The sequence below is a fragment of the Niallia sp. Sow4_A1 genome (assembly GCF_052116745.1).
Classification (GTDB): Bacteria; Bacillota; Bacilli; order Bacillales; family Cytobacillaceae; genus Niallia; species Niallia hominis.
Window position 1 is genome coordinate 57672 of sequence record NZ_JBQKKM010000007.1, and the last position, 57671, is coordinate 115342.

Genomic DNA, 57671 nt, shown 5'->3' on the forward strand with positions numbered 1-57671 from the left:
GTACTTTTAATTGATTTAAATCATAAACCTTTGGAATTCTTTTACGGAAATATAAGTACAACACCAGGATACTTGCTATTAAAGAAAAAATATTTGGCACAATCATTCTGGATGCATATTCTACAAATCCGATATCAAAGAAATCAGCAGAAACAATGTTGACCAAATTACTAACAACTAAAGGTAATGATGTAGTGTCTGCTATAAAACCACTTGCAATGATAAACGGAAAAACCATTTTCTCGTCTAACTTTAAAGCTCTAACCATCGCTAAAACGATTGGTGTTAAAATTAGTGCTGCCCCATCGTTTGCAAAAAACGCTGCAACAATAGCACCTAAAATAGCAACGTAAACAAACATCTTGAGTCCATTACCACCAGCAACTCTTGCCATATGTAAAGCTGCCCATTCAAAAAATCCTATTTCATCTAAGATTAAAGAAATAATAATGATTGCGACAAATGCAAGTGTTGCATTCCAAACAATTCCAGTTACGTCAATGACATCATTGAAATCAACTACACCAACAAGAAGAGCTAATATTGCCCCGCCACATGCTGACCAACCAATCGAAAGATTTTTCGGTTGCCAGATAACTAATGTCAGTGTTACTAAAAAGATAATTATTGCTAATATAGTTTGTAACAAAGCTGTTAACCTCCATTAATTACATATAATTCTTAAACCCTTTTCCTCTAGCCATAGTAATTTTTCTCTCTGACTTGGAACATGTTTTAATAACTCTTTAACTAATACGTAGTATTCACTTGTTGTGTTTAAAGAATAAACCACCCACTGACCTTTTCTTTGTTCTTTAACAATTCCAAGATCTCGCATCTTCCGTAAATGCTGGCTAATAGAAGGTTGTGACATATTAAAAAGTTCAACAAATTCACAGACACAACACTCCTGTTCATCCAACATGCTTACCATAGATAATCTTGTTTTATCTCCTAAAAGCTTTAATACATTTGCAGTATCCTTTATATCCATTACAGTTGCCAGATTTATTTACCTCCCTTAGTATCTTCAAAAAAAAATGGTACTCATGTAACCAATCAAAGATATTAATGAAGAACTCATTTGCGTATATAATTATATGCTTATATGTTAATTATAAAAAAAGTTAATGTCAACCACATTAACCCTTATTATTTTATTTATTCACAAGAAATACGCATTCCGTTTTCCTCAAGCCAAATAAATTTTTCATTTTGATTTGGAATGTAATTTAAAATGTTTTTAATCATAGGGAAATATTGATTTCCTTGCTCTAGAGAATAGATAACCCATTTGCCTTTTCTTTGCTCTTTAACCAGACCAGCATCTTTTAATTTTCTCAAATGTTGACTTATAGCTGGCTGTGACATTTGAAACACATCCACAAATTCACATACACAGCAGTCATTTATCATTAGCATTCCCATTATGGATAACCTTGTCTTATCACCTAGTAGTTTCAAAATATTCGCAATAGTATCTATTTGTTCAATAGTCATGTATAATCATCCGTTCCATTTGAATTACCTTTATACTAAATGGAGTAGTCATAGTATGCAAGAAAATAAGAGTTAGTTAAACTCTTATTTTCTCTTTTCAATAGTATATTTAATTAATGAGCTATTTCCTTCTCTAATTCGCAATAAGCTCGAATGAAATTACTATAGGATATAGATCCAAGTGTATTTTCTTTATTGCTAAATAATCTTGCAAAAGCCTTCTCTCTTGCTAATTCAATGGAAACTTCCAAACTATTCATGATTAATTTCAAGTAAGCTTTAAAATAATCTTTACTTAGATTGCCACCTTTATTTATAACCATATATAACCCTCACTCTTAATTATTAGGAGCAACACGAATTCGTCTCACAACTATTATTAGGTGTAATATTAGAGAAACTCACGCTACAAACCCCTGTCTCAGGTAAATCTAGCTCTACTTTTTCAGAAGATTCTATATCTCCTGCCATAAATGCTGCTATTGAACGTACCTGTTCATATCCTGTAGCCATTAAGAAGGTTGGAGCTCGACCATAGCTTTTAGATCCAACAATATATAGATTCTTCTCAGGCTGCCTCAATTCTTTTTCACCATGTGGACGAACTGTTCCACAGCTATGCAAATTAGGATCAATTAAAGGAGAAATTGCCTCTACACTTTCAGTAGCAAAATCAACTTTTGTACGTAATTCATTTAAAAAAGAGTAACTAGGTCGATTTCCTGTATTGACAATAACTTCATCAATCGATTCAATTTCCAGCTTTACACCGTTCACTTCTCCTATAATATTTAGCGTTGAGGTATTATTCCTTTTTATCAACTGATCTACTCTAAAGGAAGTGTGTACTTGAACGATCCCTTTATCCACCAATCCATGAATCCTGCTGCCTAATAATCCTCTTGCTTCTAAGGCATCCTTTTCCTCTCCACCATATGCATCCTCTACCCGTTCTTTGCGGATAATCCATATAATTTCTGTTTTAGGGTTCTTTTCCTTTAAAATCCCTAATTCTAATAAAGCATTAATGGCAGAGTGACCGCTTCCTATAACTGCTACTTTCTTATTTTTGTAGCGGTTTATACTTTCTCCCAAGATATCAGGTAACCCATAAAAAATGTTGTCCTTCAGGGATTTTTCTGATTCTAACCAAACTCCATTGGAGTTAGCTGGATTAGGATTTCCCCATGTACCAGTAGCATCAATGACAGCTCTTGACTCAAGAACTTGAATAGTCCCTTTATACTCTGTATAAATAACAAATGGGACATTCTCTCTGTTAGCTGTCTTCATTTTATCGGTATTTTTTTTGGCTATAGAAATGACTTTTGTATTTAAAGCTATTACTTCTTGTAATTCTGGAATCTTTGATAAAGGGATTAAATAATTTTCCACGAGTTCTTTACCAGTAGGTATTTCCTCAAGATTCGGTTGTTCCCATCCATCTCTCTCTAATAAAGTAGATGCTGCTTTATCGATGTTGTATTTCCATTGTGAGAATAGTTTTATATGCTTCCAAGTAAGGATGTTTGCTCCCACTTCTGTTCCAGCTTCTAGAACAATCACTTTTTGCTTATATTGAATCAAATGAGCTGCAGCAGCTAAACCTACAGGACCTGCCCCAATAATAGCAATAGGTAGTTCTTTACTGATAGTTGTATTTTCTTGAGTTTCATCCGATGGCTGACAGCAAGATGATAAGATAAAATCAGACATATTAATTACTCTCCTTTGTATTTAACAAATAGTAATCTTGATCAAAAAGCAACTTTTCCATTATCATTACATCTACAAATTTGCCTCTTAATCTTCCTTGATTTTTAAATAATCCAACCTCCCTATAGTTTAGTTTTCGGTATAAACCTTGGCCTAAAGTATTTATAGGAAATGTAGAGAGCACTAGTTTGTAGAAATCCTGTGATTTTGCTTCTTCTTCTAAGACATGTAATAGTTGCTGTCCTAGTCCTTGGCCCCTAAATCCCCTATGTATATATATGGATATTTCTCCTACGCAATCATAAGCAGCCCTACTATTGTATGGGTTAATCGAAGCCCACCCCATAATTTCTCCTTGTTCATTGGTTGCTACGAAAGCACAATATCTTCCATTATGAAGATTAAAACAATTGTAAATATAGTTTTCGTCTTTAGATTCTTCTTCAAAGCTGGCTATTCCATCTTCAATTCCTTGATTATAAATCTCTAATATAGCCGATAAATCCCTTTTCTCTACTTTCCTAATCATTTTTCCATCCCCTTAATTGACTTTTTCATTAATTGACTTTATCAACTATATTGTTTAATGAAGGCCACCTTATTTGGTGGCACAACTACCTAACCCATTATTTTTGTTCATTGCAACCAATAGCAAACTTAGACTTTCTAAAACCTGTTGATGCTTATCTTCCTGTATGTGCTCGAAAATATTACCGAGATACTCCATCATTTGATTGGAAATTTCATCTGCTTTCGATTCCCCTTCATCTGTAAGTGACAAAAGGACATATCTTCTATCATTAGGGTCTGGAACTCTTGAGATGAAGTGAAGCTCAACCAATTTATTAACCTGACGACTTAAAAGTCCTGTATCCATGATTAACTTTTCTGCCAATGTCTGTAGAGATATATTCGGACTCTTACTTAACTCATAGACAATGTGACTTTGCGATACTGTAATTCCACAACAGTCAGAACCATCTTTCTGAAGAAGTCCAAAGTCCCTTACCAACTGTTGTAACAACTCACGTATTTGAATTTTATCCTGGGTTTTCATATATTATCGCCTCTACACTAAATGATAACGTCATTAATTGATATTGTCAAATGTTAAACTTCCTAATTCTTATGAGACATAAGAAACAGTTTCAAAAAGGTTCCTTTTTAGGTCTACAAATGATAGACTATGCTTAATAATGGTATGAAAGATGAAGATAAAATATTTATATCAAAAGTAATTCTTCGAAATTTAGAAAAATCATTAATAAAATCTAGATATATATCGATATTAATTTCTCTTATCGAATTTTAATTTAGAAGGAGTTAGAATATGAATAGTTTACAATATAGCAGCAAAACAAAAATATTTGCTTTAGGTGGTCTAGGAGAAATCGGAAAAAACATGTATGTAATCGAGTACAATGATGAAATTATAATTGTAGATGCTGGATTTAAATTTCCTGAATCCGAATTATTAGGTATAGACTATGTTATACCTGATTATACGTACTTGGAGAAAAACAAAGACAAAATTAAAGGTTTATTTATTACACATGGACACGAAGATCATATAGGTGGAGTTCCTTTTTTATTTAAGCGTATAAAAGTACCTATTTATGCAGGGGCTCTAGCAACAGCATTAATTCAGAGTAAGTTAGAGGAACATAAAACAGGTTATGTAGAAATGATACATATTTCAGATGATATTGATGTTCAATTTGACAATATAAAAGTAAGATTTTTCCGAACAACACATAGCATTCCAGATTCTTTCGGCGTAGTAATCACCACACCTGATGGAAATATTGTGCATACAGGTGATTTTAAATTTGATTTTACACCAATGGGGATAGAAGCCAACCTTCACAAAATAGCAGAAATTGGTCGAGAAGGAGTTTTATGTTTATTATCTGATAGTACAAATAGTGAAGTACCCGGTTTTTCAATGTCTGAAAAAAAAGTTGGAGAATCGATTAAAGAGATATTCGAAGCAACACAATCTCGTATTTTATTTGCGACATTTGCATCAAACATTCATAGAATACAACAAGTAGTTGAAGCTTCTATTCGTTATAAGCGGAAAATCGCTATCGTTGGAAGAAGTATGGAAAAAACAATTCAGATAGGAAAAAACCTAGGTTATATACAGGCTCCTGAAGATATATTTGTTGAAATCAGTCAAATTAATTATCTTCCAACTCATGAAGTAACTATTATATGTACAGGAAGTCAAGGAGAACCTATGGCTGCATTGTCGAGAATAGCAAATGGTAATCATCGACAAATTCATATTGTCAAAGGTGACACAGTTGTTTTTTCTTCCTCTCCTATTCCTGGGAATATTATAAGTGTTAATCGGACAATTAATCAATTATTCCGAGTAGGTGCAAATGTTATACACCATAAAATTAGTGATATTCATACATCTGGTCATGGTACCCAAGAAGAACAAAAATTAATGATATCACTAATAAAGCCCAAATACTTCATGCCCATTCATGGAGAATACCGAATGTTAAAAAAACACGTAGAATTAGCTGTTGATTGGGGTGTTTCACTAGAAAATTGCTTTGTTATGGATAATGGTCAAGTACTAGAAATCTCTGAAGATGAAGCACGAATTAACAGTAAAACAATACCTTCCCAAGGTGTCTATGTTGATGGAAGCGGTATAGGTGATATAGGAAATATTGTATTACGTGATCGCAAAATTTTATCCGAAGAAGGAATTATCATCATAAGTCTAAGTATGGATAGTAAAAAAAAGCAGTTAGTATCTCCACCTGCAATAGTTACAAGAGGATTCGTTTATATGCGTGGGTCTGAAGAACTTATGAGAACAATAGAAAAAGTGGTAAATGAATGTGTATCCACACTACTCAAACAAGATATATTAAATTGGGGGAAAATTAAACAAGAGATTGTGGAAGTTCTTAGTCCATTCTTATATGCTGAAACTGGACGTCGACCAATGTTACTACCCATTATTATAGAAGTGTAAGAATACAATATTTTCTTTTATAAAAATTGTCACAGAAACTAACAAAGGGTTTCTTTTTTCAACTACTTTAAGAAACCTTTTTATATAAAGTAATAATTAGAGATGCACTGTTAAGCTAAGCCAATTATCCTCCTGATAAATAAAAATATGAAAAAATTATTATCTATCATAGTTGATTGATTTACCTTGTGTCCAATTAAACTTAATAAAAACATTATCTCTAATAAGAGGAAAATCATAGGAAGTACAATAAAAAAATATGTTATTATAGTTTGGTCACAACACCATCAGGAGGATAAATATGTTATATGGCTACGCTAGACCAACACAAGAAGATCTTACTTGCAAAAAACAAATAACTCAATTAGAAGCAATAAATTGCACATCTATCATTTTAGAAGACCATTCCTCAGCCAAAAAAAGAATAAAATTAATAGAATTAATAAACTCTCTTTCAAGTGAGGACAAAATTGTTATTACTAAATTTTTCGCACTTGCTGATTCCACCCGTCATCTTCTGGAAATAATGGAGAAAGTTCAGAAAAAGAACGCATTTTTGCAGTCGTTACATGAAAATGTCGATACTAGCATAACAAAACACTATGAATTTACTGGGATACTAAATCATTTAGTTGAATTCCAAACAGACTTGATTAGTGAAAAAACCAAAGAAGGATTATTTGAAGCAAAAAAAAATGGAAAAGCACCTGGAAGACCAAAAAAGCCAGATAAAAATGTTAAACTTGCCATGTCAATGTACAAAAGTGGAAAATTCAGTCTTGCCCAAATAAAGGAACATACCGGAATCAGTAAAACTACTCTGTATCGATATCTAGAAAAATAATACTTCATCAGTGTTTTACAAATCTCCAATTAATTACTAGTGAAACTAAATCATTACTTAGTGTAGCTATTCTCCACTATAATTCATCACTTTAGAGGTTGGCTCCTTAATACAAGAATTATTTTAGATAGCCATCTTCTCATCTTTTTAATCAAAAGGAGTGTAGTTAATACTATGAATAAAAGGAAGAGGAATACTTCTATATTTTACGGTTGGTTTATTGTTTTTATAGCAGGTTTAGGTACATTTTTTTCAGGGCCTGGTCAAACCTATTCAAATTCGACATTCATTGAGGAATACATAAAAAGTTTTGGGTGGAATAGAACCGAAATATCCAGTCTATATTCCATCGCTACTTTATGCTCTGGATTTCTGATAATGTTTATGGGAAAGTTTATGGATCGCTTTGGTTATCGTAGAATGCTCGGAATAGTAAGTGTCTTGTTTTCATTAGCTTGTTTTTTCAATAGTTTTGTTACCAATATTTGGATGTTAGGAATTGGTTTTTTCTTGATTAGGTTCTTGGGTCAAGGAAGTATGACGTTAATTCCTAATACCATAGTGCCACAATGGTTTATAAAAAAACGAGGAAGAGCAATGAGTTTTATGGCTATAGGAAGCTTTTCAAGTGCTGCTTTTTTTCCTATTGCAAATACGTGGTTAATTGATAAGTGGGACTGGCAAACAACCTGGCAAATATGGGGAGTCGCATTACTAATTATTTTCACACCCCTTGCTATAATAGGAGTGAGAAATAGGCCTGAGGATATTGGAGCCTTGCCAGATGGTATTACAGAAAAATTCAAGAATAAATCTCATAATAAAATATCCCATTCTTATTTAGTGATGGATTGGACCTTAAAAGAAGCTATGCAAACTAAAGCTTTTTGGGCAATTTTAGTTTGCGTGGGAATCCCTGCACTTGTAAATACAGCTATTACATTCCATCTCTTATCCATATTTCAAGAACAGCACCTGTCCCCGCAGTTAGCAGCTAGTGTTTTAAGCCTGATGGCATTAGTTGGATTCCCAATTTCATTTTTGTCAGGTTTTATACTAGAAAAAATACAAACAAAAATCCTTTTGATGGGGATATTCTTAACAGAGATTACATTCCTCATTCTGTTAATAAATGTAAAAAGCATTTGGATTGGAATTATTTTTGGAATATTATGGGGAGCAAGCAATGGAATAGAAAGAATTACACTCAATATTATATGGTCTGATTATTTCGGAAGAAAATACCTAGGGAGTATAAACGGGATTGCTATGATGGTTATGGTTGTAGGTTCTGCAATTGGTCCATTGCCACTAGGAATAGGATATGATTATTTTCACAGTTATATAGAAAGCTTATTATTTTTACTGTTATTTCCGATTCTTGGAATATTTGGAGCAATCCTTGCAAAAAAACCTCAGAAAGTAACAATAGCAAAAAGAGCTAATTAGAGGAGGTTTTAACCTTCTTTCTAATTAGCAAGTTTATTTTACAATTAATACTGGACAGTTAGCTCTTTTAGTTACTTTATGACTTACACTACCTAAAACAAATTCCTGTAGGACGTTTAATCCTCTGCTTCCCATTATTGCAAGATCTGTACCCTTGTTATTAATGTAGTCTACTAAAACTTGACCTGGTTCTCCCTTTAATATAACAACTTCATAATTGAGCCCCGATTCTTTCACTAACTTTTCCACTTCTGAAATTTTCCCTCTATTTTTATCAACAAATTCAGAGCTATTCCAATTATGAAGGGTCTCAGTCTTTGCCTTTGAAGGATCACTTACCATAACGATTTCTACTTTAGATTCTGAGCAACAGTTAGCAATATAAATTGCGTTTAATGCAGCTCTTTTTGAGTGTACGGAACCATCGGTTGCTAATAAGATATTTCTATACATTTTCATTCCTCCCAACTAAGCAAGCGCTTACATATATAATATAACTTTTTATATAAAACGGGAACTTAATTTATGTTATTTTTATTTTATTTTCAATTAAACTCATTCATTTCCATTTTCCTCAAAAATAAAACCCACTTTTTTTAAAGTGGGTTTTATAATACAATTATTTTACTATCAATACTGGGCAATTGGCTCTTTTAACCACCTTATGGCTGACGCTGCCTAGTACCATTTCTTGTAGAGTGTTAAGTCCTCTGCTTCCGATTACAACCATATCAAACTTTTTTTTATTAGCATGTTCTACTATAGCTGGTCCAGGGTCTCCGTGTAATAATTCAAAACTAAAATCAATATTATTGGCATTTAATAACTCTTCAAAAGGCAATAATTTTTTCTTGCGAGATAACTCCAATTCCTCCTTATTATGAGCGTGTAAAACCTCATCTTTTGATTTGGAAAAATCCACAACATAAACTAATTTTATTGTACTTTCTTCACTTAAAGAAGCAATTTTCATTGCTTCCTCTGTTGCTCTTTTAGAATGTTCTGATCCATCAATGGCTAATAGTATTTTTTTATACATTATACACTTCACTCCCCTTTTTAGTGTGCAGATAATTTTGCATTTGGATCGTTAAATACTGCCAACTTATCCACGATTTTTTTACTTGCTGCATTTAAGTTTTTAATAGTCACGTTGTTATGATTTTCTCGATATTTAATCACTACTTTATCGATCGCACCAACAGCTGAATCATCCCATATGTGCGCATTGGTGAAATCAATAATAATATTCTTATTCTCCACAGAAAAATCAAATTGCTCCACGAACTCTTCCACGGAAGCGAAAAATAACTGCCCTTCTACCTCGAAAGTAATATTCTGGTTATTCACATTCCTAACCAACTTAATTTTAGATATTTTAGCCACAAAAAAGATGGCGCTTAATATAACTCCTGCTATAACACCGATAGATAAATCATGTGTTGCTACTACGATGATAACAGTGACTAACATAACTGCTGCATCTGTTTTTGGAGCGTTTTTTAGGTAAGTAAAAGATGACCAGTCAAATGTACCAATAGAAACCATGATCATTATACCTACCAGGACTGCCATTGGAATTTGGACTACTATATTCCCTAATACCAAAATTAGAAACATAAGAAATAGTCCAGCAACAAGTGTAGATAACCTACCTCTACCACCTGACTTTACGTTTATAACGGATTGTCCTATCATCGCACAACTTGCCATACCACCAAAAAAACCTGTAATAACATTGGCAATTCCTTGCCCTCTAGCTTCCCTATTTTTATTACTACCTGTTCCAGTCATGTCGTCCACAATGGAAGCAGTTAAAAGAGATTCTAATAAACCTACAATAGCTAATGCAATGGAATATGGAAAAATAATCTTTAATGTTTCAAAATTAAGTGGTACATCAGGAATAAAGAAAGATGGTAACGATTGAGTGATATTACCTAAATCTCCAACTGTTCTTAAATCAAAGTCAGAGAAAATTGCTAAACTTGTTAATAAAACAATTGCAATTAATGGTGCTGGAACCGTCTTTATAAATCTTGGTAAGATATAGACAATCAATAATGTAATGGCTACAAAGATATAAGTCATATTGGAGATACCTATAAAATGAGGGACTTGTGCCATAAATATTAAAATAGCTAAAGAATTAACAAAGCCAACCATAACTGCCCTCGGAATAAACTTCATTAGCTTTGCTATTTTTAAAACTCCAAAAACAACTTGGATAATACCTGTTAATATAGTGGCTGCTAATAAGTAGTTTATACCGTAGTCTTTTACTAATGGCACCATTAGTAATGCCATAGCTCCAGTCGCAGCCGAAATCATAGCTGGTCTTCCGCCAACAAAAGAAATGGTTACAGCCATACAAAAAGAGGCATACAGGCCAACCATTGGATCAACACCCGCAATAATGGAAAACGCTATTGCTTCTGGAATCAGTGCCAAGGCAACTACTATTCCAGATAGAATATCTGCGGGAATATTTGAAAACCAATCTCTCTTCATTTTTTCAATCACTAAAAAATACCTCCGTTATAATATTTTATATAATAAATATATAATCAGCTTTTTTAACTTACTTTGAACAGTCTAACACCAAAAGAACCAAAATGGAACCATTTTGGTTCTTTTTTTCAAATAATTTTTATGATATGGTTTATTTAAACGCTTAAAAACTAAGGAGGCTAATACATGTTAATTGGTTATATGAGGCCTGTTGAAGATGACCCTAATTGTATAGATCAGTTAGAAAGTCTTACTACCTATCATTGTAACGTAATCTATACTGAAGAACTTAGTTCTCACAAGAATAAAACTACACTTAAAAAGATGTTATTAAACTTAAATAAACACGATAAGATTGTGGTTGAAAAATTTTATACAATTGCTGATTCATTAAAAAAATTAAAGGAGATATTAAATATTATTAGGGAAAAAGATGCTTATATTTTGTTTATTAAAGAGAATATTGATACGAGTAATGTAATGGAAGAAAAGTTTAATGAATATGTACAACATCTAATAAACCTTCAGGGCGATATTATAAGTGAAAACACTAAAATAGGAATAAAAACAGCTAAAAACCAGGGGAAAAATACAGGTAGACCCAAAAAGTCTTTACGTAATATTCAAAAAGCAATTGATATGTATATTAGTAAGCAGTTTTCATTAATAGAAATTCAAAATACAACTGGAATTAGTAAGTCCAGCTTATACAGATATTTATCAAATTGGGAGGGAAAATCCTAAGCTTAAATTATATTGGGTGACTACCAATTTGTGATTTTTTCAAGTATTTTTAGGTAACATCAAGTGCTGGCTGATAATTGTTAATTTCCTTATATTGATTGGAAAAAATATAAAAACCTCTGTCAAATTTAAGAACAGAGGTTTTCCAATTTTTTGTCTATTTTAATTAATCTTAGATGAAATAATACTAAATATTTAGTTATTTTACATTTAACTTCAAATCAGTTGAGAACTTTTTGTAAAAAAGCAACTTTTTTCATCTAGAACTTTATTTTAATACAACAACTCAATTATATTACGAATATTTATGACAAATCATTCCGGAAAAATTACTAAATTAATCCGATTTTGAATTCTGACATATTATTTACTCTCCTTTGTTTTTAACAAATAATAATCTTGATCAAAAAGCAATTTTTCCATAATCATTACATCTACAAATTCCCCTCTTAATTTTCCTTGATTTTTAAATAATCCAACTTTCCTATAATTCTGCTTTCGATACAGACCTTGACCTAAAGCATTGATAGGGAATGTAAAGAGCACTAACTTGTAAAAACCATGTGATTTTGCTTCTTCTTCTAAGACCCGTAATAATTGCTGACCTATTCCTTTCCCCCTAAATCCCCTATGTATATATATGGATAGTTCTCCTACACCCTGGTAAACAGCTCTTGTATTATAAGCATTTATGGAAGCCCAACCAGTTATTTCTCCTTGTTCGTTTGTTGCTACGAAAGCACAATATCTTCCATTATGGAGATTAAACCATTTGTAAATATAGTTTTCGTCTTTAAGTTCTTCTTCAAAGGTGGCTATTCCATCTTCAATTCCTTGATTATAAATCTCTAATATAGCCAATAAATCCCTTTCCTCTACTTTCCTAATCATTTTTCCAACTCCTTAATTGACTTTCACATTAATTGACTTTATCAATTATAATATTTAATGAAAGCCACCTTATTTGGTGGCACAACTACCTAGCCCATTGTTTTTATTCATTGCATATAGAAGCAAACTTAGACTTTCCATTACCTGTTGATGTTTATCTTCCTGAATATGTTGAAAAATATTACCTAGATACTCTAACATTTGATTGGAAATTTCCTCTGCCTTCAATTCCCCTTCATCCGTAAGTGACAAAAGGACATACCTTCTATCATTAGGATCTGGAACTCTTAAAATAAAGTTAAGTTCAACCAGTTTATTTACCTGTCTACTTAAAAGCCCTGTATCCATCATTAACTTTTCTGCCAATGTCTGTAGAGATACATTTGGGCTCTTACTTAACTCATAAACAATGTGACTTTGTGATACTGTAATTCCACAACAATCAGATCCGTCTTTCTGAAGAAGACCAAAGTCCCTTACCAATTGCTGGAGCAATTCACGTATTTGAATTTTATCCTGTGTTTTCATATATTATCGCCTCTAATTAGATGTTATCATCATTAATTGATAATGTCAAATAATATTTTGAACTTATACCTTATTCAACTCCCCCTTTAGTTACACAAGAGACTCCTCCACTAAAATAAAATGAGTGTTAACTTTTAAATTAAGCGTTAATTACTATTAACCTTAAATCTCATAAAAAACGTCTAATCCCTTATGAAACAAGGTTCTAGACGTTTATCAATTATAAAAGCGTTAATATTAGTAAAAACGAGTTCATTTATTTTTCACCTTCTTATTACGCGTTATTATATGTATTTTTTCATCCTTTTCTCTTTCTCAAATGCATCAATCAAATTAAATTTCTCATCATTAAATGGATTGATAACAAAGGGTCTTGTTGATAATGAAATGGATTTAAATGAAATATACAAGTCATCCTCAGAAATTAAATCACTCCCACTTTTTAAAGCCTGTACGGTTGATTCTTCTATTAGTTTTTTTATATAATAAGGATTTCCTTTAGTTGCATAAAAAATCTTCTTTGCTAATACTGGATCAGCTAAGAAAGCTTGCTCAGGAAAGGGCAGTTGCTTATCTAATCCATTTAAAAACGCTCTAAATTCTATTTCCTCTTCTTTCGATTGGTAGGAAAAAGGCTGTAAACTTTGCTTTTCACAAAAGCGGCGGTCTAATTGTTCATTATAAACAAAGACTTTATTTGATTCAGGCATTCCGCATACTAATATTGGTATTCTAACTTCATTAGATAAATTTTTCACCCAATTAGATGCTTTGTTTAATACATTTTTACTTTCGCTATCAATTAAATGTTGAAACTCATCTACTATAATCATTTCAACTTCACACTTTTCAACAAAAGATAATATTCTGACAGTCATATTATTCTCTGTACCACGATCATAGTTTGGATCTCCCATATTCAACAATATTTTAGAAGCCACTGACTTTGGTGTTGCTCCTACAGGAACTGTTAAATATAAAATCGGAATTTTTGTAAAACCATCAATAATTTTTCTCGGATATTTACTTTCATACTCTTTGAGTAGAGTAGATTTCCCAAGACCAGTTTCACCATATATAAATAAACCATCAGGCTGAACAGAACCAAAGGATAACTGATGGTGTTCTTCTATTTTATCTAATATTTTTTTATAACGCGGATATTGAATAATGATACTTTTAACGTGCTCTTTCCTTTTTTTTATTTCTTTGACATCAGGAATTTTACCTTTTAGTGGCTTAAATAATTCATTCATCGTTATGACCTCATTTTTTGAAACTCACTCCATAATCTGGTAATGAGTCTAAATCAATATAATCACTATTACTTTTCCCAATCATTGTTTCTTCATCTTGTAATTGCTCTTTTTTACTTTTAGTTGCATATTTTTTCTGTTTATTTTCCCTTTCTTTCTGTTCATCAAAATGAACAACTATTGTATCAGCTTCAATAGGACTTTCTATTTGTAGTTCCGCTAATCCCATTGAAGAAATACCTTCATAATTATAACTCTTAGGCAAATCTCGTTTATTCAACTGTTCCAAGTTGCGTTTTTGTTGGTTATATTTCTTTTTATCACAATTTGTGAGCTCTTTTACTTTTCTTATGGTTTTTGCTAAATTAGTTACATCATCTTTGTTAGCGCCAAGTGTTCTTACCGAAGAGTCTAGTTCTAACTGAGACAAATAAACAGGTAAATTCGTGGGAATTTCCTTTCTTTCAAGAGATGTGTTATTTGCTTGAATATATATTTTTTTAAATTTATCATAAACATAAACAGATCTCATATCCGCTAAGTCATATCGAACTTTAACAGACCCAATTTTCTTTTCGTGTTTTACCTCGTTAATTAAGTTAGCTCTAAGTTCCATTAAATCTTTACTATTATAGTATTCGTTTTCTATAACAACGCCTTTATTTTGTATCTTTCTATAATCTATTCCACTCATAAAAATTAATTTAAGCTCTTTTTTGCTTTGTGGTATAGGTAATTGTAGCAAAGGATTATTCACTAATCCTTTAAGCCATAGATCCTTTGGCTTTCCTCCTCGTCTCTTATCATAAGAATTCGCAATTACATCTACCATCACCAGATGAGCCATATAAATAAACGTCTGCATTGTTATACAAGCTTCTCCTACAGAATCATATAATCCTTTCTCATAAACATTTGAAAAAGTCGTTCCTTTTAATGTATGAATCCATGTAGTGTTAAGTGTTCTAAATCCTCTCTCGATAGTTCCCTTTTGATAACCAGCACCAACTTTACAAAAGTGAACATTTATATTTAACTGTTGGCAAGTATCCTTAACATCATACGATTCATTTATTATTGAATTATCAAATACTACCTCAGAGGGTTTTCCATATGCTACCCAATCATTTTCTATTAAGGGATATAATTTTTTCAGGTACGTTTTTGGCATAATAGAATGTAATAGACATTGTTTCACCGCAGATGCATTTACATCCTTAAATGTTACATAAAATCCTAGTGGATGACCGGTAGCTTTATCTATTGCATAGACTAGCCAAGGACGTTCTGGCTTTAGTGTCGATGGATTAATTAATAAGACATCGACAGGTGTCCAATCAATCTCCACTCTTTCCAAGGGTTTAGTAATTACAACTTCTTTTCTAGAACCTTTCTTCCTCAATTCAGTTTCAACTTTACCAAGCCTAATCTCTTCTTTTCTAAATTTGTCTTCTATAGTTTTCTTCCTTCTATAAAATGTAGAACGAGATACTATTTTAATTTTATTTTTATCATCTCTAAATCTGTTAATTTCTTCGATTCTTAATGAAAATTCAGAAAAAAGATGTTCATCTGTAAACTTTTCACCACTATATTGGAATTCATTTACCAGTTCTTCTATTAGTTCGACTATCTCTCCCTTTGTATAATGATTTTTGTGACCAGGCTTCTTTTTTACAAGAGTTCGAATATCTTCATATTTTTCCCATCTACTCTTCCATTCATAAAAGGTTGTTTTACTAACTTTTGGTTCTATCGTATCTAAATAACTCTTAATTTCTGCAGGTAGTATCTCTCCGTCTATCACTGGTTTTATAATTTTATACCTTCTTTTAGCCTCGTTAACTGAATCTATATCTAGCAATGAAAAGTCCCTAATTTCAGATTCACTGCTGCGCCAATCGTTATTTCTGAATACTAATTCTTCTTTATTCCACTTTTCTAATAAGTGTTCTTTATCCCAAATCTCGATTTTATTGTAATTTAAATTCTCTAGTTCGATTGCTCCATTTATTTCTCTTCTAACTATATATCTATCTTCATCTATCATTAACTTTGTTCCTGCTAAAAATGCAAACATACTCATTAGTAACTATCCCCTCACAATATCTATAAAAGTTTCATCATTGAGTAATTCATTTATGAGATCAATATTTAATTGCTGATTATAAATCATATAGTATAAATTCGAATAAATTTCTGGACTAGGTATACTATCATCAAACTTTATGATATCTTCCATCTTACTTTTTCCATTTTTTTGTATAAAATTATAAATTTTTATTTTTGTACTTTCTTTAGTTAACCTTTCGTCGACTCCTCTAATCTTATCGAGGTTTTGTATTAGATATCCTTGTCTTATATCTTTTTCTGTAACTATTTTGAATTTCCATCCTTTTTTTTCACAATATATTTTCCCTACTTCAAATTTAACTTTATTATCTTCTTCTTTAATCTTATCCTCTGGCTTAACTTCAAAAATAATATACTGTTTATCCTTAGTTTCCACTAAAAAATCAGGAAAATATTTGTATATCTTCCCTTTATATCTGTATTCTATTTTTATTGGTTGAGATTGAATTTTTATGATTGAAGGATCAAAATCTAAAACCTTAATGAAGTCCTTCTCTAACAGACTCTCCCAAGCAACCATTTCATTAGACTTTTTGCTATTTATAAAGCCTCTAAAGCTGCCTTTTTTGGATGGTTTTATTTTTCTAACTTGTTCCATATTATCACCTAGTTTACCAGAGTATTTTTTTGGAGATTATTATATTTGAGGTGAAGAACATCATGTTACTTTTTTATTTAAAGCCTAAGAACAACGAAAGCCTTACTGGATTCTTTTATAGGACGGCAAAAGAAAACTTAATGGATAACATAAAATGGATTAATGATCACTTTTCCGTATTTACAGGTTATCAGCCTAATGTTAATTTAATGAATTGGGGCGAACAAAACCATATTAAAGATACTTCAAACTTTTTACGCATCGAATATCAGCTTGCAAACAGTATGACTTTTACTTATCTATTAGAATTTCACGGTTTAAGAGTAGATTATACCAAGAACACTATTAAGTGCCCTTGGTTTTCATACCAAACAACAAAGGTTTGTCCAGTATGTTTAATAGAGGAACCGATTCACCGTTTAGACTGGAGTTTTACATATAGTTTTATATGTAGAAAGCACAAATTATTTCTAATTGATAAATGTATGTATTGTTCTAGAGATATAAATATTAAGACCGTTATTTCCGATAAATGTGTTTGTGGGATGCCTTTATCTTCAGCTAAACCCAAAAATGTTACATTATCTCTTCTATTTAATTATCAACAAGAGGTTGATAAATTTTTCTCCCATGATAAAACTGTTAATATTAATGATTGGATTTCAAATTCTTCGACATTCTATTATGCATTAGAGTTTTTAGCAACTTGGATACCACAAACAATCAATATTGATGAGATTATAACATTAGATGGTTTTAAATATAGCGGAAACGCAGTTGTTAATAGCCGTTTAAAAAAATCAAAAACACTTATTCAATCTTGTCCTTTATACATACACGCTTACATATTATTGAGGGATTGGCCAAAGCAATTTTATACATTCATTAGATTGATGAAAAATAAAAACAACCTTAATAGTTTTCGTCTATTTTGTAATGCTGTTAATAAGTTAATTGGCACTAATTTGGAACCATTGCACACTGAGTTTATGAACTATATACTTAAGAATCAATTACCAAATAGTTATCCAAATCAATTTATTAGTATAAAAAAGGCATGTGAAATTACTAAATTAAAAGAAGATACAATTAAAAGAAGTGATTATTTTCAGCTGTTTATGTGTAACTTCAAGGAAATGGAATTTTTCTTTGTGAAAAAAATTGAAATCGAAAAATGGTTGTCCCTTTACAAAGAATCGATTTCAAAAGAACACTTACGGAATACTTGGCGGACAAGCCCAAAAGTTACTTTTAACATACTTTCCAATAATGTATTATGGCCAGCTATTAACATACAAACTGGTTCTGTAATGCAATGGCAAATCCCTATTGGCAAATTAGAAGAAATCACTTTAAGGTTACAACAGAGAACCACTCTAATAATTGGACCAAAAATTATTTTAAATAAAGCCTTTCAGTGGGTTGGTGTACATTACTCTTTTGTTGTAATTAAAGCAATGTTGGCAGGGTGCTTACCATTCGAATTAGATAAAAAAGTTTTGGGTAATTCTTTGGTTTCAAAAAGAGTACTTTTTAAAATAGTTCGAAATATTGTTGTTAAACTGGCTAAACAAAGTGGAGTTTTATCGCAAAAAGATGTTGCCTTCTTGTTTGGTGTTAAGAAAAAGGATATTGAATATTGGATTTGTACAAATAGACTTAAAACTAATAGCTCAGGGGCTATTACAAACGATTCCTTTACTAAATTTGAATCCAAGTACTTTACAACCTTTCAAATTTCTATGATTAAATCTATTAGTACAAAAAGAATATTAAAAAAATATAATAAGGGGAAATTGATTGCTGTTTCAGGACCTGAATTAAACGATGGTAAACGCTTATTATTCTTAAAAAGCGTAATTAACATAATCTAATAAAGATTAAAATAGCTTTCTAATGACTGAATCTACTGAATTTTATTAATTATTCAAAAAAGCTGAGATTTTATATTTATTCTTCTATAATTAGCTTTACATCACTTTTACTATATATTTTAAATTTATTCTGGAAATGATTTAATACAGGGCTAATGTCTTTACTAGTTAATGTGTTTAACAGTAAGTCAATGTCTTGGGAAACAAGATCACTAAGCTGAGATAAATTAATATAATTATTTTTGTATTTTTTTGCTTCATTTACTGAAAAATATGGCTTTTCCATTAGTTCGGTTGGTTTTAATAGCCCATATTTGATTAACAAACTAATTTGACTATTTTTTATCCCTAGGTATTTAACTAGTTCCAGTCGAGATAATACCCCTTTTCCTGTTTCTAACTTATTTTTTAATGACTCTTCCCATACTTCATTTTTTCTAATAAGATATCGTTTTAAGCCTGTATCTTTCACTCTTTTATCAACCACACGTATTTTCCCCTTGACTATAAGTGTAATCATATCGGATAAATTAGTGCCTACTGAATATTTAATACTCTTTGTAATATCTGTTAGCTCTTCTTCATTACAAGAAATTTGATTACTTTGTAAACAATATCTTTCATACCTTTTCTCTATAATTCGGAAGATTTGGTCAATCTTCCGCCGGTCATATAATACTTCATTAGTACCATTAATGATTGGAGAACTTTTTACTTCCAAAAGAGTCTTTTCTAAAGAAATCACACCGTTAAGTGATATGTTTAAAATACTACTTGTTACTTTTCTATTAACCAAGAATCTTTTATTTGAAAGATATCTATTAACACTTTCTCTTGATATTAATAAAAATTCTTCTCTCTCCTTGGTAATACTCGCTTTAAGAAATCCATTAGCTATAAGTTTTTTTACAGTAACATGTTTGCATTTTAACATGTTAGCGACTTGTGATAATGAAAGATAATAAGCACTATAAATATCCTTGTTAAAACTCCTACTATTTGAAATTAATGAACTATCCCAGTTTTTAAATATATAATTTTCAAATTCATTTCTTAAGAAGTCCATTTGAGGATGATTATACTTATTATATAAATCAATAAAAAAGTAGCCAAAGTTATTAATATAACTGCCTCTATCATATTTAGGCTTACACTTCTTAAAATTTCTGTACAATTCCAAAAAATCAGAATAATTAACAGGCCAATTTTCGAATCTTTTTGTAATGTTCATAATTAAGGTAGTAAATTCCCTATCTTCATATTCAAATGGAATTGAAATACTCCCTACTCTACTCTTATCTCTATAGTACAATCTTATAAAAAAGTGATAAATCAATAAGATATATTTTAGATCAAGTTTAGTTAACAAATTTAGATTACTTTCTTTAAAATTTCTGGTATCAGAGTTAAATTTATAATAGATGATTCTTGACACGAAGGAATTGCTTTCGTCAGCATTTTTAACTTTTAAGGTCCTTAAGTCCTTATTACATTTACAATAATAAAACTTCTTTCTATATTGTTTAATTGGTTTTCCACAGCTACTACATGAAGAAACAAGGAAACAATTATGTATTGGACATACTAAAAAAATTCTTATATCCCATAATTTATGATGAATACCAACAGTTTCAAGGCATCTAGGACATACCTTAGCATGAGCATTCATCAAACTGTCTTGATACAAAGTAAAATTAAAATGCTTAAATTTTCCTTTTTCATAATCAAACTCGTTATAAAATGTAGTTATTAATAATTCATTAAGTGACAAGCCAGTTAAATTCATTAAAGATGAAAAATCAAATTTCCATGGTAGCAGATTGCGAGGACCAATATAGTGATTAAAATCAGAATCGTTTAATATCCATGTATTTGTTTCATACATATTTTCAATTGATAATCTATTAATATAACTAAAGATATTTTCATCTTTTCTAGGTTTAACTACACAAAGTAATTTTTTGTTCAATAAATAATCACCCCCAAAAAAGTTATTTTACTTATAAGTTTAAAAGATATAATAATATATAATTGAGTAATCTTAAATCAATTTAAGATTACTCAATTTTTCATTCCGAATAATTATGAAAAACTATTCCGGTCAATTATGAAATTATTCCGGAGAATTATGAAAAATCACAAATAAATCCTTTTAATGTTAGGGATTTTATTTTTTAATAATAAATCATCAATCCCTTTTCCATCCGATTCTTTCCAAACAATTAAATTAGCATGAAATTTTTGTTTTTTTAATTCCTTTGCACACTCCAATAGATGTTTTTTTACATAAACATTCTCAATAGCATCTGCATCGAAACAAATATTAACAGTTTGAACGCCCATCTCTTTTAATACGGGGATTGCTAACCTCCAAGCTCCTACACCAGGAAGACTAATGAAAGTATCTCCAATTTGATCTATCTCTAATGGATCATATAGATTAGCCATTAAGTCAACTGCTATATCTCCTTTTAAAGCTCCTTCACCAAGCCACACGGTTTTAGCTTTATAAAGAGTACCAGGAACCCATTTATTTAACTTTGTACTAGGAATGGATACGTGAATAGGTGCTGGGCTACCAGAGCCTGTCCCATTAGGTTTATTGGCAGAACTTAACCAGTAATATCTATTCCCTTTTTTAACTCTAATCCATCCCAATAACTCATTATTGTCTGTAATAGTACACCAATCCTTTTGTAAAGGAACTTCACCTTGAAATATTATATTCTCTTTATATTTTACCTCTACGACATTTGGCTGCTTGATTACTTTAGCTTGAAATTCTTTCCCATTAAATTTAACTTCCACTATATTCGGTGGGTTATCAATTCTATATTGAAAACCTTCGATTTGGTTATATTGGTTTCTGTATGGAATAAGAATTCCTTTCATTCCAGCTATACTCCAATAACCATTTTGAAAATAGAACCCTGGTATTCCTTGAAAATCATTTATCCCTAAATCATTGCTAATGGCTTTAACAATATTCCAAGGCTTATCAGGGAATGATTTATAATTTCTGATAGTTATTTGTTCATCACTCAATTTCCGTTCATTTGAAGTTAAATGATTATAATGAAAATCATCTAAAACTAGATTATCTAAAAGCGCATGATAGATGGTATCTAATGTGATACTGTCCTTTTTAGGAAATCCATTTACTTCTTCAGCCATTTCCTTTACATTCACTTTATTTCTATTATCTTCTTTTAATACATGCAAGTAACTAATTAACGCGGAGTTTTTTGAAAACTGAATATCGCTTTCTACTCGAATGCATACTACTTTGCTATTATCTTCATTGGTCATGCATGCTCCTGTTTTACCACAAATGGGACAAGGAGTACGATAATATTCATAAAACCCTTTTACCTTTGTTTTTCTATATAAGGAATTCATAATTTTCCTCCTCTTTCGTCTTGTTAAATACAATATTTAAATCTACTACGATCAATTGGTGGCATAGTTGTAACAATCTTAAATTGATGATTTGATACTTTTGCAATTACTACAACCACTGGATTATCGTCAGTATCTCTTCCAAGTACTGCAACTTTTGAAATAGATTGCCTTTCCACTATTTCTCCATTTAATATGGCAGTAACTATATCTGCTTTGGTATAACCTCTTTGCTCTAATCGCTGCATAGTATGAATGCTGATTATGATTTTGCCTTTTCCACTAAATAGTACTTTTTTTACTTCTTGTAATTTCATCTCCTTCACCTCCAAAAAAAAAGACTTTGGTATGTAGTTAAAGGACAGAAATACTCCTCAAAACTACGAACCAAAGTCCGCTATTATTAATTATTAAACCGCTTATCAAAAAGAAAGCAACAAAATACTAAAATATATACAATTTATGTATTTATCATAGCACTTTATTTAAGTTCTATTCAACCTCTTGATTGGAAAAGTTTTTTGATAAGTGTTTTGAGAGGAATTTTTTTTGAATTTGATATGGAATCCAATTGAAATCCCGCCTTAATAAGATTTTCATAATTCTCTTTTACTTTTTCCCTTACTTCATCAAATGAGATAAGAGGCTTCTTTTTATATTGTAATCGAATATATTCTTCTGTTAGATCCGGAATGGTCCCTATCAGGGGGAGTTCAAGGCCATTCACTAAAGAGTTAATCTTACTAAATGGAAAACTACGATTATAGATTAATTTCATCGATATTCCATGTTTTTCTCTTAATTGGTGAATATAATTTTTCCACATTAAAATATCTACAATTGAATTGTCTACCATTACCCAAAGTTCATCAATATTTTGAAGCACTTTTTCTGTTTCTTCTGTCATCTTTCCACTTGGCAAATCTGTTAAAATTACATCATGATATCGAAAAAATTGAAAATACACTTCTAAAAAGTCCTCAGTCCAGTTATAAACATAATCTTTTTCTCCAATAGGTAACCATAGCACCCCCATATATTGCCAATTTGTTTTGTGATAATCTAATTCCATAAGTTCATATTCTTCTAAATGAAACACTTCTATAAAAGAACGAAAATTAACCGGCATTGGTTCATATCTAGACAAAACACTAGATAATTTTGGAGGTTGCATTGCCTCTATAACAGCTGTTTGTATTTTTTGTTCTTGTAGGTATATTGCAAAGTTTAGAATAAAACTCGATACTCCTATACGATGAAGTGGAGACCATACTGCAATCGTTTTGTTTTGTGGGTATTGTTTCCCTTTGTATACATATTGCTTTCTCATAGCTTCAATTTTATTTGTACTGAAATGACTAATGTTAATAGGATATTCCGTTGATGGGAAATCATCTTTAATACTCACCGGTGGTGCATTGTTACAATCAACAGTTTCAATTGAGTCTATTATTTTATTTTCTTTTGCTTCTCCTGTAATTGAAGTATGTAAAGATCCCTGGTCAACTTGAACCTCCATATTGAGTGTATTCTCAGAAGTACTAATATCTTTATCTTGACTATTTTTTACTTTTTTTGGCCAGATGAATAGAGCCTTTCTGAGCGAATCCTCATTCTCAAAGAAATACATGTTTCTCCCATTTGCTTTATTGTCATTTGAATTACCCAAAATGTAAATATCATGGACTTTAAGAGTCGTAAAGAACTGATTGTTTATTTCATCTGAAGTAATAATTAACAAATTAAAGATGTAATTTTCTTCTTCATGGTTAATGAAGTTAGAATGATAGAATACAATTTCTACATCATTTGATTGTATTGCCCCGATGATCTGTTCATCACTTATAGAGGTTAGAACCTTTTTCATAGATTAAATGCTCCTGTTTTAAGTATTCATCAATTTTTTTTCGGAATTTAAATGGAAAAGGAATTGTTCTGCTTTCCACTTTTCTTAAATAGCTGCTACTGATGCCTATCTCTTTCGCGAATTGAAATTGATTTAACTTCAATCGTTTCCTCAAAATAATAAGTCTTTCAACATCATCTTCAATACAAATTTGGTTTAAATTTCTCATCATTTTTTCCCCTTCTTTCCAAAAAATAAAAAAAACCGCTAATATCCCCTTAGATAAGAGGATACTAGCGGTTATCGCTTTCATGTTTACTATTAATCTAAATAGAGTATATCATAGACTTTAAAAAATATATAGAATGAATTATTTAATAGTTGTTACAGTTGGAGACAAAATGTATAATTTAATTATAACTTTTTTATATTTTTAATTTTGTGGCGATCCTTTTGGATTTGCGGTTTCTAAAATAAACATACAGCCTTTGGGTTGATAGATTTTAAGAATAGCATTTTGCTATTCTTTCCCTATCTCTCCAAAGGCTTTTTTATGTTTATCGATGTAAAAGAGTTATAAATTATTATAAGAAAGGGAGAGAAAAAAATGACGACGCAATCTACAGAAGAAATTCTTAACAAATTAAGACAACCATTCTCACAAAATGATATAGAATGGAAAGTTCAAACAAGTAACAAAGGTAACAACGGAGCTTATGCTTTTGTAGTAGCTTACGTGAATAACAGAGCTATTCAAAATAGACTAGATGAAGTATTTGGTATTGGCGGCTGGAAAAACTCATACGTAGAATTCTCCGGTGGTATAATTTGTGAACTTAGTTGTTATATTAATGGCCAATGGATTACCAAATCGGATGGTTCTGAACCTTCTAATTTTGAAGCCTTTAAGGGTGGTTTATCGAATGCGATGAAGCGAGCTGCTGTACAGTTTGGTATTGGGCGTTATTTATACAAATTAGAGCCGATATATGTTCAAGTTTCTGAAACTAAAAGTAATAATTCTATCTACTTGAATGATAAAAAAAACAAAGTAGTGGGTTATTATGAACCACCGTGTTTACCTGATTGGGCTTTACCACCTGATGAGCAAAAACAAGGAAAAAACATTGAAACAACTAGTACTAGCGATAATAACAATAAAAAAAGAGAAATTGATAAGAAGACTGGAAATAACACCTTCAATAGGAATTCTTATTTTATTTCTATCACCGAATTTATAAATAAAATCAAGCTTAAACCAAGAGCAGCAATGGAGTTATTTCATCATATAAATTCTGATACTAAATCTGATTGTGTTGAAATAAAAGATATTAAGGAAAAGGCTACTGACAAAGAGTTAATTAAATACTATGAAACCTTAAAACCCGTAAGTGACTTAGTTAAAATGAGTATTCATTATAAAATACCAGTTGAGAATGTATTAAATTATGTGAGGATTTTAAAACCACAAGAGAGGATCGATAATCTTCATTCTTGTTTACTACGTTTGAACAGAGAAGACATTAAAGAAATCAATGGATTTATTGAAGGTGATATAAAAAATAATATGTTTGAACATCAAACAGCGTAAACAAACACAAAAATATTTTTGTGTTATTTTTTTAACCTTTTTTAGGAGGAAATTACATGGAATTTATTATTAATAAAGAGAGTTTATTAGAGGTCCTATCAAAAGTAGAGAAATTAGTAAAAACTAAAACATCAAATCCAATACTACAAGGTTTTTATTTAGAAGTTAAGTCAGATAAGATAATCGTTATTGGATCTGATTTAAACACTACTATTCGTTATGAATTACCAGTTTTATTCGAAGATGAGTCAATACTTATTAATAAAGAAGGTAAGGTAGTTGTTCCCTATCAGTTTTATGAAATTGCTAAGAAAGTTAAAACCGAATTAAGCATTTCATTAGATGATACGCAATTAGTAATAAAACATGGGAAGAAAAAAAAGAGTGAATTTAAACTATCAGTTTTTAAGGCAGAAGAGTATCCTAAATTACCTAGATTTGATGGTATAGAGCCAACTATGTCTATTAAAGGAACCGAATTTAATTCATTTATCAAAAAAACAGGGTATGCAGCTTCAAGTTCTGATGCTAGACCAGTTCTACAAGGAATTTGTTTTGAAATTACAGAAGATAAGCTACGACTTGTCTGTACGGATTCTCACCGTTTAGGCGTTATTGACGTCACAGAATCTCATAAGGAGTCCAGGAAGATTATTATCCCAGCAAAATCAATATTGGAAAGTTTGAAGTCCTTTGATTTAAGTGAGAAAGTTACTGTGTTTTGTGAAAATGATCGAATGCTTATTTTACAAAATAATAATCTCACTTTTTATTGCCGTCTATTAGAAGGAACTTATCCAGATGTAAGCCGCTTAATTCCAAAAGAGCATCTTGCTGAAATGAAAATAAGCAGAAAAGAATTTTTGGAAGGCTTTGAAATGATTAATGGTTTGACTAATGCAGCAGATAATGAGACTAAAGGAATCGTTAAACTCCATGTAAATGGAGTTGCGACTTTATCAACATATCAAGCGCAAACTGGAAGCGGAAAAATTGAAATCGATTATGAAAGTTTAGAAGGTGAAGATAATTTTGATATTGCCTTTAATAATAATTATATGATCGATACATTAAAAGCAATGGAATCAGAGTATGTGTCCTTTAAATACCAAGGTTCTATGCGTCCATTTTTATTAACACCATGTGATTCTTCTCATGAGGAAATACAATTGATTCTTCCGGTGAGAAATAAATAACAAAATGTTAGAAGAAAGGCTCTCCTTTCTTCTTTTTCTATTGGAGGATTTATGAAAATAAATATGAGGAAACTCTCACAGGAAATTAAAAATAAAAATACTATTGTTAAACCAAATTCATCGGAAGCAGGAATGGCCTACTTTATGGATATAGTTATTAACCATTCTGAAACAGATAGTATTAATTTCAATTCATTTACCTATGATGAAGCAATTCTTGCCTTCGATGAATTCTATTATTTACCATCGGATGAATATACGGATGATTTTTCTGAAGAAGACTATGAAAATATAAAAAATAATATGTGGTCCTCTTATTTGCAAACCCAAGAATTTTTTGTCCGTTGGAGTCAAGAAAGCAAAAAAATATATTGGTATGAGGATGATTTTATTTAGAGAGGTGAAGAAAATGACATCAATTTTGATGGATGCAGAGTCTAAAGCAAGTTATGACTATTCAATTTCTAACTTATTAATGTTAAAGATTCTCCATGACGCTAATGTGGATGTAAGTGGATACGGTAACTATCGAGTAGAAGTAGGTTTTATGTCTAATCCTGGATACGATTTTTTAATGCGAGGTATGAATGATTTAGGTTTTGATACAAAACACGCAACAGTTTATACGGATGATCCAGAAGAAATCTCACTTGCTAAACAAATCGAGAGTGTAATCAACCCAAAAGCAGAATGGTATATAGTGTTGAATAGCTTTAAAGTGGAAAAAATACTACTTTCTAGTCAAAAAGATGAGTATATAGCCTTTATTAAGTCAACTTTGAATCACATTGATTTAGAATGTGAAGCATTTGTAGAGGAGTCTTTGGGGATTATTATTGGATTCATTTTTGATGGATTTTATCATGAATTATTATCAGCTTTAATAGAGGTGGCTGATGAGACTAATAATATTTACGAAAAACTGGAGGAACAACAAAATGGACATTATCTTTCGGCTTAGTGATGAACCACAGCACTTAAATGCACAAGTCGAAGTGTTACAAATCACTTCTGATTTCAATAATACTTTAGAGTCATTAGATCAAATGATTAAGTTAAATGGAAGAATGATAGAGGGATTATATAACATTACCCTCCCTAATCTTTTTAGTATTCTTCAAGAAAGTATAGAGGATTACATAATTGATTCTCAAACTCCAATTCTTCCAAAAAATTGCGTGAAACATGTTTGGATTAATGAATTAGCAAAGCATCAACTAGTATATATAGAGGTACCAAAACAACAACTTGATATGCGGTATGGAAAAACACTATTTAAACAGGTTGGACTACCAAGACTAATCTTCTTATATGAAGTAATGGAGAAAAAAGTAAAATTGAAAAACATTGTTGCTGTTAAAGGCTCCAAATTTTTGACAAAAGATACGGAAGTATTTCTTTTCCCCTTTTCACATGTATCTTTAGACGGTCATGTTTGCATGGGAGGAAATACTTTTCCTGAAATAGATGACATCTATCAATTAAACAGTTTGCATTTATTGTTTTTGCAGGCACCTTTTGGAGAAGATTATGGAGCAAAAACAACTACTAATTTAAGTGTGGCATCATTATTTGAAAAATATGAAAATAAACAATTTGATGATGAAATCTTATTACCACATTCGAAAATTCAAATTTTAGAGAATCTATAATAAAAATACAATATGGAGGAATTGAAAATGACAATAAAACAGGATGATATCTTTTCACTATTTGATATTGAAGTGGAGACTAAAAAAGTTGACCTTAATAAAATGAATGATATAAAGGAAAATAAACCAAAGCTAAAGACTGATACTAATTCTAGTTCTACAAAGAGTTCAACAAATAAGAAAGATAACTTTAAATTAACAAGTAAAACCATTATTCGGTTTGGGATGAATGAATATCCAGTTACTAATTATTTCTCCAAGGACGAAATTGAAAGAGGACTTCCATCTAAAAAAACGCCTGAGGATGGAGAAATTGAATATAAACCTATTAGTGAAGAACAACTTAGAAAGAAATTAGAAAAAGACTTTCCAATCTTAGTACCTAAATATACCACCTTGGTATATGTAGAAAAACAAGATGTGGTTATTCCTATTATGCAAGCAAAGAAAAATGGCAGCATGGATAATAAAGAGTTCTCTTTCGAGGACTCTTCTTTAAAACAACAAAAAAAGAAGATTCCATTTCAAATCTTATTAGATTTTATCCATATTGCTAAGTACTTTTCAGATAATCACGGTACTGAAGTATTTGCTAATATTTACTTTGATCATGACACTGAGGAATTTTTTATGGATATTCCTTCCCAAAGAGTTAGCAGATATTTAGTCACTATTACAGAAGAGGCACAAGAGACCGCTCTTAAACTCATAGAGAGAAGGTATTCAAAGGTAATGGAAATACATTCACATCATATTTTAAGTCCTACACCGTCCAAAATAGACGATGACAACCAGCGTGCTCCTATTTTATATGCCATTATTGGTAATATTAATGGATTATTCCCTGATGTGCTAGTTCGTACATTCAATAAAGAATTAAATGAACATATTATTATAGATAGTAGCAAAGTATTTGAATTTACATTGACAACTAAACAAAAGGTAAATGGCTATGATCTAACTGTAGTGGAGGTTGAATAGATGCAACCTATTTCTATAGATTTAAGCCGCTCTTATCAAAGTGAAGTATATTATCAGATTCTAGTTATAGGCGCAGGAGGTACTGGAGGAATTGTTATTCAGCAATTGTGCCAAATGTTAAGTATGTTTGAGATATCGGCAAAGTTAATAATTGCTGAACCAGATATTTATGAAGAAAAAAATAGAAATAACCAACTATGCTTAGCAAAAGATGTAGGTAAAAATAAAGCAGATGTCTTAGCTAAAAGGTATCGTGCTGCTTATCAACTAGACATATCCACTTACACTGGAGGTTATGTAGAAGACACTAAAACAATAGACACATTGTTCCAACTCAATTATGAAAGAATTCCATATAACTATAGAATAGTCCCTATTCTTATTTCTTGTGTTGATAATAACTATTCAAGAAAGATATTCCATGAGTATTTTAACACCGCTCAGACCCTACTATATTTTGATGTAGGCAATGAAAATGTTATCTTACCAAAGGATCACAGAAATAGACCAATTGAGTCCTGGACGAAAGAGGAATTGGAAGAATATAAAGATTCAGGTTTCACTGGACAAATGGTTTGTGGTTTCAAGTCTGATTGGAAAATACTTTCAGAACCAATAGGTACGTTATATCCAGATATTTTAGAGGACAATGATGAAATAGCTCCTTCTCAATTAAGTTGTCAGGAACTAGCTGCATCCAATCCTCAGAGATTAATAACTAATCGTTATAGTGCTATATCTGTAATTACTGTACTGAATGAAATATTTGAAACTAAAAGTCTATCAACTCACAGGATTCTATATCATGCAAAAAGAGGTTATATGAAGAGTGAACCGATTTTAGGATAAAAAAAGTAGCACAGACATAGAACTTGTTTGTGCTACTTTTTTATTTTACTCTTTGCTATTATCCAACTTTGCTTTTCCAGACCCTATCAATATATCAATTTTGTCTCCTTCTTTGTAGTTATTAAATTCATTTTCTGTCACCAATATATCATAAGGCTTTTCATTAACAAATATTTTAAAGTATAAGTTAATTTCTTCTTTTGATGTTGTGATTGGTACACCTGCAGCTGTCATTACAGGATCAAGTTCCATTACTGTTTTTTTATTAGCAAATTTACTGGCTAACTCGACCTTATATTTAACGCTAGTTGATTCGAACTTATATCCTTCATAAAAATAAAAGCACATAGTTATTAGCGAGAGTATCCCTACCACCCAAAAGAATGGAGTTAAGAAATTTCTAGTATCCATCATTCATTTCCTCTTTTCACTAATATACAGGCGCATTTAATAAAATTCTTTGGAAATTTTCGGAATAGATTATTCTTGATTGATTACCTCTTTTATTTTCCAACAGGCCTCAGCTACGCCTTATAAATAAAACATTTTATCAAACAAAAAATAAACTAAATAAAGTAATAATGCCCCACTCCCCCACAATATCCCAACAACTGCTCCAATTAAAGCAGAAATAACCAAACGATCGAAAATAGCCATTAATATCCCTCCAAGCTAAATAAAAATCCAAAAATTTTAAACAAGCTTTCTAAATATCTCACTACGTTTGTGAGTTGCATTCACAGCTCCAGTTTTCTTTCCCTCTTGCTTCTAGTTTAGTTTTTTAATTTTCATAAAGTAATTTCCATTCCTCTTTTATTTGGAATTTCGTGTAATATTTTCTATAGTAGTAAAAGTTTGGTTTGTCTTCTAATTGTTCGAATACATGCAAGAAGTTAAAGTACTCAGAAAGATAGTATATTAAAGATGGTTTGTCTCCTCTTAAATTATTCTCTGCATACATTGCTTCAGGTACATTGTGAAGAGAATCTGCTAAATGCCAATTTACAGCTAACTGAAAATCAATGAAATCTTTATTCATACTTTCACTATTAATTTCTGATGTTGACCTAAAAAACATCAAGCCATTTAGTAAAACTGATGAAGCCATTTCTCTTAGTTCTTCAATTGAAAATGTTTCTAAATTTTTACGAATTTTTGCTTTTATTTCCTTATTTCTATTTATTTCGCTAAAAATAAGATCCATCCAATTGATTGGTTCTTTTTGGTTATATTGAGTAGATCGAAGTTTACTTTCACTGGAGATTTCCTGCCTAAATCTCTTGAATTTTTTCATTTTCATTCCTCCAAAAGTTCATCAAAGTTTTCTTCACTTGTATCAAAGAACTCTTCTCCAACGGTCATAGTTTTAAACAATTTACCTGTTTTTGCTTTTTCTTTTATCATCCCTTCAATACGGTTAAATATCATGTTTCTTTGAACGAGAGGTAAAGTGTTTTTCATCGTTACATTTAAATAGAGGTCACCTATAGAATTTTTAATGACAAAAATATCCCCTATCTTGTCGAAACCATTCCAGAATGATTGGGTAATTGTCCATACTTCTACATTGTTATTTACAACTGAAATATTCATAAATACATCTGGAAAAAGGAAGTGTGTATCTTCTATATTCGCTAATATTCCTCCCTCTTTATTTTGATTCGGTAAACTTATGTCTCTTCTATCCCGTTCATCTTGAAAGGCAAGTTGTACACCCAAAACGGTTGTATAAAATGCATAGTTCAATAAAGTAGGAAGAATATTTTCATATTCTATTACTAGTTTTGCAGTTAATTTTCTATGTGGTTCTGTAATTAATGTATCCTCTACATTTTCACCTAAGACCTGACGGAGCATATCAAAAGTTTGTTGTTTAAGGTTGGCATTACTTTGTTCAAATATTTCATCATCTTTAAATATCTCTTCTAGATTGTTTAATATTTCCATCCCAATAAAATATCCATTAAATAAAAGAGATTTTGATACTTTAAATAGATGATTCTCATATTCCTTAATTTTCTCTGCGTCCATAAATTGTTCAAGGTGTATACGCACATATTGGTTCAAAAGAAAAAAATCTTTGTTAAACTCTCCATTTGTTTGATAGTGTAACATCAACATTTCCTCTGTTTTTTGCTGAATTTCTTCTAAAGTTTTCATTTTTCTTTTCCTCCTTGGGATTCTTCATAAAAAGGATCTGATGGCTCATCAGTAATATATTTCCAAGCACCATCTTCTTTATAAATAGAAGTAATAAAATAATTAATTCCTTCTGTACTTAATACTTTGCGATAAAAGTACCCCTGTCTTTTAAATCTATCTAAGTTTACTACTGTAATATCATAAGACTCCCCTTTGACATTAGCTTGTAAATAGGAATCTTGTATTGATTTGAAAATATTTATGGCATCGTGTTTTTGTGGTAATTCTTCAACGGTCTGAATACTACCATAGTCTAAAATAAATTTGTAGAAGTCCTCAGGAGAAATTTGCAGAGATTGGAATTTGTATAAGATATCGGCTGCATACCTTGCAAACTCCTCTGGATCTTCATAAGAAGATTTTACTTCCACTTCTTTCTTATCTAGTATTTTGACAGATTCACCGTCCAATTCAGCAACAACCTCATCTAAAGGCCGTACCTGATCCTTATAGAATGATTCTAAGTCCTGGGATTTACTATCAGTTTCAGTTTCTTCATGTGTATCCTTTGTTTCATTTATTTTTTTCGCTTCCTTAACAAATGGATCATTACTACAACCTGAGAGTATGATAAAACCTGAGATCAAAAGTGAAGAGTAAAATGGTTTAAATCTCATAAAAAACTCCCTTCCTTTATTTCTTTTTTCTCTTGTTCTGTAAGAAAATCAACAAGTTCCGCTGTATGAATAGTCGAAGAATTTCTAAAAACATTCATAAAGAACTGTTTAACATTAAAAATTCTAATTCGATCCCCATGGAAAGAAACTGGGACATTGATGTTTTTATTTATACATAAGCACAAAGTTTTAAGATGATCCTTGTGAATGCTGGAGTGTATGCTAATATTATCCTGTTTTCGTTCCCCAAACAAAATAGCAGCAATTATGATAGCTTCCTTATCAATTAATGATGGATCAACACGATAACTAAATATCTTATGGTCTTTAATGTACCAATTGCTTAGGAAGAATCCTAAAGCATTACTATGAATAGTGAATTCTCCTTTTTTGAATTGCACTGACACGCTATTTTCTAATTTGTATTCTGCTAATAAGTTAGATAAATAAAGAATTTTTTTCTTATTAAATGGAACTTTAAGTTTTCGCGAACTTGATTGTATTTCTTTTTCTCCTTCACTTAAGAGGGACGCAGTAATAACTTTGTTAATAAAGCTGTTTTCCCTTTCCATTAATCAACTTCTCTCCCTAAAAAAAGAACCCAGAATAAACAGCTCTATTATAGAACTGTTTATTCTGGGTTCTTCCCATTGAATGATTTATTTAAATGTATTATAGCCTATAAAGTTATTATATTTCAACCTATTAATAATATTAGATTCTAATTAAGTTTTAGATGCTTTTCATACTCTTCGTTAACTTACTTAAATAGATAGAAACAGTTTGTTCTTCTATACCCATAATCAAAGCTATACGTTGGACTGCGAGTTTTTTATTAATATATAAATAGTAGCACAGAGCTTTTCTAATAGTTGTTAACTGCAGGTCTTGATTAATATCATAATCCTTTTGTATATTTTTTAAGTGATAGTGTATTCCCATAAAAGTAATAGGTATTATTCTATTATTTACTGAATCCGTATAAGTGAATAGATACTCTGACTCGTTTAGTAAATTATTATAATAAAACTCAAGAAAAATACTTGCATCAATGTTATCCAATGTAATGACTCTATTGGAAAGATTAATCTTAATTCTATCATCGATTATAGAAACATCATCCTTTTTAAACTTAAATTCGGAGGCTTTTAATCCTTCCATAGCAAGTATAAACAATGCTTTTCGCTTTGCTGTATAATTGGTATTTGCTATTACAAGTTCCTTTACCTTAAGTAAATCTTCATAAAACAAACTAATATCCAGGTGTTTTTGTACCTTTAGTCTTTTTATTTTTGCTGCTGGATCAATAGGTACTTTGTTTCTTTCCCATAAATAATCAAAGTAGGATTTTAAAATGGCCAACTCTTTATTAATTGTGGAGATTGCCTTCTGATTATCTCCCTGAGTTGAAAGATAGTCTCTTATATCTTTAGATTTGATTTCATATAATTCTATTTTCTTTTTATAGAGTTGTCTTAGGAATGAGAAGAATTGATTTAAAACAAGTTCATAACTCGCTATAGTAGTTTCACTATAATTCTTTTCTTCTAAAAACGAAATAAAACCATCATACTTCATCTTCTATCCCCCTTTTAAAAACTATATAGTAATTTCAACTTATAATCTCTACTTCGAGAATTTTATTTACTTAGTCCTTAGTATATTTTAGTATAAATTATGGATAGTAATATGTCATTTTAATCTAACGTTTTTAAAAGGGAAATACCCATTAATGATGTGTATTGGTTATTTATTTTAAAAAGCTTAGAGTATATATGTACTCTAACGTAATTGTTAAAAGATAATATGTCATTAAGGGGTATCCGACAAAGTAAAAATGGACCACCTATAGTAAGTCAGTCCATACGGCATCGACTTTTTAATTTGACTTGAAAAAAACCAAGAAACCGTCTTTTGCTTTTAGCAAGACGACTTCTTGGTTTTTGATACAAAATAAGGGAAATTGGTATGAAATTGATTCAATTGAGTGTATTTTTATAGTGAATTTCTTATAGTTCCAGTTGTTTTTGACGCAGTACCTGAGATTATTTCGATCCTATACTCCTTACCTTTTTCCATCCAATAATCTTGCGTAGCTTCGCCACCCTCTTCGAACAATTGTAAACCAGCAGATCCACCCATAGTTACCCAATTATTTCCGATCTTTTCTTGCACCCATAAACCTGCAACCCCAGTAGAATAAAGCTTTATTTTACCATACTGACCTTTACCAACCACAGATCCTGACACCGCTTTCCATTCAGGCGGACTTATAGTAACACTTGATGAATCTGCAGCATATGCAGTTAAATTCACATATGGAGTAGATAGTTCGTTACTTGCTGAAGTTAGTTGGCTTTCAGTATTTCCTGATGCCGCAAAAGTTGGAATAGCAGAACCACCTACAATAGCTATTGCTACAGTAGCACTCAGAACTAGTTTCTTAATTTTCATTTTTGGGAACACTCCTTTTTAATATTTTTATAACTGTTAGTTACAATGTACTTATTCTATTTTTGGTATTAAATACCTTTTGAAAAATGTTAATTATTTGGAAAAAATGTAAAATGAGTAGATATTACTATGATTTTATGAAAATTAAAAAAGAAGGTTATCGGTTCTCGCGCCAAAATTTAGAAAGGCTAAGTCCTATCAGAAGATAATCCATACAGCCAATTCTTAATTACTATTACATAACGATTAACAAAGAAATTATTATAAACAAATCAATAAAAAAAGACTAAGTACAATTAACTTAGCCTTTTTTATTTAAAAGTACCCTTTATATGCTTACTAGTATTGATCCAACTAGAGTAAAAATAGATACTATTACAATTGTATTTAAAATAATGTTTTCAGATTTTTTTGTTTTAAGTAAAAACATTAAAACCACCTCAGTTCATTTATATACCATTATTATAAAACAATATGACAGAATATTCAATCTATTATATTGTTCTCTAAAGGATTATTTAGAAAGTTTTGAACCGAGTATTTCCCCTCTTCAAGAATTCTTTCCTGTTCCCTTAGAGCTAGTTCATATTTTTGCTCCATTTCAGCTATTTCTTCTTGTATACTATTCAATTCTTTATAATAGCCATCAATCTTTTCTTTTAATAACTCAGTCTTACTTTGAACAGCAGCTTCTTGCTTTTCTTTAAGTTGTTTATCTACTTCTATATTAATAAGTTCTTCTTTAGAATCATTTTTAAATCTACTAAAAAAACCTTTTGGTTTTTTCTTTAATGAGGCAACTAAAATTTGGTCTTGCCTTTCCAAGAGATAATTGCTCATAGAATCATTTTTAAGTTCAGTAACCTCGGATTTAGCATCAGCAATTTTTCTATCAATGTTTACTGACTCAATTCTTAAATTACTCAACTTTTTTTCATAAGATAATAACAAAACCGTTTGCTGCTGCATTTTTACTAACAACTGATTATTAAACTTATAAGAAGCTTCAACAAATTGAGATAACTTTTTAAGATCGTCATATAAAGGTGTATTTTTACTAGAAGGAACAGTTGTAGTTTTATGACCTAACTCAGTTAGTATTTCAGTTGTAGACAACCCCCCTATATCTATTAATATAGAGACTAAATGAATTTTAAAGATAGTATAATAACTTAATTTATAATATCTCCCTTGTTTTTCCGGCTTTATATAAATATCACTTAGCTCATGTCTTAAGTAATATCTTATAGTTGCATCAGCACGTCCAATAAATTTACTTGCTTCTACAGTATCGTAAGTTCGCTCATTACTCATACTTAAAATTTTTTCAGTCCAAATGTAATCTTCTAATTCACGAATAATAGCAACATTATAAAGAGGATCAAGTTTAAATTCATCTTCTAATAATTCTCTCATAGAAATTTCACTCATTCACCGCACCTCCTACCACTTTTATTGTCAAAAATGACACTTTACAATTGATTTTACACGGAAAGAACCAAAAAATCAAAGGAAGTAAAGGACATTTTTACATACCATCAATGCAAATTATCCTTACATTAATCATCACCTTACAACAACTCTACATAAACTTTATAAAAAACTTTTGTAAGCATTACGTAAAATAAATATTATGTTACATAAATTTTATATCATAAATACGTAAGACTTACATAAGTACATAAGATTAATATATAAATTACATCATTATTACGTAGTATTTTCATTGGTAAATCTCATAGAGTTCGTTAATTCCATGTTAATATACACTTTATCTATAAAATTCAACGTAAACATCACATAAAACAACCATTTACATAAACTTTCTCTTATAATGAATGCGCTTTCCGAAAGAATTTAAGCGAATAGGGGAAACAAATAGATTATAATAGCATTATTGACTATAAATTAAGGAAGTAATGAGATGAATAATTATTTAACGAAAGAAGAAATTGATATAAATAAAATCTATGATTATAATTTATATCCTGACAGGATTAGTGGTAGATGCGACAATTGTAATATGGCACATTTTAAAAGTTCTATATCGAAGGGGAAACTACTTAGGGAATGCCGGAATTGTTCCATGAAAAAAAGTATCTAAGTCAAAAAAAAGCAAAGAATAGGGCGATTCTTTGCTTTTTTTATCTTATTTTAATTCATTCTCATTTATTTGTTGTAAAATATCATCAATATCTATATCCTCATCATCCTTAGAAGATGCTACTTCTCCAACCGATTCTTCAAAAAGATCTTCCACTCCTAGTTCTGCAGCCAGTTCAGAAAGATCAAAATCATCCTCTTCGTTAGTTTCACTAATTTGCTCAATGCCTTGGGACATATAGGTTATTTGTTTTTGTCTTTCTTTAAATTCGTTATATTCTTCCACTAATCCCTTAGCCAATCGCTTAGGAAATGCCTCCGCTTTAAAAAATGTATAAACAGTTACAGAAAAATCATTTTGTTCTTCAATATACCCAGAAAAAACAGTACCGTTTAGGGGTAATTTATTAATAATTTCATCTCTAGCATCATCAATAAAAGAACTACCAACTTTTAATTTTGAATCAATAATAGCTAAAATCCCTATATGGTGAATTTTGGCCATTTGATTTGTCTCTGGATTAATCAATTCTATAGGATCGTGAAAGCTATTTTTATCGAGAGACTCAGAAAACATTTTATTAATATCATGACCATTTTTTATTTCAGAAGCAGGTTTAGTTACCTTACTTATGAATAAACAACCTTGATGCTCTAAAATTGTTCTTCTAAAATCAGCACTATCAAAAGTAACCGAGGTTCCACCACCAGTAGTAGCAGTATTTAGTTCATGAAACTCTTCAACTAGTTTAATATTTGCATAGTCTCGGTAATTTTCAATTCCTTTTCTCTCATTTTCTAGTAAACTATTGAACTCTTCATACATTAGTTGGTTATCAGGATAGACTACAAATGCTACACCTTTATTAGGGTTTTTGGCAATATCATCAATTTTTTTAGTGAAATTATTTACTTGTCTTAATACATCAGGACCATCCGCTCTAGTAGGGATAGTAGCCACTACACCAATCTTTGTAAATCGCTTACGAGCAATTTTAGTAGCCTCAATTAAGTATTTTTTTGGCTCTTTTTTTATCTCATCTATACCATATTTTTCTTTTAATTTATTAAACTCTTCTTGAATTTTAGGTTTATTGTTATATTCATAAAATTCTTCAATTGCCTTTACGATAGTAGAGGTACCCGTTCCGCCACCTAGACCAGCAAAAAACATTACTAAGTCGTCAGTCGGTCTAACTCTATCTTTTATGAAACTTTTTAGTTGCTCTTTAACTTTTTCATTTGTTTCTAAAATTTGCATTGCCTCTTCAGGATTCTTACCTAAACCACCCAGCTCTAGACTCTCTCTATTATTGGGAGTGATGTGCTTTAATCCCGCTAAATCACCATCATTACTGTTTAATGCTAGACAATTATATACAGAAGTACCATCAGCATTTTTTATAGCTGCAAATTGATCTGCCATTCTTGAACCGGCTTGTCCAAACCCAACCATAGTAATGTTAATAGCAGGTTTATTTTTTGTGAATGTTTTAGCCATTATTTTCATCTCCTTATTTACTAATAATCTTCTTCATCCATAAAGTCTTTGAATTACTTGTTTGCCGCGAATAGTTAAAAACAAATGCTTATATGGTGGAACAGCTTTATAATATATCAACGACATTGCTAACAAACGCTCAACTATTTTTTCCGCTTGTTTTCTATGTATGTAATCATCCTTGCAAACAAATGAATAACGTTTATTTTTTTCAACTCTATGTTTTCGTTCTACCTGTACTTTTTCAGATATTTCTCCAACTGTTACAATACTGTCCTTTTCGTTCTTTGCAATAAAGAGAAATACTTTTTTTAATACTGTGTCATTAGATATTAAATCGGTGAATAAATCTAATGTTTCTGGATCAAATTTTGTATTTTTATATTTTTGATGAAGCTCTAAGTCCAATATTATCCTCCTTTACTAAGATATTCTTATAATTTAAATATATAATAACCAATTAAAGTTACTAATTCAAGTGTCTACACTTTTAATAAATAAAATATCATATGAAATATATCTCACAAACCCAATAATATCAACGATTTACTCATAGTTACTAAAATAAGTTACTTTATGGATCGATTATAAGTTATCTCACTTAATTTTCAGTAATTATTGCTTAGAAAAATAAATTTAATTTATCTAAAAGTCACAAATTAGTATTTTTAGTTATTTCGCTATCATTTGAAGGTATTTTTTTATATTAAATAATTAATATAGTAACTATATTTAGTTACTATATTAAAAACCTTATATACCTTGATATTTTTTATATATTACAGTTCCATAAATAAGTAGCAAATGATATGGTTACCACTATTAGTTACTACTTATTTAATTTGTTTTTTCATAGTGGTTTTACATCTAAATTATATAAGCACTGCAAATAGCATTCATATAAACCAATGTTTTACGTAACTCTTACATCAACTCAATAAACACTTTCCTTACTCTAAACATACTTTTTACATTAATCAAACATAAACGAGAGATTAACATGGCTTCTTCTAAAAAGAAGACTTATAAGTCAGTTTATTCGCAATTAGATTACTAACTCGAATATAGATGACTCCCATTTTCATTGTCCTTCACCTATAAAATTTAGATGAAACAGTTCATATTTTATTCACTTTTTTATACACTCGTGATTTTATAAAAAATGCTGACTTTTTTAATTAATTCCAACTGCTTACGGATATCCTATTACGGATAAGGTTATTTGTCCGTGAGCGGACATCCTTAACAGAGGATGATGTTAACCCTTGATAAACTTATATTTTTTTATGTTTTCAAACCCCAACTTCATATGTTTTTAGAGTTAGAAAACACACATCATTTTATGTTTTTTGTACTCTAATCAAAATTTATTTTTTACAGTAGTTTTCTCGAGTGTTTTTACTAGTGATTAGTATGCCTAATGAATGAATAATACTAATATTTATGCATAAAACTCTAGTTGTTAGGATCATCCCAAAATGATATACTAGTCACAGTTTAATAATACAAAGGGAAAAACCCTCAAAATGATGAAGATTGATTCTTCACTATTTTGGGGGTTTTTCTGATTTAAGGAGGAGGAAATTTGGAATCAGCCAGAGTATGGTATGGATTTGATAATGAACATGAAAAAAGAAAAGGAGCCTGGATAAATTTAACTGATTTGGAGCTATTATCACTTATTTGGACTAACCGTTATTTAACTAATAAGCAATTAACCAAATATGGTAATCAATTATTTGGATATAAAGGGGATTCTATTCAAAAGAAATTAAAGAGGTGGTCAAATTACGCTATTGTAAAAATAGAATATCAGTCCGTTCTAAATAAACCACCTATATCATGTTATTACTTAGGAAAGAATGGTATAAACATTTTAAAACAAGAAGGAATTATTAAGGAAGAAGAAAAAGCTATAAATATCAATAATTACATTAGAAACTCTTCTCATTATTTAGGAATTCAAGATGTGGTTATAGATACTCTCATAGCTTTAAAAACAAATAGGAAAAACATAATTTCAATACATCCCAACAAAGATACCTACAAAAATGAAGTTGGTGAACCATTTATTGTCCCTGATTGGGTATTTAGAAAAGGTAGTCGCACTCTAAATATTGAATATGACACAGGTTTACAGACAATGACAAAAATCAAAGAAAAAATAAGAAATTACATCAAATTAAGTAAACACAAACCTGAGGAAGAACATTATGTATTAATATCAGTTGCAGATAACAGCAATATCTATACAGTAAAGTATTATGATGATAGAAGAACTAGGGTTTTAAATATAAAAGACACCATAATTCATAAAGGCGCTGATAAGATCTCTAACCTTCACTTTTATGTTACTACAGCTAGTCGCTCACCAATTATTGCAAACAATATATTAAAAGGAATTTATCCATTTGATAAATCTACTTTTAAGTCTGAACAAGAACTTTTTGAACTATCAATGGAAATAAGCAATTCTAATTATCAATTGGTGCCTCTTCCAAAAAAGGAAATATTTCATAATGATAGTTATAACATTGGAGAGATAGCACAATATGAATTGATTCATAAAGAAAGAACCAATTCAAAACAAGTTTTAGTTTTGAATATAGTGGAAGAGGCAAGTGTTGCTGCATTAAACAAAATAAATTTTTTAGAAGAAGAGAACAAAAATAATAAATTTAAACAAGAGGTTTCACACCTTCTTATTGTTTATCAGAGTAGATCAGAACTAGAAAATGACATTGTAATGAAAAATTATGAAACACTAAAATTTACAGATACTAAAAATTGGCCATTACTTCTCCAAGGAGAAAAGCAGCTAACATTGGAGAAGAAAAAGGGGGGCAGAGTACTTGAAAGAACTAAAGGTTCATCCTAAGCTCCCTGGGATCACTATTTTAGTTACTGGGTTAGTCTCTGTTTTTTTATCAGTTAGAAGTATTTGTAACTATCTTTTCTTAGTTATTGGGCAGTTTTACAATAGTGTTCCTAGCTTCGTTTTATTTGGTAACAGCTTAAGTCCAGGCTTAATTGGTTTTCTTACATGTACAGTCTTCTTGATTATCTCTTGGTTAGTAAGTACAAAATATGAAAAAACACAAAAAAAGTTGTGGAGAAGCCTATGGTTTTGGAATATGTTCATTGGAATAACAGCCTATTATATGTGGTTAATCACAGCACCTGTTTATAATACGCTCATTCCTTACCTAGGAAATCTTATCAATAGCATACATGTAGATAATATTTGGTTTAATGTAGCTGTTGGGGATATTAACACTTTGTTTTACACCTTAGTTTTTACTCCCTCAATAGTTACAAGTATTATTTTAATTTGGTTGGGTGGACAATATTCCCAATACTCTAAACAAATTAAAGAAGCATTTGAAAAATTTGAATTTAAAAATGTATATTTACAAAAATGGTTTAGAAATAGTAAAGAAGAGGTTTGGCCAGACGTTGTTCTAGGTCCCGATTCTCAAACTAAAGAACTTATTATTCAACCTGGTAAAGATAGATCATTACATAATGGCATATTCGGACCACCAGGAACAGGAAAAACATCAGCATTAATATTACCTATCATTAATCAGGATTTGCACTGGCTAACAAAGTTTATCAATGTATTTCCTAAAGTCTCTAAATTATCCAATTATAAAACGGAGGAAATAAGAGGAACATATTTAAGTAGTATTAGTATAATTGAACCATCTAACGATTTGTGTCAGAAAGCATTTCAATTAGTTAAAGCTCATGATATACCTGAAGAGGCTGTATTCTATATTGACCCTACGAACCCCAATACACCATCTATTAATCCCATGCAAGGACCAGTTGACCAGGTAGCCGAAGCATTTGCAATGGTAATGGATGGAATTCAAGAAGGGGGAACAGGAAACTTTTTCTTTCAACAAAGTCAAAGAAACCACTTAAAAAACTATATTTATCTATTAAAATTACACGACCCGTCTACAGAGGCACAATTTGATACTTTATTAAAAATGTACAATGATCCTCAAATTGTTAGGCATATGCATTTAAAGTTAAAGGAAACTATCCCTAAAGATTATCACCTTATTAAAGATAGGGATGAACGAAACCATTGGGATATCGTAAAACAAATTGATAATTGGTTTAACATGAACCATATTCCTAAAACTAGTCGAAATGGAGCTAATGAACAAGTTAAAGAAGGCGAATACTATGGGGAAACAGCTTATTTTGACGCACAAGGAGAATATGTTCAGGGGCTAAGAAACGTTCTAAATGATATAGGAGCAAATAAACTGATAAGACGCGTACTATTTGATAAATCAGAGTTTTCTTTTGACGAGCACTTAAATAGAGGCGGTATATTATTAGTCAATACGGCAAAAGATGATTTAGGAGGTCTTTCTAACGTTTTAGGGAAGTTTGTTTTGCTAAGCCTACAGAATGCTGTATATAGGAGAACACCTCTAACTAGTACTTTTGCACATATAATCATCGATGAATTTCCAGACTATATTTATTTACCATTTAAAGAATTTATATCGCAAGCTAGAAAATATAAAGCTATTATTACTGTTGCAGCACAAACAGTAGCTCAATTGGCAGACAAATACGGAGAAATGTACATGCATACTTTGTTAACTGGTTTTAGACACAAAATGGTTTATGGAGATATCTCTTATTTTGACGCACAATTATTCTCAAAATTATTAGGAGAAGAGGATAGTTATGAAGAAGGGAAAAACGAACAGACTGTTAGCCCTCTTCAAGAAGAACCTGTTATGCGATCCGGTAGTAGCTATCAACAAAAAACAGATGTCATTCTAACACCAAATAAGTTAATTTTTCAGGAGCCATTCCAAGCTGCTGTGAAAATAGTTGTTAATAATAAACCGATACCTGTAAGGCAGATTGATGCAAACTTTGTTCCAAAGGCTGAATTTAAAGAAGCGAAAGTAAAAGTAATCCAGGAAAGTGCTAGTATTTGGTTAGAGTCAAAATCCTTAAATACGGAATTGTTTCACGAAACAGATAAAGCGCTATCCGAAATAATTGATATACCACTTCAAGAGGAAGAACCATTAATAGGAATTCCTCTTCCAGAAAAAGATGCTGTAGAGGATATAGAATTAGAATTAGTTGAATTTGATAGATACCCCGATAAATATTTATCTAAAAAAGAGATAAAAGAAGAAGCATATAAAACGAAGCCTATATCACAAAAAAGAACTTCTTTAGGCGAAAAAGCAATTAACATAAATGATGAGGTGGTTGACCTTGATGTATCAAGACTATTTTCAAAAAATATACCACCTTCGAATGAATTAGCTAATCAATCAGTATCAGAATTAGATGAAAAAGAAGAATCATTCTATAATGATTTAATAAAAGAAATTGATGATACTACAAAAGAGGGGAAGGTTGAGAAAAAGGAAGAAGGAAAATCTAGTCCTTTTGACTTTATTACTCCATTTTCTGATAAAAGTTAAATATATATCCTAGGTAATTTTCAGTAAGTATTGAAAAAATTAAAAATATAGGTTAAAATTCCAATAAGTTAGTAAACATAAAAAACAAATAATAAAATTAAATATTTAATGGGAACGACCCAAGACGAAGTAGTTTGAATAACTGCTTTTGTTTTGGGTCGTTTTTTATGTTTACAGTAAATTCACTATTAGGAGGGAAAATGATGGCTGAAACACTAAAAACATCATGGGTTAATGACAACCAATTAAATGAACTAGCAAAGATTAAGCGAGATAGAACTATAATTAAAGGAGCTGTAACTGCAGTATCAACAAGGGAAACCAAAGTATTAGAAGATGGAAAATATGTAAAAAAACAGATGGAAGTAGCAACATTTCTCTTAGAAGGTACAAACATTACAGCATATTGCCCAAGCAACGAATTTTCTGATCATGATTTCCGTTCATTAAACGGTTTTACAGGATCAATTCAAGAAGTGATTGTAGACCAAATAGACATTGAAGACAATATTGTATTGGTATCAGTTAGGAAAGCGGATGATATCAGAAAAGCGGAATTCATGAAACAATTAGTAACACTAGAAGCTGAAGATTCCTTAAAGTCAACAATTTTTGACGGTGTAGTAAGAGGTTATAATCCAAACACGAGGAAGGTTTTTGTCCGTATTAATGGTGCAGATTGCTTTATGAACGCTAGACATTGGAGCTGGGAAAATGGAAATATTCAGCATGAAATTAATCGAGGAGAAACAATACAAGTAAAAGTTTTGAGATTTGATAAAGAAAATAATCTTATTCAAGTTAGCAGAAGGGATACTCAAGATGATCCATTTAAAAAATTAATCGAACTTTATAATCAAAACAGTACAGTCGCTGGTAAAGTAACGAATCTAGACCCCATACATGGAATATTTGTTAAATTAGATGCAGGATTAGAAGTTAAAGGGATCCGTCCCCGTCACTTGCCAGAGCCAGTAGTTGGAGATATTGTTTCTTGCACTATCCGCTCCATCGATAAAGATAAAAGACATGCCAAAGTAACTATTACGGGGTATCCAAGGGGTAAAAAGAAAATCAAAGATGTCGCTTCATTCCTCTTTGAATAATGAATATTTCTGAACAAAATAACTTAGTAATGGACGATTTCCCTGTTTTCACCACAAGAAATGGTGAAATCCCTTTCTGGGACCATCCACTACTTAAAAGTAGTTATGTAAAACCTTCGAAATATTACCCATATACAGGGATAGAAGGTGCTATGACACTATTAAACAGAAAAATTATTGATGAAGCGGATTTTACCCTTATTAAAGTTCTAGGTGACGCTGTTTGTGCAAATGAGGACCAAATTAGGAGATATATGTCTTCTCTAATGAGTAGGTCAGAAACCTCTAAGCGTTTAGATCGATTGAGAACCAATGGTGTTGTAGATAGATGGAAAGTTAGAATACGGGGTGATGAAGAAACACGACCTCCCGCTCCCTTTACATTAGGGGTAGCGGGTTATAGGCTACTAAAACATTATTATAGCGATCAGTTCTTTATGGCCCCTGATAGATGGGATAATTATGGTGTAGGTGGATTAAAACGATATGTATCAATGAATGAGCTTCGCTGCCAATTCATAGAAAAGAAAGTTGTTTCTAAATGGAAATGGAATGCTCGTCTAGCAAATAATGCTCGGTATAAGTTCCCAATGAGTGCAGCAGAAGTAAAAACCCCTAATGGGAATATTAACTTTCTTATTGACAGAGCACAAATGAACCAAAACTTTATTGGTTATTTCAGAGATAAGTTTGAGAATTGGAAATATGTCTATAATAAATATGGTAATTTACCAATTTCAGATTTTCCTGAAAATCCGCAAATCGTAATTATATATACATCTACCATATCTATTGCTGAAGCAATTCATAAAGAACTGTTATTAGATACATTACCATTTAATATTCTTTTCTTAGTTGAAGAATTAATAAATGAAAATTTAGAGAGTGCCTATTATCAACCACTGAAACATCAAAAATTACAAAGAATAAATGTTCATTTGCAGGGGAATTATTAATTAAATTTCCCTGTAATTATATATCATTATTAAAATGCTGTAAGTATCATAAAAGAACAAATTACCTTAAAAGAGATGAACTTTTAATTATGTATAGCGGCCCTTATCCAGAACCGCTATTTTTTTATTTTTACTTTCTTAACTGCTGCTGATTTTTTCCCTAGCTCTCCAAACTGTTTTAAAACTTCCTTAGATACAGGACTAATTACAGTGTTTTTTTTTGCCATATAAAAAGCTCCTTTTATATAAAATTATTCGTCTATTTAAAGTTTGTCCAAAATTCTAGTTTCTATACGTTCTAAACCTCTCCTCCTCCTCATACTCTATCAATATAACAATTTGGCATACTGACACTGAGATAAAGTAGGGCAAAACAAAAAAAGAAGAGGGGGAAGAGAGGGCTATGGATGGAAGGAAGCCATTAAATCCTATTTTTAACAACAATCATAAAAAGAAAGAAGATCCATTACTAATAAGGAATGTTCGGAAAATACCAATAACAAAAGATGAGGGACGCAAAACGAGGATAGATAAAAAAAAGGATGTTAAGATTCCTCTTTCAGATGAAGAAAGAAAACTCATTAAAAGATTGGCAAATAGGAGAGGACTACAACCAACACCTTTTTGTTCACTCTTAGTAAAAAAAGCTCTAACAGAATATAAAGATGCCCAAATTTTTGATGACTCCTATGACCCAAAAGGCAAGCCTTATCCTGCTAAATTAGAAGTTTACTATCATGACCTACTCTTTGATAAGACAGTTGAATGGGATTGTAGCCTTAAAGAAGCAGCATACCGCCTATTGAAATTCATGTTAATAAAAGAAAGAGATGGTCATTTATATGGCTAAATCAAATAAACCAATATATCCTGTTTATGAAGAGGAACTTAATGAGTTATCGTATCGACCAGATGGATTTTTTGACAGATTATTAAACTTTTCATTAAATAAATTAACTAACCCAGTTAAACTTCCTTATTCCTTTTTCATCCCTGTTTCTGAATATTTGAGAGGGGAGTTATTTTGTGAAGATGTCGCGGAGGCAATGGGAAATTATGAATTTACCCAACGAGATCTTATAAGTATTTTAGTCGATGACTTTCTATTTCAAGTTAAAGATAGGAACAATCCTTACGACTTATATCATGAATTAAAACAGAGAAATGATTATTTTGTAAAGATATATAGTTATTCGGAAGATAAGCATCAACCTCTTACTTTTGCTAAACCAAATAAAACAACCAAAACAAAACAGATTAAATGTTCACTAAGAAGAAAAGTAGCACTTAGATTGGAGGTAATGCTATCTGATATTACAGATGTTGAACCAGAAAATGAATTTGTAGTAGAGGATATATTAAGATTACTATATCGTGATTTTATACAACAGTATAAGAAAGGTAACTTAGGAAACGTAATACCAGGTATAATTAGAAGATTGAATGCTGATAAATAAAAAGAAAAATCAGAATGGACTAACTACTTTGTTTTGCCTTACACTGATTGCAACAGTAAGGCAAAATAAACTTTCAAGATTGAAATCCTAGTAATACATGTTTATTTATAGAAAAATTATTATAATCGATATTTTGAAGGACCTATAATGAACGTCCTATGCTATTGTGTGTATTAATGACTATTGACTATAATGACGAACAAGTTAGTCTAAGAACTACATTTTATTACCAGTTAAAGACTTAAATAATTTCCCCTCAATTTCTCAAAATTTATCCCCACCTATTATCAATTATCCAACCTAAAATATTGATAATTTTCAAAAAAAATTGAAAAAACAACAAAATTTCTATATAATGGAATAGTTAGCAATAAATTTACAGTATAGAAAGGGGGGGAAATATGTCTATTAGAAAAAGATTATTTCAGTTATTATTAGTAGATTTTGTTTATTTATTGATCTATTTTATTTACATTATAAGTCCAATATATCCTGGATATTATTTATTAGGAATTATAAATATTGTCTGCTTAATAATTGGTCTAGTTTTATTTCTTATGTATTTAAAAAATGCCATAACTATAAAGAAATTTAAAAGTGTAGATATATTTTTGACTATTGGGTACTTAATTTCAATTTTTATTATGTCTTATACTTTTATTGTCTGGTTACTTTTTAGTCCAGATTGGTTCAATGGTTAGTAATCTTAAAAAATAATTTAATAGTGAGGTAATAAAGTTATGAAGAGTAATAGAATTTTTTTAACTAAATTTATAATTGTTATAGCTTGTTTATTTATTCTTACACCTACTAATATTTATGCTGCTGAACCTGACTCTTCAAATGGTGTTTTAAATGAAATTAATAATTCTATAGAAGACATATATAATGATTCAATTGATTTAAATGTTACAGCCGTTTCTTCTGATGAAGATGCTTATACACTACTTCTTAAACATAAAGATCTAGTTTCATTAAATTCCGATAAAACACTCAATGTTAATTATAATAGTTTTGTAGATGCTGAAAAATTATCGGAGAATGATCTTAATACTTTAAAGAATTTTATTGAAAAAATAAATGTACTAATTACTGAAAAAGCAATTACCGTAGACAAAGATCTTTTAATTAACTATGTTACAGATGTACCTAGGGAAATTGTTATAAGACCTATGGCGCAAATTATTAGTATTATCGGATTAACCCCCGAATTTTGGACAATAACTCTCTTATTCTTTCATTTCCTCAGTTTTTTATTTTATAGATTTCTTTCATTATTCTTCAAAAAGGCCATGTTGCTTGACATGGAGCCTCTGCGGGCATGATTCTCCTGCCAAGAAGCCAGCTGTTTTACAACATTGGCATCGCCGAACGAGGCTATCATGCCCGCCACTCCAAATCAAGCTGATGCTTTGAATGAATACATCCATTACACCCGAACCTCCTTGATCACCAATGAATCTTGTTTTTGATAGAATTCCTTTGGTGACAAATCTAGTATACTAGAATGCATACGTCTCTCGTTGTAGAACTCCATAAAATTCATGACTTCTTGATATGCTTCTGTGTAGGTTTCAAACTGCCATCTGGATAGGCAATCGTCCTCAAAAATGCGATGGAAAGACTCAATATGAGCATTCATATTTGGTGTTCTTGGTGGAATTCTTTCGTGCTCAATTTTGGAATCTTCACAAAACTTTTCAAAAGTATGGGAAATAAACTGCGGTCCATTGTCTGTTCGGATTACAGGTTTTTCCAATTCATCATATTGTTGGCGTTTTAATAATGCCCTTTTCAGTGTCTGTTTGACATCATCTCCAGTGCAGCTTAATCCCATATGATAGGTAATGATGCCCCTGTCATAAACATCGATGATGGACATGACAAAGAAAAAGCGATCCTCACCTTCGATAAAGCCATATTTAATGTCAGCTTCCCATAGCTGATTAGATCTTGTAATAATGCGATTTCTTGCTAGTTTCCTAGGGTATGAGACTTTCTTTTGGCGCTGTGGGCGTAAGATGCCCAATTCTTTACAAATCCGGTATACTTTTTTCTTGTTAATTTTAAGTTTGTATTTTCGCCTTAAGACCTTAGTGAGTTTGCGATAACCATAGTTATAGCAATCACCGGCAATCTCTTCTAGTAGAAATTCTTTAATCTGTTCGTCTGATATCTTTTGACCGTCCTCTTGGATCGAATAACCTGGTGCTGGACGTCCCTCACTTACTTTTTTCTCCTCAACACGATAATTCTTTTGATAATAGTATGTGGATCGAGGAATACCTATGATTTTAAGCACCTTTGAAATCGAGTAGCCTTTTTGAATCCATTTGTTAGCTACTTCATGCTTTTCAGCAAGTGAGGGTTTTTCTTTTTTATAAGATCCCTCAGGATCGCTATTTCAAGGTCTTTTTCACCTAATAACATTTTAAGTTTTTCATTTTCTTTGGATAATTCTTTGGAGTCTATATCTGGCAGCACAGCCACATCTACTTCACCAAATTTACCATCTTTGTATTCACGAACCCAGCGACTAACCATATTGGGATTCAGATCATACCGGCGAGCTACAAGGGTATTCTTCCCTGTGTCTTGGGCTTCCTTGATGACTTGTAATTTAAATTCTTTAGAATGTTTTATTCGTTTCATGATGTCAGCCTCCTTGGTACATTAAGCAGTATAATAAATATTACTCTTATTGTCCAAGTTCATTTTGGGGCTTATGAGTTATGTCTTCAACTAGAAGTCATGCAAAATCACTTAAAAAAGTATATGACAATGCTGTATTTGGAACTAGACATCTAGTTGCTGGTTCATATTTCGCACAAAGAGTTAAACCCGGTGGAGTATGGGATTATAAAGTTCAATTAGGAACAACAACAAAGTATACAGTTTCAGATTTAAATAAATCTTTAATGACAGGTGAAGCAATTGGTAATTTTCATTATGGGTATGTTGGAAGATCTATTTTTAGTGCTACAACTTTAAAGTCTGCAGCTGGGTTAGTACAAATCGGTGTTGGAACTTCTGACATAAAATTTTACAAGAGTTTTTTCGATGATCCAAAAGATCAAGCACAAATTCAAAAAGGGATAGATAAATATAATTCTGAACATTAGAATACACTTGGAACTTTTATAAGATAAAATAATTGATTAAACAGAATAAACAGAGATACCTGTAGTTAGGACATTTTAAAAAGAATGCTAACTACAGGTATTTTTATATACATATCTATTATATTAATTAATCTTATATTTGTAATTTAACAGGTATATTTAGAATATTTCAAAATATATTATGTTAAAACAACTAATAATCTCTTATTTATTGTTAAGGAGCATTTTCTAGCTTTTTCAATATCAACTTCTAATACTTTTTTCTTATTCTTTGTAAGAGACTCCTTAAAAGAAGCTAAATATAACTTTTCATATGTAACAGAAATTGATTTAAGCGATAATTAAATTTTTCAATACTTTTTGTTAATAATTAACTTGAATGTGGAGTAGTAACATGATACTATAATTTTAAAGATTGAATCGTCGTCAATCTTTCTCTTTTAAATGTAAATGTCTTCTAGGATTCTAGAAGACTTTCATACCGAAAATACGCAAATTAATATAATGACTAACGGGAAGCACCCGAATGTAAGACAATTCTTTGTAATTGCCTTGTGTTCGGGTGTTTTTTTGTTTTAAAGGAGTTTTAGTATGACAAAGAAGGTTCTTATAGCGGTAGGTGATAAAACCTATACCAAGATTTTAATTGAGACCTTTTCAAAGTATCCTGAAGATTTCACTTTAAGTAAACAAGAAATTTTACATCGAAAATATCTCTATGAAATTGTTAAAGAAGAAACTCCTTCAATACTAATTGTGCATGATACTTATTTAGAATCCATGCAAGAAAATCAAAAAGATAAAGATATTGAGCTGTTAAGTATTATAAAACAACTCCGACTTGATTTCGACGACGCATTAAGAATTGTTTTCCTATGCGAACGATCAAGCAATGATCCGCTTCTTTCTCGACTAGTTAGTATGGGAGTACTTGATATATTCAATACCCAAAGAATAGATATTGAACAATTTATAAACCAGTTAAAAGGGAAAGTCTCATTCGCAGAAGTAGCACGTTTTATCAATAACTCTCTTAGTATCGATGGTGAAGTGATTCCCTCTCTACTGGAAGAAGATTCGGAAGAGGAATCTGTTAACGAAAATGAGAACGGTAAAACACACAAAGAAAAAAACACTAAAGAAAAAACTATCGTACAAAGAATCGTTCAAAAAAATGTCATAAAAAGGGAATACTCAATTCACGTACATAATGCACCCAGTGAAAAAGTAGTAGGTGTTCCAGTTAGGAAGAAAACTATCCTTGTAGGTAGCTTTTACCAACGCAATGGTACAACATTTATTTCACATATATTAGCTCGTAGCATAGCAAATTACCAAGTTAGCACATTATATGTGGAAGATCCCTTGCTAAATCCCTATACATATGACCGTTTTTATGGCCATGAATTTGCTCCAAATTACGTAAATAAGTGGAGTGCACAACAAGAGAATACTTCAGATATTCAAACAGAGTGGTTTCGTGATGGTGTTGAACTTATATGTCATAATCCCACTTTAAGTGAGGAACCAGTAGGAATTAGCTTTGAGGATTATATAAAGTTACTCTACACTAATTCATCACTTGTAACGATTATTGATGTTGGTAGCAACTTAGACAATGAGGTAGTCACTGATTTATTAGAGATAGCAGATCATCTATTCATTGTTCTTGACTCAGATGTCACCCAACTTCAAGGGCTTGGTGAAAATCCACTATTCTCTAGCCTTATCGAATCTGAGAAAACACATATCATTGGTAATCGTTTCAATGAAAAAATAAAGAAAAATCCCTTAATTCAAGATTTATTTAAAGATAAATTAATCTCTATAATTCCCTCTTTTGAAGATGAAGATGTATATGAAGCACAGTATCAAGGGATATTCCTTAACGACTATAAGGATTATAAAAGCAAAGTAAATGAACTTTTGGTACCTATATTAGAACTTTTACTTCCTAATAAACTCTTGAAAACTAAAGCAAGCGGGATATTAAACAAACTCTTCAATAGAAAAATTAAGATAGAAAAAACGAATCCAGGAGGTAATCAAAACGAATGAATTTCTTTAAAAGACCTTCCATCAAAATAATCAGCGGTCTATTGGTAGGTGTATCAGCTATCGGTTTAACCTTATTCTATGATCAATTTTTACGAGTACGAATTGATTCAACAGAGGTTGTAGTGATTAAGCCCTCTTCTGAAATATTAAAAAATGAACCTATTACAGAAGATAAGATACTGATAGAACGTAGACCTAAACAAACTTTAATGAATGACGTCATCCTACCTGCAGAAGTGGATGAAATTATTGGATTAGATGCTAATCAAATTATCCAAGGGAATTCACTTCTTAGTAAAACAATGATAGATTACGACGAACTTTTACCAAATGAAGAGGAAGGCGAAGCTATTCGCCCTATAACGAAAGAAATGATTTATGCAATGCCTGGTTCTTTAAGAAGAAAAGATACCGTTAATATTTATTTGATTTATAACGATGGAACTACAAATTTAAATAAAAATGGTCCATCTACTACTAGCTCTGAGGATACAAAAGAACAGATCGAAAAAATATCTAATTCAATGGAAAGTGAACCGTTCTTAAAATCAATAAAGGTTGTTTATGTAAAAGATTCGAGTAATAAAGAGGTAATCTCATCATCAGAAAACAACAAAGAGGATAAACGACTTAATGCTACTTCAAGCATAAGTGATTTGGAGATTATTTTAAATGAAGAGGACTTTAAAAAGTTAATGAACGAAGTGCTCGGTAAAGGAGCAAAATTATATATAACTTATCAATAGGGAGAAGGACATGTAATGGAAATATTAATTTTTAGTCAAAACTCTATCTACAAAGAACTAATTGACAAAATGGACAACCTCCATGCTCATATGGGCAATATTGATTATTCAAATAAGGAAAAAATGGATGCTGTTTTATTAGATGGAGATTCATTTGACATCAATAACATAGGAGTAGTTAGAGAGAAATATCCCTCTATTCCCATGTATTTTAAGCCTAGTCAAATCAAGAGCGAACAATTTACTAAGACAATTACAAGACTATGTGCAGCATATAAAGTAACCCTTATTCATGAATATTCTACAGAACTTCAAGTAGTTGAATACTGTATCAATAACCTAACGAATAAAGATGATTATTTATCAAAGAGAATCATTGGCATATTTGGCACACATAATGGTGCTGGTGTTTCCTCTACTACTTTAAATTTAGGAAGAGCATTATCACTCAAAGTAAAAGAAAAGGTTTTAGTTTTGAGTTTAAATAGTTGGGATCCAGCCGATTATTTTTACTTGTATCAGGGTCAATATTTAAATGATTTGAAAGTAGATCTCAATGTCAAAAATTTAACGATAAACAGGTTATCCGAAGCTATTTATTATCATGATTCCTTTTATCATTTGGCCGGCAACCGCGATATTAAAATGCAAAGATTTTATAAACCTTATGAAATTGAACATTTGATTCAAACAGCTCAACAGTTATTTGATGTAATTTTAATCGATTCGGGCACTCACTTTGATTCTGCACTTGCAGCACAAGCTTACTTAAGTAGTAATATGAAATTTCTTGTTACTAATCAAGAAGAGAAAGGCTATAGAGGATATTATCCTTATCTATACCAACAAATAATTGAACCTTCTGGTGGGAAAAATGATGATTTTATGCTTGTTATCAATAAATTCCAACCTGCGAATGCATTAATAAGCGAAAAAAAACTTGAGGAAGAACTAAATATGAATCGAGTTGTCACAATACCAGATATGAAGGAGCTAGGATCCATTGCTACTTTTGAGAAAAAATTACTATACGATTTTTCAGATAGTAGCTATAACAAGCCAATAGATGTTTTAGCCAATGTCATAATTGCTGAAGCTAAATTAACAGAAAAAGAAGATATGAAGACGCACAAAGATAAAAAAGGATTTTTATCTATATTTAACCGGTAAAATGGAGGCGAAAAAATGACTTCAAATGCAGCTAAAAATGATACAGAACAATCATTAGGATTAGAAAGTGAGTTTGAGCCTTCCCAATGGTTATCTAAAACTATTGAGGAAAAAGGGTTAAAAAAAGATTTTGTAACTACCTATGAAAGAAAAAAGACATTTCGTTTAATTTGTAACCAAGTTAAAGAAGAGCTACAAAGTATCATAATAGCTGAATCTGTAGAAAATGATCAATCTTCCTCTTTAATAAACGAAGATTCAAATAGTGATGATGTTTGGTTAAACAGACAGCACCAAGCAGTTATTGGTGACAAACAAGCTATATCTTACTTTATAACAAAAATAAACGAAGTCTTACAAAAAGAGAATATTACGTCCGATGAATATCCCTCTTTTTATGATTCTTTACCAGAAGCTATTTTCCATGAAGTATGGGGCGTAAGTATTCTACATAAATGGGATAAGGAACCTAATAGTGAATCAGCTGTTATCAGAGGGACAGAATTATGGATCGATAAAAATGGTTATTTTCAAAAACAACCAGAAGAATTTGAAAGTACAGCAGTCGTAAATCGTATAAAAAAAGCTTTTCAAATAAGAACAAAAGAAGCACTGATTAATGAGCAGCAACCAGAACTGGAAATAGAACGAGAAGATGGTTCGCGAATCACCATGATGATGAATCCTAGAACTAAACTAGACATTATAGTATTTAGACGATTCGTAATTAAAAATAACAGTTTAGAAGAACAAGCAAGATTAGGAACAATCCCACAAGATGATGTTCCTTTTTATCGAGCCTTATCAAGAAGCATGGCTAACACCATTTTTGCTGGAAGAGTTCGATCTGCAAAAACAACTTTTATGAAGTCTATGATACGCGAAAGACCACCTGAATACACAATTGCAGTATTAGAAAAACATTTTGAATTAAATCTAACCGAGGATTTAAAAGATCGTTTAATTTATGAAGTTCAGGCCACAGAAGGAGACCTACATCATGCCGTACCAAGACTTCTTCGTATGGAACATGACTATATTACTGTTGGGGAAATTCGTTCTCTAGAAACTGAGGGGTACTTACAAGCTTGTGAAAGAGGAGAACGCGGTGCATTTTCTACTTACCATTTAACAGCCGTTAAAAATATCGTTGCTCAGATTACCCGACATTTATTAGATGAATTTCCCAATCGGAAATTTGATAACGAACAAGAGAGGGTAGCGAGAAATATTGACTTGGTCATTTCCCTGAGCGCGGAAAGAGATAGAAGAAAGAAAAGGGTTATCGGTGTAACAGAAATTATATGGGATGAAATCGAAAAAAAACCAAAAGAACAAGATCTCGTTCGCTACCACCCAATAAGCAGACAATACTATTATTCTTCTAACATAAGTAAGGAACTTTTATATCTAATGGCTGAAGAAAGTGTAGAGGATACTAAAATTCTATTAAATCATCTAAAGAAGAAAGAAAAACTTTTTCCAATGAGCGAATACGAGAGACAAAAGGATAATATTCTTAATGATTTATTAGATGGTGCTTTAAATGAATAATTTTCAATGGCTTTGGCAATCTGGTATCAATTACGTTCTCTATTCCATCGTAATCGTTTCTGGGCTTTATATTTCCTATCAGATTATGATGGATTCAGTCAAAATAAAGTATCAAGAAGTTAATTATAAGTATCGAATAAGAAGAATCAAAAGTGGTAATGCTTCACCTGAATCGCATACTTATAAGCACCCTTTTTTTAAACACATAAGCTTATTAATAAGAACTACAAGTAATCATCGTAGTGACAATGATACTGGAGTATTTCTCCTATTCACCGCATTACTTGGTTTGACTAGTTTCGCTTTTATCTATTATTTAATAAAAGATTTTGTTATCGCCCTACTATTCGGGTTACTTCTGATGACCGTACCATATTTAATGTTAAGGATAAAATTAAACAAATTGAGATATGTCATGAGTACAGAATTTCTAAGTATGGTTCAGAAACTAACCCAAGCCTATAGTGTTAATAAATATGATATTTATTACGCTTTAAGTGCCATGCAAAACGAAATACAGAATAAAAGTTTAAGAAAAGTAACAGTTCGCTTAATTACTGATCTTCAGTTATCTCGAAATGAACAAGAA

The 57671-nt window shown here is 30.9% G+C and carries 58 protein-coding genes (2 of these 58 cut by a window edge); 25 read left to right on the forward strand and 33 right to left on the reverse strand.

Annotated elements, in window-relative coordinates; genetic code table 11:
* From ACTQ5K_RS05835 to ACTQ5K_RS05865, 7 genes are all read right to left on the reverse strand, one after another.
* On the reverse strand, positions 1-649 hold the 5' end (the start) of the coding sequence (locus tag ACTQ5K_RS05835; RefSeq protein WP_016204928.1) for an arsenic transporter. 650 nt of this gene lie to the left of the window's left edge; 649 of the gene's 1299 nt are visible here — the first part of the coding sequence; its start codon is at positions 647-649; its stop codon lies off the left edge, out of view.
* A gap of 15 nt (positions 650-664) precedes the next feature.
* Positions 665-994, reverse strand: a complete 330-nt coding sequence (locus ACTQ5K_RS05840; protein ID WP_016204929.1) for an ArsR/SmtB family transcription factor — start codon at positions 992-994, stop codon at positions 665-667.
* Between the two features lie 167 nt (positions 995-1161).
* Positions 1162-1500 (reverse strand): ArsR/SmtB family transcription factor, encoded by a 339-nt coding sequence (locus tag ACTQ5K_RS05845; protein WP_016204930.1) that lies wholly within the window; start codon positions 1498-1500, stop codon positions 1162-1164.
* A 113-nt stretch (positions 1501-1613) separates the two neighbouring features.
* Entirely contained in the window at positions 1614-1823 is a 210-nt protein-coding gene (locus ACTQ5K_RS05850) for a hypothetical protein (protein WP_016204931.1), read from the reverse strand.
* A 22-nt stretch (positions 1824-1845) separates the two neighbouring features.
* On the reverse strand, positions 1846-3216 hold the full coding sequence (locus ACTQ5K_RS05855) for an NAD(P)-binding domain-containing protein (protein ID WP_109769256.1): 1371 nt from the start codon (positions 3214-3216) through the stop codon (positions 1846-1848).
* A 1-nt stretch (position 3217) separates the two neighbouring features.
* Complete coding sequence (locus ACTQ5K_RS05860) at positions 3218-3745, reverse strand: arsinothricin resistance N-acetyltransferase ArsN1 family A (protein ID WP_016204933.1); 528 nt, start codon at positions 3743-3745, stop codon at positions 3218-3220.
* A gap of 69 nt (positions 3746-3814) precedes the next feature.
* On the reverse strand, positions 3815-4273 hold the full coding sequence (locus ACTQ5K_RS05865; protein ID WP_016204934.1) for a MarR family winged helix-turn-helix transcriptional regulator: 459 nt from the start codon (positions 4271-4273) through the stop codon (positions 3815-3817).
* Positions 4274-4546: 273 nt separating this feature from the next.
* Between ACTQ5K_RS05865 and rnjA the strand changes: the two genes are divergently transcribed.
* From rnjA to ACTQ5K_RS05880, 3 genes are all read left to right on the forward strand, one after another.
* Positions 4547-6217, forward strand: a complete 1671-nt coding sequence (gene rnjA, locus ACTQ5K_RS05870; protein WP_047945031.1) for a ribonuclease J1 — start codon at positions 4547-4549, stop codon at positions 6215-6217.
* Positions 6218-6518: 301 nt separating this feature from the next.
* On the forward strand, positions 6519-7061 hold the full coding sequence (locus ACTQ5K_RS05875) for a recombinase family protein (RefSeq protein WP_016204937.1): 543 nt from the start codon (positions 6519-6521) through the stop codon (positions 7059-7061).
* Between the two features lie 174 nt (positions 7062-7235).
* Complete coding sequence (locus ACTQ5K_RS05880; RefSeq protein ID WP_016204938.1) at positions 7236-8510, forward strand: MFS transporter; 1275 nt, start codon at positions 7236-7238, stop codon at positions 8508-8510.
* 33 nt (positions 8511-8543) lie between these two features.
* Here ACTQ5K_RS05880 and ACTQ5K_RS05885 read toward each other — a convergent pair whose 3' ends face one another.
* The 3 genes from ACTQ5K_RS05885 to ACTQ5K_RS05895 form a co-directional block, all read right to left on the reverse strand.
* Positions 8544-8963: a universal stress protein gene (locus ACTQ5K_RS05885; protein ID WP_016204939.1), complete on the reverse strand. Its 420-nt coding sequence runs from the start codon at positions 8961-8963 to the stop codon at positions 8544-8546.
* 166 nt (positions 8964-9129) lie between these two features.
* Positions 9130-9549: a universal stress protein gene (locus ACTQ5K_RS05890; protein ID WP_016204940.1), complete on the reverse strand. Its 420-nt coding sequence runs from the start codon at positions 9547-9549 to the stop codon at positions 9130-9132.
* A 20-nt stretch (positions 9550-9569) separates the two neighbouring features.
* Positions 9570-11033, reverse strand: coding sequence for a SulP family inorganic anion transporter (locus ACTQ5K_RS05895; protein ID WP_016204941.1), 1464 nt, complete (start codon positions 11031-11033; stop codon positions 9570-9572).
* Between the two features lie 174 nt (positions 11034-11207).
* On the opposite strand from ACTQ5K_RS05895, the gene ACTQ5K_RS05900 reads away from it, so the two are divergent.
* Positions 11208-11765 carry a recombinase family protein gene (locus ACTQ5K_RS05900; protein WP_016204942.1) on the forward strand — a complete coding sequence of 186 codons (558 nt, stop codon included), beginning with the start codon at positions 11208-11210 and terminating at the stop codon, positions 11763-11765.
* Between the two features lie 363 nt (positions 11766-12128).
* Here ACTQ5K_RS05900 and ACTQ5K_RS05905 read toward each other — a convergent pair whose 3' ends face one another.
* The 5 genes from ACTQ5K_RS05905 to ACTQ5K_RS05925 form a co-directional block, all read right to left on the reverse strand.
* Positions 12129-12656: an arsinothricin resistance N-acetyltransferase ArsN1 family A gene (locus ACTQ5K_RS05905; protein WP_016204943.1), complete on the reverse strand. Its 528-nt coding sequence runs from the start codon at positions 12654-12656 to the stop codon at positions 12129-12131.
* A 69-nt stretch (positions 12657-12725) separates the two neighbouring features.
* Positions 12726-13184: a MarR family winged helix-turn-helix transcriptional regulator gene (locus ACTQ5K_RS05910; protein ID WP_016204944.1), complete on the reverse strand. Its 459-nt coding sequence runs from the start codon at positions 13182-13184 to the stop codon at positions 12726-12728.
* 284 nt (positions 13185-13468) lie between these two features.
* Positions 13469-14440 (reverse strand): TniB family NTP-binding protein, encoded by a 972-nt coding sequence (locus ACTQ5K_RS05915; protein ID WP_016204945.1) that lies wholly within the window; start codon positions 14438-14440, stop codon positions 13469-13471.
* Between the two features lie 10 nt (positions 14441-14450).
* The gene (locus ACTQ5K_RS05920; protein ID WP_441993777.1) at positions 14451-16526 is read right to left on the reverse strand and encodes a Mu transposase C-terminal domain-containing protein; all 2076 of its coding nucleotides are present in this window, start codon (positions 16524-16526) and stop codon (positions 14451-14453) included.
* Between the two features lie 6 nt (positions 16527-16532).
* The gene (locus ACTQ5K_RS05925; RefSeq protein ID WP_053215733.1) at positions 16533-17171 is read right to left on the reverse strand and encodes a TnsA endonuclease N-terminal domain-containing protein; all 639 of its coding nucleotides are present in this window, start codon (positions 17169-17171) and stop codon (positions 16533-16535) included.
* 62 nt (positions 17172-17233) lie between these two features.
* Here ACTQ5K_RS05925 and ACTQ5K_RS05930 point away from each other — a divergent pair, with 62 nt between their 5' ends.
* Positions 17234-19045, forward strand: coding sequence for a TniQ family protein (locus ACTQ5K_RS05930; RefSeq protein WP_016204949.1), 1812 nt, complete (start codon positions 17234-17236; stop codon positions 19043-19045).
* A gap of 76 nt (positions 19046-19121) precedes the next feature.
* On the opposite strand, the gene ACTQ5K_RS05935 is transcribed toward ACTQ5K_RS05930, so the two are convergent.
* From ACTQ5K_RS05935 to ACTQ5K_RS05955, 5 genes are all read right to left on the reverse strand, one after another.
* The gene (locus ACTQ5K_RS05935) at positions 19122-21014 is read right to left on the reverse strand and encodes a TniQ family protein (RefSeq protein ID WP_016204950.1); all 1893 of its coding nucleotides are present in this window, start codon (positions 21012-21014) and stop codon (positions 19122-19124) included.
* 167 nt (positions 21015-21181) lie between these two features.
* The gene (locus tag ACTQ5K_RS05940; protein ID WP_441993778.1) at positions 21182-22444 is read right to left on the reverse strand and encodes a DUF3854 domain-containing protein; all 1263 of its coding nucleotides are present in this window, start codon (positions 22442-22444) and stop codon (positions 21182-21184) included.
* Positions 22445-22467: 23 nt separating this feature from the next.
* Entirely contained in the window at positions 22468-22761 is a 294-nt protein-coding gene (locus ACTQ5K_RS05945) for a DUF4258 domain-containing protein (protein ID WP_016204952.1), read from the reverse strand.
* Between the two features lie 179 nt (positions 22762-22940).
* Positions 22941-24311, reverse strand: coding sequence for a hypothetical protein (locus ACTQ5K_RS05950; RefSeq protein WP_441993779.1), 1371 nt, complete (start codon positions 24309-24311; stop codon positions 22941-22943).
* The gene (locus ACTQ5K_RS05955; protein ID WP_040344260.1) at positions 24283-24522 is read right to left on the reverse strand and encodes a helix-turn-helix domain-containing protein; all 240 of its coding nucleotides are present in this window, start codon (positions 24520-24522) and stop codon (positions 24283-24285) included. The genes ACTQ5K_RS05950 and ACTQ5K_RS05955 overlap by 29 nt, the downstream gene beginning before the upstream one ends.
* Positions 24523-24897: 375 nt before the next feature.
* Here ACTQ5K_RS05955 and ACTQ5K_RS05960 point away from each other — a divergent pair, with 375 nt between their 5' ends.
* The 7 genes from ACTQ5K_RS05960 to ACTQ5K_RS05990 are packed head-to-tail and all read left to right on the forward strand — an operon-like array spanning position 24898 to position 30559.
* Positions 24898-25881, forward strand: coding sequence for a Rad52/Rad22 family DNA repair protein (locus tag ACTQ5K_RS05960; RefSeq protein WP_016204956.1), 984 nt, complete (start codon positions 24898-24900; stop codon positions 25879-25881).
* Between the two features lie 56 nt (positions 25882-25937).
* Positions 25938-27077 carry a DNA polymerase III subunit beta gene (dnaN, locus tag ACTQ5K_RS05965; RefSeq protein WP_441993780.1) on the forward strand — a complete coding sequence of 380 codons (1140 nt, stop codon included), beginning with the start codon at positions 25938-25940 and terminating at the stop codon, positions 27075-27077.
* Between the two features lie 51 nt (positions 27078-27128).
* Complete coding sequence (locus ACTQ5K_RS05970) at positions 27129-27473, forward strand: hypothetical protein (protein WP_016204958.1); 345 nt, start codon at positions 27129-27131, stop codon at positions 27471-27473.
* A gap of 13 nt (positions 27474-27486) precedes the next feature.
* A complete protein-coding gene (locus tag ACTQ5K_RS05975; protein WP_016204959.1) occupies positions 27487-28038 on the forward strand; it encodes a hypothetical protein in 552 nt (183 codons plus the stop codon).
* Positions 28016-28729 carry a hypothetical protein gene (locus tag ACTQ5K_RS05980; RefSeq protein WP_016204960.1) on the forward strand — a complete coding sequence of 238 codons (714 nt, stop codon included), beginning with the start codon at positions 28016-28018 and terminating at the stop codon, positions 28727-28729. The genes ACTQ5K_RS05975 and ACTQ5K_RS05980 overlap by 23 nt, the downstream gene beginning before the upstream one ends.
* Before the next feature lie 27 nt (positions 28730-28756).
* Positions 28757-29710 (forward strand): hypothetical protein, encoded by a 954-nt coding sequence (locus tag ACTQ5K_RS05985; RefSeq protein ID WP_441993781.1) that lies wholly within the window; start codon positions 28757-28759, stop codon positions 29708-29710.
* Positions 29711-30559, forward strand: coding sequence for a ThiF family adenylyltransferase (locus ACTQ5K_RS05990; RefSeq protein ID WP_441993782.1), 849 nt, complete (start codon positions 29711-29713; stop codon positions 30557-30559).
* Between the two features lie 45 nt (positions 30560-30604).
* Here ACTQ5K_RS05990 and ACTQ5K_RS05995 read toward each other — a convergent pair whose 3' ends face one another.
* The 11 genes from ACTQ5K_RS05995 to ACTQ5K_RS06045 all read right to left on the reverse strand — a co-directional run bounded on the left by ACTQ5K_RS05995 (position 30605) and on the right by ACTQ5K_RS06045 (position 39844).
* The gene (locus ACTQ5K_RS05995) at positions 30605-30973 is read right to left on the reverse strand and encodes a hypothetical protein (protein ID WP_341153310.1); all 369 of its coding nucleotides are present in this window, start codon (positions 30971-30973) and stop codon (positions 30605-30607) included.
* Between the two features lie 117 nt (positions 30974-31090).
* A complete protein-coding gene (locus ACTQ5K_RS06000) occupies positions 31091-31216 on the reverse strand; it encodes a hypothetical protein (protein WP_341118176.1) in 126 nt (41 codons plus the stop codon).
* Positions 31217-31340: 124 nt separating this feature from the next.
* Complete coding sequence (locus ACTQ5K_RS06005; protein ID WP_441993783.1) at positions 31341-31853, reverse strand: hypothetical protein; 513 nt, start codon at positions 31851-31853, stop codon at positions 31341-31343.
* 2 nt (positions 31854-31855) lie between these two features.
* On the reverse strand, positions 31856-32719 hold the full coding sequence (locus tag ACTQ5K_RS06010; protein WP_441993784.1) for a hypothetical protein: 864 nt from the start codon (positions 32717-32719) through the stop codon (positions 31856-31858).
* Positions 32716-33378 (reverse strand): hypothetical protein, encoded by a 663-nt coding sequence (locus tag ACTQ5K_RS06015; protein WP_047943200.1) that lies wholly within the window; start codon positions 33376-33378, stop codon positions 32716-32718. Before ACTQ5K_RS06015 ends, ACTQ5K_RS06010 begins: the two co-directional genes overlap by 4 nt.
* Positions 33375-33950, reverse strand: a complete 576-nt coding sequence (locus ACTQ5K_RS06020; protein WP_441993785.1) for a hypothetical protein — start codon at positions 33948-33950, stop codon at positions 33375-33377. Before ACTQ5K_RS06020 ends, ACTQ5K_RS06015 begins: the two co-directional genes overlap by 4 nt.
* Before the next feature lie 160 nt (positions 33951-34110).
* Positions 34111-34956, reverse strand: a complete 846-nt coding sequence (locus tag ACTQ5K_RS06025) for a tyrosine-type recombinase/integrase (protein WP_047943198.1) — start codon at positions 34954-34956, stop codon at positions 34111-34113.
* A gap of 417 nt (positions 34957-35373) precedes the next feature.
* Positions 35374-35832 (reverse strand): hypothetical protein, encoded by a 459-nt coding sequence (locus ACTQ5K_RS06030; protein ID WP_047943197.1) that lies wholly within the window; start codon positions 35830-35832, stop codon positions 35374-35376.
* A gap of 486 nt (positions 35833-36318) precedes the next feature.
* Complete coding sequence (locus ACTQ5K_RS06035) at positions 36319-37263, reverse strand: hypothetical protein (RefSeq protein WP_047943196.1); 945 nt, start codon at positions 37261-37263, stop codon at positions 36319-36321.
* Positions 37264-37981: 718 nt separating this feature from the next.
* Positions 37982-39436 (reverse strand): cell division protein FtsZ, encoded by a 1455-nt coding sequence (locus ACTQ5K_RS06040; RefSeq protein WP_047943195.1) that lies wholly within the window; start codon positions 39434-39436, stop codon positions 37982-37984.
* A gap of 33 nt (positions 39437-39469) precedes the next feature.
* A complete protein-coding gene (locus tag ACTQ5K_RS06045) occupies positions 39470-39844 on the reverse strand; it encodes a hypothetical protein (protein WP_047943194.1) in 375 nt (124 codons plus the stop codon).
* Positions 39845-41021: 1177 nt separating this feature from the next.
* Between ACTQ5K_RS06045 and ACTQ5K_RS06050 the strand changes: the two genes are divergently transcribed.
* The 7 genes from ACTQ5K_RS06050 to ACTQ5K_RS06080 all read left to right on the forward strand — a co-directional run bounded on the left by ACTQ5K_RS06050 (position 41022) and on the right by ACTQ5K_RS06080 (position 49757).
* A complete protein-coding gene (locus ACTQ5K_RS06050) occupies positions 41022-42314 on the forward strand; it encodes a replication-relaxation family protein (protein WP_047943193.1) in 1293 nt (430 codons plus the stop codon).
* The gene (locus ACTQ5K_RS06055; RefSeq protein ID WP_047943192.1) at positions 42289-44913 is read left to right on the forward strand and encodes a type IV secretory system conjugative DNA transfer family protein; all 2625 of its coding nucleotides are present in this window, start codon (positions 42289-42291) and stop codon (positions 44911-44913) included. Before ACTQ5K_RS06050 ends, ACTQ5K_RS06055 begins: the two co-directional genes overlap by 26 nt.
* 203 nt (positions 44914-45116) lie before the next feature.
* Complete coding sequence (locus tag ACTQ5K_RS06060; RefSeq protein ID WP_047943191.1) at positions 45117-46019, forward strand: S1 RNA-binding domain-containing protein; 903 nt, start codon at positions 45117-45119, stop codon at positions 46017-46019.
* A 152-nt stretch (positions 46020-46171) separates the two neighbouring features.
* The gene (locus ACTQ5K_RS06065; RefSeq protein ID WP_226752558.1) at positions 46172-46975 is read left to right on the forward strand and encodes a replication-relaxation family protein; all 804 of its coding nucleotides are present in this window, start codon (positions 46172-46174) and stop codon (positions 46973-46975) included.
* 403 nt (positions 46976-47378) lie between these two features.
* Positions 47379-47825 (forward strand): hypothetical protein, encoded by a 447-nt coding sequence (locus tag ACTQ5K_RS06070; protein ID WP_016205275.1) that lies wholly within the window; start codon positions 47379-47381, stop codon positions 47823-47825.
* Entirely contained in the window at positions 47818-48432 is a 615-nt protein-coding gene (locus ACTQ5K_RS06075) for a hypothetical protein (protein WP_016205276.1), read from the forward strand. The genes ACTQ5K_RS06070 and ACTQ5K_RS06075 overlap by 8 nt, the downstream gene beginning before the upstream one ends.
* A 740-nt stretch (positions 48433-49172) precedes the next feature.
* On the forward strand, positions 49173-49757 hold the full coding sequence (locus ACTQ5K_RS06080; protein WP_441993786.1) for a hypothetical protein: 585 nt from the start codon (positions 49173-49175) through the stop codon (positions 49755-49757).
* A gap of 104 nt (positions 49758-49861) precedes the next feature.
* Here ACTQ5K_RS06080 and ACTQ5K_RS06085 read toward each other — a convergent pair whose 3' ends face one another.
* Positions 49862-50761: an IS3 family transposase gene (locus tag ACTQ5K_RS06085; RefSeq protein WP_040344397.1), complete on the reverse strand. Its 900-nt coding sequence runs from the start codon at positions 50759-50761 to the stop codon at positions 49862-49864.
* A gap of 11 nt (positions 50762-50772) precedes the next feature.
* On the reverse strand, positions 50773-51084 hold the full coding sequence (locus tag ACTQ5K_RS06090; RefSeq protein WP_016205489.1) for a transposase: 312 nt from the start codon (positions 51082-51084) through the stop codon (positions 50773-50775).
* 80 nt (positions 51085-51164) lie between these two features.
* Between ACTQ5K_RS06090 and ACTQ5K_RS06095 the strand changes: the two genes are divergently transcribed.
* The 6 genes from ACTQ5K_RS06095 to ACTQ5K_RS06120 form a co-directional block, all read left to right on the forward strand.
* Positions 51165-51554, forward strand: coding sequence for a polymorphic toxin type 44 domain-containing protein (locus ACTQ5K_RS06095; RefSeq protein ID WP_441993787.1), 390 nt, complete (start codon positions 51165-51167; stop codon positions 51552-51554).
* Positions 51555-52145: 591 nt separating this feature from the next.
* Positions 52146-53612, forward strand: coding sequence for a hypothetical protein (locus ACTQ5K_RS06100; protein WP_016205138.1), 1467 nt, complete (start codon positions 52146-52148; stop codon positions 53610-53612).
* A complete protein-coding gene (locus ACTQ5K_RS06105) occupies positions 53609-54358 on the forward strand; it encodes a hypothetical protein (protein WP_016205137.1) in 750 nt (249 codons plus the stop codon). The genes ACTQ5K_RS06100 and ACTQ5K_RS06105 overlap by 4 nt, the downstream gene beginning before the upstream one ends.
* A gap of 15 nt (positions 54359-54373) precedes the next feature.
* Complete coding sequence (locus tag ACTQ5K_RS06110; protein WP_016205136.1) at positions 54374-55528, forward strand: ParA family protein; 1155 nt, start codon at positions 54374-54376, stop codon at positions 55526-55528.
* Positions 55529-55543: 15 nt separating this feature from the next.
* The gene (locus ACTQ5K_RS06115; RefSeq protein WP_016205135.1) at positions 55544-57082 is read left to right on the forward strand and encodes an ATPase, T2SS/T4P/T4SS family; all 1539 of its coding nucleotides are present in this window, start codon (positions 55544-55546) and stop codon (positions 57080-57082) included.
* Positions 57075-57671 carry the 5' portion of a hypothetical protein gene (locus tag ACTQ5K_RS06120; RefSeq protein WP_016205134.1) on the forward strand. 384 nt of this gene lie beyond the right edge of the window, so only the first 597 of its 981 coding nucleotides appear in the window; it begins with the start codon at positions 57075-57077; the stop codon falls past the right edge of the window. Before ACTQ5K_RS06115 ends, ACTQ5K_RS06120 begins: the two co-directional genes overlap by 8 nt.

Bases quoted from the DNA above. Each gene is read 5' to 3' on its own strand.
- ACTQ5K_RS05840 (WP_016204929.1), bottom strand. From the start codon at position 994: ATGGATATAAAGGATACTGCAAATGTATTAAAGCTTTTAGGAGATAAA.
- ACTQ5K_RS05845 (WP_016204930.1), bottom strand. From the start codon at position 1,500: ATGACTATTGAACAAATAGATACTATTGCGAATATTTTGAAACTACTA.
- ACTQ5K_RS05850 (WP_016204931.1), bottom strand. From the start codon at position 1,823: ATGGTTATAAATAAAGGTGGCAATCTAAGTAAAGATTATTTTAAAGCT.
- ACTQ5K_RS05855 (WP_109769256.1), bottom strand. From the start codon at position 3,216: ATGTCTGATTTTATCTTATCATCTTGCTGTCAGCCATCGGATGAAACT.
- ACTQ5K_RS05860 (WP_016204933.1), bottom strand. From the start codon at position 3,745: ATGATTAGGAAAGTAGAGAAAAGGGATTTATCGGCTATATTAGAGATT.
- ACTQ5K_RS05865 (WP_016204934.1), bottom strand. From the start codon at position 4,273: ATGAAAACCCAGGATAAAATTCAAATACGTGAGTTGTTACAACAGTTG.
- rnjA (WP_047945031.1), top strand. From the start codon at position 4,547: ATGAATAGTTTACAATATAGCAGCAAAACAAAAATATTTGCTTTAGGT.
- ACTQ5K_RS05875 (WP_016204937.1), top strand. From the start codon at position 6,519: ATGTTATATGGCTACGCTAGACCAACACAAGAAGATCTTACTTGCAAA.
- ACTQ5K_RS05880 (WP_016204938.1), top strand. From the start codon at position 7,236: ATGAATAAAAGGAAGAGGAATACTTCTATATTTTACGGTTGGTTTATT.
- ACTQ5K_RS05885 (WP_016204939.1), bottom strand. From the start codon at position 8,963: ATGTATAGAAATATCTTATTAGCAACCGATGGTTCCGTACACTCAAAA.
- ACTQ5K_RS05890 (WP_016204940.1), bottom strand. From the start codon at position 9,549: ATGTATAAAAAAATACTATTAGCCATTGATGGATCAGAACATTCTAAA.
- ACTQ5K_RS05900 (WP_016204942.1), top strand. From the start codon at position 11,208: ATGTTAATTGGTTATATGAGGCCTGTTGAAGATGACCCTAATTGTATA.
- ACTQ5K_RS05905 (WP_016204943.1), bottom strand. From the start codon at position 12,656: ATGATTAGGAAAGTAGAGGAAAGGGATTTATTGGCTATATTAGAGATT.
- ACTQ5K_RS05910 (WP_016204944.1), bottom strand. From the start codon at position 13,184: ATGAAAACACAGGATAAAATTCAAATACGTGAATTGCTCCAGCAATTG.
- ACTQ5K_RS05915 (WP_016204945.1), bottom strand. From the start codon at position 14,440: ATGAATGAATTATTTAAGCCACTAAAAGGTAAAATTCCTGATGTCAAA.
- ACTQ5K_RS05920 (WP_441993777.1), bottom strand. From the start codon at position 16,526: ATGAGTATGTTTGCATTTTTAGCAGGAACAAAGTTAATGATAGATGAA.
- ACTQ5K_RS05925 (WP_053215733.1), bottom strand. From the start codon at position 17,171: ATGGAACAAGTTAGAAAAATAAAACCATCCAAAAAAGGCAGCTTTAGA.
- ACTQ5K_RS05930 (WP_016204949.1), top strand. From the start codon at position 17,234: ATGTTACTTTTTTATTTAAAGCCTAAGAACAACGAAAGCCTTACTGGA.
- ACTQ5K_RS05940 (WP_441993778.1), bottom strand. From the start codon at position 22,444: ATGAATTCCTTATATAGAAAAACAAAGGTAAAAGGGTTTTATGAATAT.
- ACTQ5K_RS05945 (WP_016204952.1), bottom strand. From the start codon at position 22,761: ATGAAATTACAAGAAGTAAAAAAAGTACTATTTAGTGGAAAAGGCAAA.
- ACTQ5K_RS05950 (WP_441993779.1), bottom strand. From the start codon at position 24,311: ATGAAAAAGGTTCTAACCTCTATAAGTGATGAACAGATCATCGGGGCA.
- ACTQ5K_RS05955 (WP_040344260.1), bottom strand. From the start codon at position 24,522: ATGATGAGAAATTTAAACCAAATTTGTATTGAAGATGATGTTGAAAGA.
- ACTQ5K_RS05960 (WP_016204956.1), top strand. From the start codon at position 24,898: ATGACGACGCAATCTACAGAAGAAATTCTTAACAAATTAAGACAACCA.
- dnaN (WP_441993780.1), top strand. From the start codon at position 25,938: ATGGAATTTATTATTAATAAAGAGAGTTTATTAGAGGTCCTATCAAAA.
- ACTQ5K_RS05970 (WP_016204958.1), top strand. From the start codon at position 27,129: ATGAAAATAAATATGAGGAAACTCTCACAGGAAATTAAAAATAAAAAT.
- ACTQ5K_RS05975 (WP_016204959.1), top strand. From the start codon at position 27,487: ATGACATCAATTTTGATGGATGCAGAGTCTAAAGCAAGTTATGACTAT.
- ACTQ5K_RS05980 (WP_016204960.1), top strand. From the start codon at position 28,016: ATGGACATTATCTTTCGGCTTAGTGATGAACCACAGCACTTAAATGCA.
- ACTQ5K_RS05985 (WP_441993781.1), top strand. From the start codon at position 28,757: ATGACAATAAAACAGGATGATATCTTTTCACTATTTGATATTGAAGTG.
- ACTQ5K_RS05990 (WP_441993782.1), top strand. From the start codon at position 29,711: ATGCAACCTATTTCTATAGATTTAAGCCGCTCTTATCAAAGTGAAGTA.
- ACTQ5K_RS05995 (WP_341153310.1), bottom strand. From the start codon at position 30,973: ATGATGGATACTAGAAATTTCTTAACTCCATTCTTTTGGGTGGTAGGG.
- ACTQ5K_RS06000 (WP_341118176.1), bottom strand. From the start codon at position 31,216: ATGGCTATTTTCGATCGTTTGGTTATTTCTGCTTTAATTGGAGCAGTT.
- ACTQ5K_RS06005 (WP_441993783.1), bottom strand. From the start codon at position 31,853: ATGAAAAAATTCAAGAGATTTAGGCAGGAAATCTCCAGTGAAAGTAAA.
- ACTQ5K_RS06010 (WP_441993784.1), bottom strand. From the start codon at position 32,719: ATGAAAACTTTAGAAGAAATTCAGCAAAAAACAGAGGAAATGTTGATG.
- ACTQ5K_RS06015 (WP_047943200.1), bottom strand. From the start codon at position 33,378: ATGAGATTTAAACCATTTTACTCTTCACTTTTGATCTCAGGTTTTATC.
- ACTQ5K_RS06020 (WP_441993785.1), bottom strand. From the start codon at position 33,950: ATGGAAAGGGAAAACAGCTTTATTAACAAAGTTATTACTGCGTCCCTC.
- ACTQ5K_RS06025 (WP_047943198.1), bottom strand. From the start codon at position 34,956: ATGAAGTATGATGGTTTTATTTCGTTTTTAGAAGAAAAGAATTATAGT.
- ACTQ5K_RS06030 (WP_047943197.1), bottom strand. From the start codon at position 35,832: ATGAAAATTAAGAAACTAGTTCTGAGTGCTACTGTAGCAATAGCTATT.
- ACTQ5K_RS06035 (WP_047943196.1), bottom strand. From the start codon at position 37,263: ATGAGTGAAATTTCTATGAGAGAATTATTAGAAGATGAATTTAAACTT.
- ACTQ5K_RS06040 (WP_047943195.1), bottom strand. From the start codon at position 39,436: ATGGCTAAAACATTCACAAAAAATAAACCTGCTATTAACATTACTATG.
- ACTQ5K_RS06060 (WP_047943191.1), top strand. From the start codon at position 45,117: ATGGCTGAAACACTAAAAACATCATGGGTTAATGACAACCAATTAAAT.
- ACTQ5K_RS06065 (WP_226752558.1), top strand. From the start codon at position 46,172: ATGACACTATTAAACAGAAAAATTATTGATGAAGCGGATTTTACCCTT.
- ACTQ5K_RS06070 (WP_016205275.1), top strand. From the start codon at position 47,379: ATGGATGGAAGGAAGCCATTAAATCCTATTTTTAACAACAATCATAAA.
- ACTQ5K_RS06075 (WP_016205276.1), top strand. From the start codon at position 47,818: ATGGCTAAATCAAATAAACCAATATATCCTGTTTATGAAGAGGAACTT.
- ACTQ5K_RS06080 (WP_441993786.1), top strand. From the start codon at position 49,173: ATGAAGAGTAATAGAATTTTTTTAACTAAATTTATAATTGTTATAGCT.
- ACTQ5K_RS06090 (WP_016205489.1), bottom strand. From the start codon at position 51,084: ATGAAACGAATAAAACATTCTAAAGAATTTAAATTACAAGTCATCAAG.
- ACTQ5K_RS06095 (WP_441993787.1), top strand. From the start codon at position 51,165: ATGTCTTCAACTAGAAGTCATGCAAAATCACTTAAAAAAGTATATGAC.
- ACTQ5K_RS06100 (WP_016205138.1), top strand. From the start codon at position 52,146: ATGACAAAGAAGGTTCTTATAGCGGTAGGTGATAAAACCTATACCAAG.
- ACTQ5K_RS06105 (WP_016205137.1), top strand. From the start codon at position 53,609: ATGAATTTCTTTAAAAGACCTTCCATCAAAATAATCAGCGGTCTATTG.
- ACTQ5K_RS06110 (WP_016205136.1), top strand. From the start codon at position 54,374: ATGGAAATATTAATTTTTAGTCAAAACTCTATCTACAAAGAACTAATT.
- ACTQ5K_RS06115 (WP_016205135.1), top strand. From the start codon at position 55,544: ATGACTTCAAATGCAGCTAAAAATGATACAGAACAATCATTAGGATTA.